This is a genomic window from Streptomyces sp. NPDC087310, from assembly GCF_044744405.1.
In the GTDB taxonomy this organism is placed as follows: Bacteria; Actinomycetota; Actinomycetes; order Streptomycetales; family Streptomycetaceae; genus Streptomyces.
The window spans coordinates 57,147-114,817 of sequence record NZ_JBIUYF010000009.1 but is presented as its reverse complement, the minus strand read 5'-3'; the positions used below and the strand labels follow the sequence as shown (position 1 = coordinate 114,817).

At 72.0% G+C, this 57,671-nt stretch carries 44 protein-coding genes and 5 pseudogenes (2 of these 49 cut by a window edge); 23 read left to right on the top strand and 26 right to left on the bottom strand.

What is annotated here, in order from left to right; all coding sequences use genetic code 11:
- The 4 genes from ACIO3P_RS31425 to ACIO3P_RS31410 form a co-directional block, all read left to right on the top strand.
- On the top strand, positions 1-4,538 hold the 3' portion of the coding sequence (locus ACIO3P_RS31425) for a type I polyketide synthase (protein WP_401978245.1). It extends 1,555 nt beyond the left edge of the window; the window shows 4,538 of its 6,093 coding nt (coding positions 1,556-6,093); its start codon lies off the left edge, out of view; it ends in the stop codon at positions 4,536-4,538.
- 97 nt (positions 4,539-4,635) lie between these two features.
- Positions 4,636-6,069 carry an FAD-dependent oxidoreductase gene (locus tag ACIO3P_RS31420; RefSeq protein WP_329826612.1) on the top strand — a complete coding sequence of 478 codons (1,434 nt, stop codon included), beginning with the start codon at positions 4,636-4,638 and terminating at the stop codon, positions 6,067-6,069.
- 26 nt (positions 6,070-6,095) lie between these two features.
- The gene (locus ACIO3P_RS31415; protein ID WP_329826613.1) at positions 6,096-6,959 is read left to right on the top strand and encodes a methyltransferase domain-containing protein; all 864 of its coding nucleotides are present in this window, start codon (positions 6,096-6,098) and stop codon (positions 6,957-6,959) included.
- 33 nt (positions 6,960-6,992) lie between these two features.
- Entirely contained in the window at positions 6,993-8,261 is a 1,269-nt protein-coding gene (locus ACIO3P_RS31410; protein ID WP_401849946.1) for a cytochrome P450, read from the top strand.
- Positions 8,262-8,275: 14 nt separating this feature from the next.
- Here ACIO3P_RS31410 and ACIO3P_RS31405 read toward each other — a convergent pair whose 3' ends face one another.
- From ACIO3P_RS31405 to ACIO3P_RS31395, 3 genes are read right to left on the bottom strand one after another with little or no spacing between them, the layout of a single operon-like run.
- Entirely contained in the window at positions 8,276-8,803 is a 528-nt protein-coding gene (locus ACIO3P_RS31405; protein WP_329826615.1) for an N-acetyltransferase, read from the bottom strand.
- 41 nt (positions 8,804-8,844) lie between these two features.
- Positions 8,845-10,113, bottom strand: a complete 1,269-nt coding sequence (locus ACIO3P_RS31400) for a hypothetical protein (protein WP_401849944.1) — start codon at positions 10,111-10,113, stop codon at positions 8,845-8,847.
- On the bottom strand, positions 10,101-10,937 hold the full coding sequence (locus ACIO3P_RS31395; RefSeq protein WP_401849942.1) for an alpha/beta fold hydrolase: 837 nt from the start codon (positions 10,935-10,937) through the stop codon (positions 10,101-10,103). Before ACIO3P_RS31395 ends, ACIO3P_RS31400 begins: the two co-directional genes overlap by 13 nt.
- 214 nt (positions 10,938-11,151) lie before the next feature.
- Between ACIO3P_RS31395 and ACIO3P_RS31390 the strand changes: the two genes are divergently transcribed.
- Complete coding sequence (locus tag ACIO3P_RS31390; protein WP_329826618.1) at positions 11,152-11,553, top strand: DUF6221 family protein; 402 nt, start codon at positions 11,152-11,154, stop codon at positions 11,551-11,553.
- Between the two features lie 77 nt (positions 11,554-11,630).
- On the opposite strand, the gene ACIO3P_RS31385 is transcribed toward ACIO3P_RS31390, so the two are convergent.
- From ACIO3P_RS31385 to ACIO3P_RS31375, 3 genes are all read right to left on the bottom strand, one after another.
- Entirely contained in the window at positions 11,631-12,419 is a 789-nt protein-coding gene (locus tag ACIO3P_RS31385; RefSeq protein ID WP_329826619.1) for an SAM-dependent methyltransferase, read from the bottom strand.
- A gap of 232 nt (positions 12,420-12,651) precedes the next feature.
- Complete coding sequence (locus ACIO3P_RS31380; protein WP_329826620.1) at positions 12,652-13,752, bottom strand: type III polyketide synthase; 1,101 nt, start codon at positions 13,750-13,752, stop codon at positions 12,652-12,654.
- A 9-nt stretch (positions 13,753-13,761) separates the two neighbouring features.
- Positions 13,762-14,970 carry a cytochrome P450 gene (locus ACIO3P_RS31375; RefSeq protein WP_401786981.1) on the bottom strand — a complete coding sequence of 403 codons (1,209 nt, stop codon included), beginning with the start codon at positions 14,968-14,970 and terminating at the stop codon, positions 13,762-13,764.
- A gap of 338 nt (positions 14,971-15,308) precedes the next feature.
- Here ACIO3P_RS31375 and ACIO3P_RS31370 point away from each other — a divergent pair, with 338 nt between their 5' ends.
- From ACIO3P_RS31370 to ACIO3P_RS31360, 3 genes are read left to right on the top strand one after another with little or no spacing between them, the layout of a single operon-like run.
- Entirely contained in the window at positions 15,309-15,989 is a 681-nt protein-coding gene (locus tag ACIO3P_RS31370; RefSeq protein ID WP_329826704.1) for an ABC transporter permease, read from the top strand.
- Complete coding sequence (locus tag ACIO3P_RS31365) at positions 15,986-16,660, top strand: ABC transporter permease (RefSeq protein ID WP_401849941.1); 675 nt, start codon at positions 15,986-15,988, stop codon at positions 16,658-16,660. Before ACIO3P_RS31370 ends, ACIO3P_RS31365 begins: the two co-directional genes overlap by 4 nt.
- Positions 16,657-17,697 (top strand): ABC transporter substrate-binding protein, encoded by a 1,041-nt coding sequence (locus tag ACIO3P_RS31360; protein ID WP_401849940.1) that lies wholly within the window; start codon positions 16,657-16,659, stop codon positions 17,695-17,697. Before ACIO3P_RS31365 ends, ACIO3P_RS31360 begins: the two co-directional genes overlap by 4 nt.
- Here ACIO3P_RS31360 and ACIO3P_RS31355 read toward each other — a convergent pair.
- Both ACIO3P_RS31355 and ACIO3P_RS31350 read right to left on the bottom strand, forming a co-directional pair.
- Positions 17,621-18,592, bottom strand: coding sequence for an acetylxylan esterase (locus ACIO3P_RS31355; RefSeq protein ID WP_401786990.1), 972 nt, complete (start codon positions 18,590-18,592; stop codon positions 17,621-17,623). The two genes, ACIO3P_RS31360 and ACIO3P_RS31355, sit on opposite strands and share 77 nt — an antisense overlap.
- Before the next feature lie 155 nt (positions 18,593-18,747).
- Complete coding sequence (locus tag ACIO3P_RS31350; RefSeq protein ID WP_401849938.1) at positions 18,748-19,923, bottom strand: ABC transporter ATP-binding protein; 1,176 nt, start codon at positions 19,921-19,923, stop codon at positions 18,748-18,750.
- Positions 19,924-20,158: 235 nt separating this feature from the next.
- Here ACIO3P_RS31350 and ACIO3P_RS31345 point away from each other — a divergent pair, with 235 nt between their 5' ends.
- The 8 genes from ACIO3P_RS31345 to ACIO3P_RS31310 all read left to right on the top strand — a co-directional run bounded on the left by ACIO3P_RS31345 (position 20,159) and on the right by ACIO3P_RS31310 (position 27,397).
- Complete coding sequence (locus tag ACIO3P_RS31345) at positions 20,159-21,457, top strand: alpha/beta fold hydrolase (protein ID WP_401849936.1); 1,299 nt, start codon at positions 20,159-20,161, stop codon at positions 21,455-21,457.
- 136 nt (positions 21,458-21,593) lie between these two features.
- The gene (locus ACIO3P_RS31340; protein WP_329826627.1) at positions 21,594-21,866 is read left to right on the top strand and encodes a DUF5133 domain-containing protein; all 273 of its coding nucleotides are present in this window, start codon (positions 21,594-21,596) and stop codon (positions 21,864-21,866) included.
- 136 nt (positions 21,867-22,002) lie between these two features.
- Positions 22,003-22,590, top strand: coding sequence for a helix-turn-helix domain-containing protein (locus ACIO3P_RS31335; RefSeq protein ID WP_329826628.1), 588 nt, complete (start codon positions 22,003-22,005; stop codon positions 22,588-22,590).
- Between the two features lie 78 nt (positions 22,591-22,668).
- Positions 22,669-23,634: an NADPH:quinone oxidoreductase family protein gene (locus tag ACIO3P_RS31330; RefSeq protein ID WP_329826629.1), complete on the top strand. Its 966-nt coding sequence runs from the start codon at positions 22,669-22,671 to the stop codon at positions 23,632-23,634.
- A complete protein-coding gene (locus ACIO3P_RS31325; protein WP_401849934.1) occupies positions 23,634-24,869 on the top strand; it encodes an acyl-CoA dehydrogenase family protein in 1,236 nt (411 codons plus the stop codon). Before ACIO3P_RS31330 ends, ACIO3P_RS31325 begins: the two co-directional genes overlap by 1 nt.
- A 68-nt stretch (positions 24,870-24,937) precedes the next feature.
- Positions 24,938-26,044, top strand: a complete 1,107-nt coding sequence (locus ACIO3P_RS31320; protein ID WP_401850194.1) for an acyl-CoA dehydrogenase family protein — start codon at positions 24,938-24,940, stop codon at positions 26,042-26,044.
- Positions 26,045-26,223: 179 nt separating this feature from the next.
- Complete coding sequence (locus tag ACIO3P_RS31315; protein WP_401849932.1) at positions 26,224-27,090, top strand: phosphatidylinositol-specific phospholipase C/glycerophosphodiester phosphodiesterase family protein; 867 nt, start codon at positions 26,224-26,226, stop codon at positions 27,088-27,090.
- Positions 27,091-27,202: 112 nt separating this feature from the next.
- Positions 27,203-27,397 carry a hypothetical protein gene (locus tag ACIO3P_RS31310; RefSeq protein WP_329826632.1) on the top strand — a complete coding sequence of 65 codons (195 nt, stop codon included), beginning with the start codon at positions 27,203-27,205 and terminating at the stop codon, positions 27,395-27,397.
- 18 nt (positions 27,398-27,415) lie between these two features.
- Here ACIO3P_RS31310 and ACIO3P_RS31305 read toward each other — a convergent pair whose 3' ends face one another.
- The 3 genes from ACIO3P_RS31305 to ACIO3P_RS31295 form a co-directional block, all read right to left on the bottom strand.
- Complete coding sequence (locus ACIO3P_RS31305; protein ID WP_401850192.1) at positions 27,416-27,787, bottom strand: DUF779 domain-containing protein; 372 nt, start codon at positions 27,785-27,787, stop codon at positions 27,416-27,418.
- A gap of 107 nt (positions 27,788-27,894) precedes the next feature.
- Positions 27,895-28,944, bottom strand: coding sequence for an L-idonate 5-dehydrogenase (locus ACIO3P_RS31300; RefSeq protein ID WP_401849931.1), 1,050 nt, complete (start codon positions 28,942-28,944; stop codon positions 27,895-27,897).
- Complete coding sequence (locus ACIO3P_RS31295; protein ID WP_329826635.1) at positions 28,941-30,338, bottom strand: MFS transporter; 1,398 nt, start codon at positions 30,336-30,338, stop codon at positions 28,941-28,943. Before ACIO3P_RS31295 ends, ACIO3P_RS31300 begins: the two co-directional genes overlap by 4 nt.
- Before the next feature lie 380 nt (positions 30,339-30,718).
- On the opposite strand from ACIO3P_RS31295, the gene ACIO3P_RS31290 reads away from it, so the two are divergent.
- Entirely contained in the window at positions 30,719-31,432 is a 714-nt protein-coding gene (locus ACIO3P_RS31290) for a GntR family transcriptional regulator (RefSeq protein ID WP_401849930.1), read from the top strand.
- 53 nt (positions 31,433-31,485) lie between these two features.
- Here the strand turns inward: ACIO3P_RS31290 and ACIO3P_RS31285 are convergent, their stop codons facing one another.
- A complete protein-coding gene (locus ACIO3P_RS31285; protein ID WP_329826637.1) occupies positions 31,486-31,896 on the bottom strand; it encodes a MerR family transcriptional regulator in 411 nt (136 codons plus the stop codon).
- Between the two features lie 424 nt (positions 31,897-32,320).
- On the opposite strand from ACIO3P_RS31285, the gene ACIO3P_RS31280 reads away from it, so the two are divergent.
- The gene (locus ACIO3P_RS31280; protein ID WP_329826706.1) at positions 32,321-33,811 is read left to right on the top strand and encodes a SulP family inorganic anion transporter; all 1,491 of its coding nucleotides are present in this window, start codon (positions 32,321-32,323) and stop codon (positions 33,809-33,811) included.
- A gap of 105 nt (positions 33,812-33,916) precedes the next feature.
- Here ACIO3P_RS31280 and ACIO3P_RS31275 read toward each other — a convergent pair whose 3' ends face one another.
- Positions 33,917-35,200 carry an MFS transporter gene (locus ACIO3P_RS31275; RefSeq protein WP_329826638.1) on the bottom strand — a complete coding sequence of 428 codons (1,284 nt, stop codon included), beginning with the start codon at positions 35,198-35,200 and terminating at the stop codon, positions 33,917-33,919.
- Positions 35,201-35,653: 453 nt separating this feature from the next.
- Between ACIO3P_RS31275 and ACIO3P_RS31270 the strand changes: the two genes are divergently transcribed.
- The 3 genes from ACIO3P_RS31270 (at position 35,654) to ACIO3P_RS31260 (ending at position 40,951) form a co-directional block, all read left to right on the top strand.
- On the top strand, positions 35,654-36,571 hold the full coding sequence (locus ACIO3P_RS31270) for a 5-dehydro-4-deoxyglucarate dehydratase (protein WP_401849929.1): 918 nt from the start codon (positions 35,654-35,656) through the stop codon (positions 36,569-36,571).
- Positions 36,571-37,842, top strand: coding sequence for a glucarate dehydratase family protein (locus ACIO3P_RS31265; protein ID WP_401849928.1), 1,272 nt, complete (start codon positions 36,571-36,573; stop codon positions 37,840-37,842). The genes ACIO3P_RS31270 and ACIO3P_RS31265 overlap by 1 nt, the downstream gene beginning before the upstream one ends.
- A 307-nt stretch (positions 37,843-38,149) precedes the next feature.
- A complete protein-coding gene (locus tag ACIO3P_RS31260; RefSeq protein ID WP_401849927.1) occupies positions 38,150-40,951 on the top strand; it encodes a beta-L-arabinofuranosidase domain-containing protein in 2,802 nt (933 codons plus the stop codon).
- Here the strand turns inward: ACIO3P_RS31260 and ACIO3P_RS31255 are convergent.
- From ACIO3P_RS31255 to ACIO3P_RS31230, 6 genes and pseudogenes are all read right to left on the bottom strand, one after another.
- Positions 40,927-41,754: pseudogene (locus tag ACIO3P_RS31255) on the bottom strand (ABC transporter ATP-binding protein). The gene ACIO3P_RS31260 and the pseudogene ACIO3P_RS31255 sit on opposite strands and share 25 nt — an antisense overlap.
- A pseudogene (locus tag ACIO3P_RS31250) lies at positions 41,751-42,800 on the bottom strand (FecCD family ABC transporter permease). The pseudogenes ACIO3P_RS31255 and ACIO3P_RS31250 overlap by 4 nt, the downstream one beginning before the upstream one ends.
- Positions 42,797-43,838: pseudogene (locus ACIO3P_RS31245) on the bottom strand (FecCD family ABC transporter permease). Before ACIO3P_RS31245 ends, ACIO3P_RS31250 begins: the two co-directional pseudogenes overlap by 4 nt.
- Positions 43,835-44,560: pseudogene (locus ACIO3P_RS31240) on the bottom strand (ABC transporter substrate-binding protein); the annotation flags it as partial. The pseudogenes ACIO3P_RS31245 and ACIO3P_RS31240, both read right to left, overlap by 4 nt.
- A gap of 2 nt (positions 44,561-44,562) precedes the next feature.
- Positions 44,563-44,769: pseudogene (locus ACIO3P_RS31235) on the bottom strand (AraC family transcriptional regulator); the annotation flags it as partial.
- A gap of 113 nt (positions 44,770-44,882) precedes the next feature.
- Positions 44,883-46,154 (bottom strand): alpha/beta hydrolase family protein, encoded by a 1,272-nt coding sequence (locus ACIO3P_RS31230; RefSeq protein WP_401849926.1) that lies wholly within the window; start codon positions 46,152-46,154, stop codon positions 44,883-44,885.
- Between the two features lie 438 nt (positions 46,155-46,592).
- Here ACIO3P_RS31230 and ACIO3P_RS31225 point away from each other — a divergent pair, with 438 nt between their 5' ends.
- Positions 46,593-48,014, top strand: coding sequence for a DUF2252 domain-containing protein (locus tag ACIO3P_RS31225; protein WP_329826646.1), 1,422 nt, complete (start codon positions 46,593-46,595; stop codon positions 48,012-48,014).
- Positions 48,015-48,082: 68 nt separating this feature from the next.
- Here ACIO3P_RS31225 and ACIO3P_RS31220 read toward each other — a convergent pair whose 3' ends face one another.
- The 7 genes from ACIO3P_RS31220 to ACIO3P_RS31190 form a co-directional block, all read right to left on the bottom strand.
- Entirely contained in the window at positions 48,083-49,357 is a 1,275-nt protein-coding gene (locus ACIO3P_RS31220; protein WP_401849925.1) for a cation:proton antiporter, read from the bottom strand.
- Between the two features lie 170 nt (positions 49,358-49,527).
- Positions 49,528-50,157 carry a TetR/AcrR family transcriptional regulator gene (locus tag ACIO3P_RS31215; RefSeq protein WP_329826650.1) on the bottom strand — a complete coding sequence of 210 codons (630 nt, stop codon included), beginning with the start codon at positions 50,155-50,157 and terminating at the stop codon, positions 49,528-49,530.
- A gap of 42 nt (positions 50,158-50,199) precedes the next feature.
- Positions 50,200-52,653, bottom strand: a complete 2,454-nt coding sequence (locus ACIO3P_RS31210; RefSeq protein WP_401849924.1) for a glycoside hydrolase family 2 TIM barrel-domain containing protein — start codon at positions 52,651-52,653, stop codon at positions 50,200-50,202.
- 94 nt (positions 52,654-52,747) lie between these two features.
- Positions 52,748-53,707, bottom strand: coding sequence for a carbohydrate ABC transporter permease (locus tag ACIO3P_RS31205; RefSeq protein ID WP_329826652.1), 960 nt, complete (start codon positions 53,705-53,707; stop codon positions 52,748-52,750).
- Positions 53,708-53,716: 9 nt separating this feature from the next.
- Positions 53,717-54,679: a carbohydrate ABC transporter permease gene (locus ACIO3P_RS31200; RefSeq protein ID WP_401849922.1), complete on the bottom strand. Its 963-nt coding sequence runs from the start codon at positions 54,677-54,679 to the stop codon at positions 53,717-53,719.
- A gap of 9 nt (positions 54,680-54,688) precedes the next feature.
- Positions 54,689-56,053, bottom strand: coding sequence for an ABC transporter substrate-binding protein (locus ACIO3P_RS31195; RefSeq protein ID WP_401849921.1), 1,365 nt, complete (start codon positions 56,051-56,053; stop codon positions 54,689-54,691).
- 130 nt (positions 56,054-56,183) lie between these two features.
- The gene (locus tag ACIO3P_RS31190; RefSeq protein ID WP_329826656.1) at positions 56,184-57,299 is read right to left on the bottom strand and encodes an enolase C-terminal domain-like protein; all 1,116 of its coding nucleotides are present in this window, start codon (positions 57,297-57,299) and stop codon (positions 56,184-56,186) included.
- A gap of 119 nt (positions 57,300-57,418) precedes the next feature.
- On the opposite strand from ACIO3P_RS31190, the gene ACIO3P_RS31185 reads away from it, so the two are divergent.
- Positions 57,419-57,671 carry the 5' portion of a FadR/GntR family transcriptional regulator gene (locus tag ACIO3P_RS31185; RefSeq protein ID WP_401849919.1) on the top strand. Its footprint extends 515 nt past the window's final position, so the window shows 253 of its 768 coding nt (coding positions 1-253); its start codon is at positions 57,419-57,421; its stop codon lies off the right edge, out of view.

Genomic DNA, 57,671 nt, shown 5'->3' with positions numbered 1-57,671 from the left:
CCCTCGCCACCACCCGCTCCGCCTTCCCGCACAGGGCGGCCGTGGTCGCCGCCGACCGGGAGACGTTCCTGCGCGGCCTGGACGCGCTCGCCACCGGCGCGCCCGGCCCGGTCAGGGGCACCGCGCGCCCCCACCCCAGGACGGCCTGGCTCTTCTCGGGACAGGGCGCCCAACGGCCCGGCATGGGACGGGACCTGGCCGACGCCTTCCCCGCCTTCGCGGACGCCCTGGACGAGGCGTGCGCGCAGCTCGACCCGCGACTGCCCCGCCCGCTGCGCGAGGTCATGTTCGCCGCCGAGGGAACACCGGAGGCGGCGCTCCTGGACCGTACGGAGTTCACCCAGCCCGCGCTGTTCGCCTTCGAGGTGGCCCTGTTCCGGCTGTTCACGTCGTGGGGGCTCACCCCGGACCTGCTGCTCGGCCACTCCATCGGCGAGATCGCCGCCGCGTACGCCGCCGGTGTGCTGTCCCTCCCGGACGCGTGCGCGCTGGTCGCGGCCCGGGGCCGGCTGATGCAGGCACTGCCCGAGGGCGGCGCCGTCGTATCGGTCAGGGCCGAGGAGGACGAGGTCGCCGCCTCGCTGGCCGGCCGGACCGGCCGGCTGGGCGTCGCCGCCGTCAACGGGCCCGCCTCCACGGTCATCGCCGGGGACGAGGAGGCCGTCATGGAGGCCGCCCGGTACTGGGAGGCGCGGGGGCGCAGGACACGGCGGCTGCGCGTGAGCCACGCCTTCCACTCGCCGCTGATGGAACCCATGCTCGCCGAGCTGCGGACCGTCGTCGCGGGCCTCACCTTCTCCGCGCCGCGTATCCCGGTCGTCTCCACCCTCACCGGAGAGCCCGCGACCCCCCTGGACGAACCGGAGTACTGGGTACGGCAGGTCAGGGAGCCCGTCCGGTTCCGCGACGGCGTCCGCGCCCTGGAACGGCTCGGCGCCCGCACGTATCTGGAGATCGGCCCCGACGCGGTCCTCACCCCGATGGCCGAGACCTGCCTGACCGGACCGGCGGCCCTGGTCGCGGCCGTCCGCAGGACCGGCGGCGGGCCGCTCGGCGCGCACACCGCGCTGGCCGAACTCTTCGCGGACGGCGCGCCCGTGGACTGGCCCGCCGTGTTCCCCGGAGCCGGGCGCGTGGACCTGCCCACGTACGCGTTCCGCCGCCGCCGCTTCTGGGCGAGCGCGGGACCGTCGGCCGATGTCGGCGCCGCCGGGCTCACCCCGGCGGGACACCCGCTGCTCGGCGCCACCCTGGAGCCCGCCGCCGGGGGAGGCCCCGTCTTCACCGGACGGCTCTCGCTGCGCTCCCACCCCTGGCTCGCCTACCACGCCGTCGGCGGTACGGTCCTCTTCCCCGGCACCGGCTTCCTCGAACTGGCCTTCCACGCGGGGGCGTACGTCGGCTGCGGACGCGTCGACGAACTCCTCGTCGAGGCGCCCCTCGTCCTCGGCGAGGACGGCGCGGCCCGGGTCCAGGTCACCGTCGGCGAACCCGGCGAGCACGGCACCCGTACCGTCTCCGTCCACGCCAGGCCCGACGGCGCCGACCTGCCGTGGACGCTCCACGCGAGCGGCGTGCTCGCACCGGACACCGAACCGGCCGGCTTCGACCTCACCGCGTGGCCGCCCGACGGGGCCACCCCGCTGGAGGTCGACGGGCTCTACGCCTCCGTCGCGGACCTCGGCTACGACTACGGCTCCGCGTTCCAGGGCGTACGGCGTGCCTGGCGGCGCGGCGCGGAGACCTTCGCCGAGGTCCGCCTCCCCGGCGAACAGCGCGAGACGGCGGGCGCCTTCGGCGTGCACCCGGCGCTGCTGGACGCCTCCCTGCACGTGCTGGGCCTGTCCGCCGGCGACGAGGACCGGGGCGCCGCCACGCACCGGCTCGTCTTCTCCTGGAACGGCGTACGGCTCCACGGGAGCGGCCCCGCCGAGCTGCGCGTACGCATGACGTCCACCGGGCCCGACTCCGTCACCCTGGACGCGGCCGACGCCACCGGCCACCCCGTGGTGTCCATCGGCTCCCTCGCCCTGCGGAGCGTCGCCGCCGACCGGCTCAGGGCCGCGACAGGGGCCGTCCGCGACGCCCTGTTCCGTATCACCCTGGCCGAACTGCCCCCGGCGGGGGCGGAGTTCCGGGCCCTGCGGCTGGTGGCGCTGGAGGACGGGGACGGCACCGCGTACGGGGCGCCCGGCACCGCCTCGTACGCCGGTCTCGAAGCCCTCACCAAGGCGATCGACGACGGCCTGCGCGTCCCCGACGCGGTCGTCGTGCCCTGCCTGTCGGGCCGGGACGCCCACGGGGCCACCCACCGGGCGCTCGACCTCGTGAGGGAATGGCTCGCCGACGACCGGTTCGCCCCGTCCCGGCTGGTCTTCCTCACCAGCGGCGCGGTGGGGGAGGGCGTCACCGACCTGGTGCACGCGCCCCTGTGGGGCCTGGTCAGGTCGGCCGCGAGCGAACACCCGGACCGCTTCGCCCTGGTGGACCTCGACGACCCGGCGGACCGGCACCGTACGCTGCCCGCCGCCCTCGCCCACGGCGAGACCGAGGTGATCGTCCGGGCCGGGACCCCGTACGCGCCCCGCCTCGCGCGGCTCGCCGCCTCCGGCCGTACCGTCACCACGGACCCGGCGGGCACCGTCCTCGTCACGGGCGCCACCGGGGCGCTCGGCGGCCTGGTCGCCCGGCACCTCGTGCGCGCGCACGGCGTACGGAGGCTGCTGCTGCTCAGCCGCAGCGGAGCCGCCGCCGAGGGCGCGGACCATCTCCTCGCCGACCTGCGGGAGTTGGGCGCGGAGGCCGAGTTCGCCGCCTGCGACACGGCCGACCGCGCGGCCCTCGCCGACGTGCTGGGACGGGTGCCGGCCGACCGTCCGCTGACCGCCGTGGTGCACACGGCGGGCGTCCTCGACGACTCCGTCGTCACCGAACTCACCCCCGGCCGGCTCGACCGGGTGCTGCGCCCCAAGGTCGACGGCGCGCTCAACCTCCACGAACTGACCGCCGACGCCGACCTCACGGCCTTCGTGCTCTTCTCCTCGGTCGCGGGCATCGTCGGCACCCCCGGCCAGGCCAACTACGCCGCCGCCAACGCCTTCCTGGACGCCCTCGCCGGACACCGGCGCGCGGCCGGGCTGCCCGCCACCTCGCTGGCCTGGGGGCTCTGGGCACCGGGCGGCGGCATGACCGGCACCCTGGACGACTCCGACCGGGCCAGGATCACGCGCTCCGGGATGCGGGCCCTGTCCGCCGAGGACGGACTCGCCCTGTTCGATCTCGGCTGGGCCCAGGACGAGGCGGTCGTCGTCCCCGCCGCGTTCGACCTCGCGGGGCTGCGGGGACGCGCCCGCACCGGCGGCGTCCCCGCGCCGCTGCGTACCCTGGTGCCCCCGCCGCCCCGCCGGGCCGGGACACCCGCCGACGCCCCCTCGCTCGCCCGGCGCCTGGCCGGCCTCCCCGAGGACGGGCGGGACGGCGCGGTACTCGAACTGGTCCGGGGTCTCGCGGCCGAGGTGCTCGGCCACCGGTCCCCGGAGGCGGTCGGCCCCGAACAGGACTTCATCGAGATGGGGTTCGACTCGCTGACCACCGTGGAACTGCGCAACTGCCTCGCGGAGGCCGTCGGTTCACCGCTCCCGGCCACCCTGCTCTTCGAGTGCACGACGCCCCGCGCCCTCGCCGCCCGGCTGCGCTCCGTGGTGGCGGTACCCGAACAGGCCGCCGGACCGAGGCCGTCGGCCGAGTCCGGGGCGGGCCTGAGCGCCCTGTTCCGCGCGGCGTGCGACGACGGCCGGTTCGAGGCGTTCGTCCATCTGCTGGGCGACGCCGCCTCGTTCCGGCCCACCTTCACCGACGGTACGGGCCCGGCGCCGAGGCCGCTGCGGCTCGCGACGGGGGAGGAGACCCCCGGGCTCTTCTGCTTCCCCTCGTTCCTGGCCATCGCCGGACCCCAGCAGTACGCGCGGTTCGCCGCCGCCTTCCGCGGCGTACGCGAGGTGACGGTGCTCCCCGAACCGGGGTTCACGGACGGCGGTCCCCTCCCGGCCGACGTCGGCGCGCTCGTCGCCCTCCACGCCGAGACGGTACGGCGCCACGCGGGCCCCACCCCGTACGCCCTGCTGGGCCACTCCTCGGGCGCGATGATCGCGTACGCCGTCGCCGCCCGTCTGGAAGAACTCGGCGCCCCGCCGCGGGCCGTGGTGCTCCTGGACGTCGTCCCGACGGACGTGCACGCGCTCCCCGGCTTCCAGTCCGATCTGGCGGCCGGTCTGCGGGAGCGGGACGGGGACGCCGCCTCGCTCGACGACCAGCGCCTCACCGCCATGGGCGGCTACGTCCGGACCTTCGCGGCCTGGGAGCCCGCGGAGATCTCCGTACCCACCCTGCTGGTGCGGGCGGGGGAGAACCACTGGTCCTCGGCCTGGCCGCACCCGCACACGGCCGTGGACGCGCCCGGGGACCACTTCACGATGCTGGAGGCCCACGCGGGGGAGACGGCCCGCCTGGTCCAGGAGTGGCTGTCCGGCCTCTCCTGACCCACGTACCGACGTACCCACCGACTCACCTACGCGCCACCTCACGTACGCACCACCTCACGTCCCCCGGTTCACACGAGGAAGGAACGTCACGGCGATGGCAGCACGAGCGACCCACGCGGTGGTCCTGGGCGGTGGTCTGGCCGGCACCCTGGCCGCCGCCGCACTGGCGGGCCACGCGGACCACATCACCCTGGTCGAACGCGACCGGATGCCCGCCGGCCCCCAGGAGCGCACAGGCGTGCCGCAGGCGCGCCACGCGCACATGCTGATGTCCAGCGGCGCGGAGGCGATCGACGCGCTCGTCCCCGGCGTCACCAAGAGCCTCTACGCCGCCGGGGCGCACCGCGTCAGCGTACGGAAGGGCCTCGTCTCCTCCACCGCCCAGGGCTGGGTGCCGAGGTCAGCGGACCTCCAGTACGTCATCACCTGCGGGCGGGCCCTGCTGGACTGGACCGTACGGGAACGGGTCCTCATGGACCCGCGCGTGACCCTGCTCCAGGGCACGGACGTCACCGGGCTCGACGGCGACAGCCGCCGCGTCACCGCCGTCCGGGTCCGCGACCGGGCCACCGGCGAGGCGTCGCTGATCGGGGCGGACCTCGTCGTCGACGCGACCGGCCGCGGCTCGGCCGCGCGCACCTGGCTGGAGGAGCTGGGGATACCCCGGGTACGGGAGGAGACCGTCGACACCGGACTCGCCTACTCCACCCGGCTGTTCCGGGTGCCGCCCGGTGCGGAGCGGGACTTCCCGGCCGTGACCGTGATGCCGAGCCCCGCCGACCCGGTCCCCGGCCGCTCGGGCACCCTGCTGCCGATCGAGGACGGCCGGTGGCTGGTCACCCTGACGGGCCTGAGGCCCGCGCAGCCGCCGACGGACGACGCGGGCTTCCTGCCGTTCGCCCGCACCCTGCGCACCCCCGTCATCGGCGACCTCATCGAGGCGGCGCAGCCGCTCGGCCCGGTGTGCGGCTCCCGCAGCACGGCCAACCGCCGCCGGTACTACGAGGAACTCTCCCTCTGGCCCGACGGGTTCGTGGCCCTCGGGGACGCGCTGGCCGCGTTCAACCCCGTGTACGGGCACGGCATGTCGGTGGCGGCGAAGGCCGCGACCGCGCTCCGTACGGACCTGGAACGGTACGGATACCTCCCTGAGCGCTCGCGGCACGTCCAGCGTGCCGTCGCGGCCACCGTGAACGACGCCTGGGCCCTCGCCGTCGGCCAGGACGTCCAGTACCCGGACGTCATCGGCCCCCGGCCCGGCGCAGCGGCGAAGCTGATGCGGCGCTACTCCGCCCGCGCGGCGCGGGCCTCCGCCACCCGGCCCGCCGTCGCCGCCGCGATCGCCGACATCTTCACGCTGTCGGCGCCGGTGTCCCGCCTGCTGGCACCGAGGGCGGTGCTCGGCGCCCTGCGGGGGCCCGGCGCCCCGCCCCTGACGGCCCCGCCCTTCACGGAGCGGGAGCGCGCGCTCTTCTCCCGCGACCCACGGGAGCCCGCACGGAAAACGGAACAGGACACCACGCAGTGATCACCGGCGACCGGAAGGACAGCGAGATGAGCCGAAGCACCGAGGAGACGCTGTGGACGACGGAGGAGGTCGGCCACCGCTACGACCGGCTGTCGCGGGTGCCCGAACTGCTGGCGTTCGGTGAGAGCCTGCACTTCGGGTACTGGGAGGACCCCGAGGACGAGGGCGGTCTCTCCGACGCGATGGGACGCCTCACCGATCTGGTCATCGGCGGGCTGGACGCCGGACCCGGCAGCCGGGTGCTCGACCTCGGGTGCGGGGTCGGCGGCCCCGCCGTCAAGCTCGCCTCCGCCACCGGCGCCGAGGTCGTCGGCGTCACCGTCAGCCGGGAACAGATCACGAAGGCCACCGGCCTCGCCCGGGCCGAGGGCCTGACGGGGCAGGTGGTGTTCCAGTACGCCGACGCCATGAACCTGCCGTTCGAGGAGGGGGAGTTCGACGCGGTCTTCGGCCTGGAATCGATCATGCACATGGACCGGCCCGCCGTGCTCGCGCAGATCGCGAAGGTGCTGCGGCCCGGCGGCCGGCTCGTCCTGACCGACGAGGTCCTCCGCGCGCCGATCCCCGCCGACCGCGCCGAGGACGACGAGACCGTCGCCGGCTATCTGCGCGCCAACATGATCAGGTCCCTGGCCACTCCGGAGGCGTACCCGGAGCTGCTGACGGGCGCCGGTCTCGAGCCCGAGGCGATCACGGACATCACCGACCGGACCGTCCGCCCCACGTTCCGCACTCTCTGGCGTCAGGCGAACGACCGTCTCGACACGATCCTCAACGACCTGGGATCGCCCCCGGCGGCCGTGGCGGAGGAGCTGCGCGGCTGGCAACGCCTCGCGGAGATCCCCGAGTTCGGCTACCTCCTGATCAGCGCCCATCGCCCGGGCCGCTGACCGGCCGACGAACGTCTCCCGGAGGACGACACCATGACCGAGACCTGCCCCGTCCGCGACCTCTACACCCCCGCGTACTTCAAGGACCCCTACCCCGCGCTGACCCGGCTCAGGGACGCCGGCCCCGTGCACCGCGTCGAGCGCCCCGACGGCCTCGTCGTCTGGCTGATCACCCGTTACGCCGAGGCACAGGCGGCGCTCGGCGACCCCCGGCTCTCCATGGACGGCGAGGTCGTCCAGAAGGCGTTGGGGGCCTTCGCGTACGGCTACCTCGACCCGGAGAACGAGGCGCCGCACACCCTGCTGTCGAGCGACCCGCCCGATCACACCCGGCTGCGCAGACTGGTCAACCGGACCTTTACCGCCCGCCGGATCCAGGCCCTGCGCCCCCGGGTCCAGGAGCTGATGGACGGACTGCTCGACGCGCTCGGACCGGACGCCGCACACGCCGACCTGATCGAGGCGGTGGCCGCGCCGCTGCCCATCGCGGTGATCTGCGAACTGCTCGGGGTGCCCCCGGAGGACTACGACAGCTTCAAGCTGTGGACGACGACGATGTTCGTGCTCCCCGGCGACGTCGGGGACGGCATGTCACCGACCGACGCCATGCGCAACCTGCGCCGCTACCTCAGCGACCTCATCGCCGCCAAACGCGCCGAGCGGCCGGAGAGCGGTCAGAGGGCGGCGGGCACCGAGGAGTCCGGGGACCTGCTCTCCGCGCTGATCGCGGTACGGGACACCGACGAAGGCAGGCTCTCCGAACACGAGTTGGTGAGCATGGCCGTACAACTGCTCATCGCCGGACACGAGACCACGGTCAACGGGATCGGCAACGCCGTGCTCAACCTCCTGCGCCACCCGGACCAGCTCGCGGCGCTCCGGGCGGAACCGGCCCTGCTGCCCCGGGCCGTCGACGAACTGCTGCGCTTCGAAGGCCCGTTGGAGACCGCGATCCTGCGCGTCGCGACCGAGCCGATCCCGCTGGGCGACCAGGTCGTCCCGGCCGGTGCCCTGGTCAAGGTGGTCCTCGCCGCCGCCAACCGGGACCCGGACCGGTTCGCCGCGCCCGACACGCTCGACATCACACGGAAGAACGAGGGCCATCTCCAGTTCGGCCACGGCATCCACAACTGTCTGGGCGCCTTCCTCGCCCGGATGGAGACCGAGATCGCGATCAGCTCACTGCTGCGCCGTTACCCGGGGCTCTCCCTCGGGGTGCCGGAGGACGAGATCCGCTGGCGGGAGATCGCGATCATGCGCGCCCTGGAGGAACTTCCCGTCACGCTCACCGGGCCGGTCTGAGGCGACGCCCGGAGTCAGAGGTGGTCGAACGGCTCCGCGAGCCGGAAGGTGCCCCGTGGCGCCTCCCGGTACGTGGAGAGCGTGCGGACCTGGAAGTACGCGCCCCACGACGGCTCCGGCGGCACGATCCCGTACTCCGTGCTGGTCCGGAAGCCGTATCTGCCGTAGTACGCGGGGTCGCCCAGCAGCGCGACGAGCGGTTCGCCGAGGGCGTCCGCCGCGCCGAGCACGGAGTGGACGAGCGCCAGCCCGACGCCGCGCCGCTGATGGCCGGGGTGCACGCCGAGCGGAGCGAGCAGCAGCGCCGGGGCGCCGTCGACCCGCCCGCGTGTGCACGCCACATGCCCGACGACCTGCCCCTCCTCCCCGCCCCGGTCGCCGACGGCGACGAGCGACAGCGCGGGCAGCCAGTCCTCACAGGCGCGCAGCGCGTCGAGGAGCGGGGCCTCCACGGGCTCCGGCCTCTCCGGTGTCGCGAAGGCGGCCGTGGTGACGGCCCGTACGGCGGCATGGTCTGCGGGGGTCTCGCGTCGGATCAGCACCGGCACAGTCTGGAACGGCGCCGCGCCGCGGGGCAAAGGGATTACTCCGCCGGCGCCCCGCCCCGTGCCTCTCCGAAGATCGTGGCGAGCACCGAGGAGAGCTGCGGACCGCCGAGGACGTCCCGCAGCTCCGCCACGCCGTGGCGCAGCTCCGCCGGGGTGAGCGCGACGTACCGCTCGATCCGCTCGTTGAGCGTGCGCCGGAACCGTGCGTAGAGCGTGTCGTCGGTACGGACCCGGGCGGCGATCTCCACGAGGGCCGCGGTCCCGGCGACGTCGTCCTCGGGTATCCGGTGCCGCGGCAGCACATCCGCGAACCGCCCGGCCGACCGTCCGAAGAGCGTGGAGCCGAGTCGCCGTACGGTGAAGACGTGCGCGTAGTGCTGCTCGTGCAGCCCGAGCGGCAGCCGGCCGAGCGCCAGCGCCTCGTGGAGCGCCGTGAGCCCCGGCGCCAGCAGTTGGTGCGGGACGGTCGCGACCTGCCGCAGCAGTGCCCGCTGCGGCAGGAAACGGCAGTCGGCCCGCCCTCCGGCGATCTCGTGGCTCCGTTCGCGGTGTGCGCCGTAGGGGCCGCCGCAGACCAGGACACGCGGGAACCGGGGCCAGTCGCGCAGCAGATCGGGAATCCACCGGTCGAGCAGGCGCAGGTAGTCGTTGTTGACGTCGAAGTCCAGCAGGAAGTTCTTGAACCCGCCGACGTTGATCAGCAGGTCGTACTCCGGTGCGCCGCCGCGCGGTACGTCGCGTACCCCGGCGAGGTCGATCACCGGCCCGGACAGATGGGTCACCGGGCCGCTGCCGAGGGCGGCGAACGCGGCCGTACGGCCGGCGACGCCCGGGAAGTTCTGCACCACGCTGTGGTGGGCGAGCAGATGCGCGGCGAGCACGCGTTCGTGCGGGGAGAGCAGGGCGAGATGCCGGTCCGCGGCGGCGAAGGAGGTGCGCGGCAGGCTCGCGCACAAGGCGCCGATCGCGGCCGGTGGGCGCTCCGTCCGCCAGAAGCTGTAGAGGCTGTCCACCATGACGACGGGCCGGCCCGCCACCACGGCCCGCAGGGCCAGTTCGGCGTCCATGACCGAGACGACCTGGTCGCAGGAGGCCAGCAGCCCGTCGAGCGCGGCGGCCTGGACCGGTTCCGACCGGGACATCTCGTGGATGACGTCGAAGGCGTCCGCGTTACGGCGCGCGAACGAGGCCGCCACGCCGTCCCCCACGAACACCCGGTGATGGCCGGGGAGCAGCCGGGAGACCGCGACGAGTTCGGCCGCCGGCCCGAAGCCGCAGTTCTGCGCCCCCATCACGATCCGCACGGCGCCCGCCCCCGGCCGGTGGGCAGCGCCGCGAACACGTCGAGGAGCAGCCGGGCGAACTCCGCCGGCCACTTCGCGTAGCCGGAGTGACCGCCGGGGAACTCCACCAGTTCCCGGCCCAGCCGTTCGGCGAGGACGACCGAGGGACGGTGCGCCACCTGCGTCCGCGACTCCCGGCCGCCCGCGACCGCGATGCGCTCCGCCATCGGCGCGAGCGCCGCCACGTCGGGCAGGAAGCGGGTGAACGGCCGCATCGTGTGCGCCAGGAAGAACGCGCTGTTGTCCTGCGCCTCGGGCAGCGCGGGCGCGGCCCGGCCGCCGAAGAGGGCGCTGAACCTCGCCATCGCCGCCCCGACCCCCTCCCGGCGGAACGCCGCGTGGACCTCCTCGATGAACGCCAGTTGGTCCTCGGCGTCCGGCAGCAGGCTCAGCGACGGCGGTTCGTGGACGACCACGGACCTGACCCTCTCCGGGTGGCGGAGCGTCAGTTCGAGCGCGATGAGCCCGCCCGAGCAGCTTCCGAACACCGACGCCGTCCCGCCGGGCGCTGCCACCGCGTCCAGCAGCCGGTACGCGTCGTCCGCGTGCACCTCGATCCGCTGGTCGGCGGGCGGCCCGTCGAGCACACTGCGCGAGTTGCCGCGCGGATCGTAGGAGACGACACGGTGACCGGCGGCGAGCACGGCGGCCAGCCCGCCGAACACGTCCGCGTCCGAGTTGCCGCCGGCTATGAGGAGCAACGGCGGCCCCTCGCCGCGCACTTCGTAGTGGAGCCTGGCTCCCGGTACGGCCAGGGTGCCGCTGCCGCTCTCCCGTGGGTCCATCACACTCCAGCCCCTCACGATGTGTGTACGTCAGGTAGCTACCCGTGGCGCGGGCCGGTCACCGGCTTCGGCCGACCTCGTACGGGTGATGGTCGGGGTGGACGGCGCAGCGGGCGGCCCGCGAAGTGCGGCATGCTCTGCGGGACGAGTGGAACGGACCCGGCACGGGCACTGCCCGGAGCGGATCCGTCATGGCCAGAAGGACCGGAACCAGATGACAGACCACAACGCTGGACTGATGGCGTTCGTGCGGGCACGCCTCGACGAGGAAGAGCGGATCGCGCGCGAAGCCGGCGGTGATTCCTGGCGGTGCCCGCCCGAGCAGCCCGGTGAGATCCACGACCGCACCGGCAGTATCGCGTTCAGCCTGCGCACCCACGGGTACGACGGCCACATCGCCCGTCAGGATCCGGCGTACACGCTCCGGCGTATCGAGACGAGCCGGGTGCTGCTCGACGAGTACGCGGAGGTCGCGGCCCTGGACGTGGACCGCCCCGACGACGGCTTCGCCTCCGGCCGCGCGGTGGGACTGGGCTTCGTCGTCCGCCAGATGGCCGCGGAGCACGCCCACCACGCGGACTACCAGGTGAAGTGGCTGCCCCGGTTCTCCCACTAGGGACGTTCCCCACGAGGGGAGTTCCCCGGCGGACCGGACCGGTGCCGGTGCCGGTCCGCCGGGGAGGTCGCAAAGCGCTACGGGACGCGTGCGACGCCCGCGTAGAACCCGCTCAGCTCGGGCTCCGGGGCCGGCCCGTCCTTGTACCAGTGGGCGGCCGTCACCAGCCCGGGTTCCACCAGGTCGAGACCGTCGAAGAAGCGCGCCACCTCCGCACGGTCCCGCATCCGCAGCGGGATCTCGCCCTCCTTGTACGCGGTCGTCACGACGTCCTTGTACTGGGGGTGTTCGTCGAAGGTGGTGTGCGAGAAGATCAGATAGCTGCCGGAGGGCAGGGCGTCCACCAGGGTGCGGGTGATCCCGTACGGGTCGTCCTCGTCGGGGACGAAGTGCAGCAGCGCGATGAGGCAGAGCGCGACGGGCCGGTCGAAGTCCAGCAGGGTGCGGGCGTGGTCGAGGATGGTCTCCGGCTGCCGGACGTCCGCCTGGATGTAGTCGGTGGCGCCCTCCGGTGTGCTGGTGAGCCGGGCCTCGGCGTGGCGGAGCACGATGGGGTCGTTGTCGGCGTAGACGATCCGGGCCGTCGGGATGATCTCCTGCACGACCTGATGGAGATTCGGCTCGGTGGGGATCCCCGTACCGATGTCGAGGTACTGGTCGACGCCCTGCCGCGCCGTCCAGGCGACGGCGCGCCGCATGTATGCCCGGTTCCGTAAGGCGTTGCCCTTGGCCTCCGGGGGTATTCGCTCCCCGACCACCTGGTCGACCGCGTAGTTGTCCTTGCCGCCGAGAAGCCAGTCGTACACCCGTGCCGGGTGGGCCTTGCTGGTGTCGATCCGGGACTGGGGCGGCGGGTGTGCCGTCATGAGGTGCTCCTGTGTGGGTGACCGGGGCCGCCGCGATCGCCGACGCGCCGGGTGGACGCGGTGCGATACAGGCGGGCGGACAGCCTAGGCGACACCGGCCGCCCGTGACCAGGCTGTGATCACGACGCGGCCCGGACACCCGCCCGGAGCCCGCCGGTTCACCGGCACAGGTGGTGCGGGCCCGGGAGAGCCGGCGGCCGTACGGAGCGGGCCGCCCGGATCTCCCGGGCCGTCACGCGGCGGTCCTGGGGGCGCTCGCGTGGCAGGCGGACACCGGGGCGGTGTCCGGCCGGGTCCAGCGGCCGAGGGAGATCTCCGCGGTGATGCCGGGACCGAAGCCCGCGATCAGCCCGCGGGCCCCCTCGGCGGCGCCGCCCTCCTCGAAGAGCCGGTCCAGCGCGTCGAAGATGACCGCGCTGGCGATGTTCCCGCGCTCGGTGAGGGTGGCCCTGCTGTAGCGGAAGGTCTCCGACGGCAGCATCAGATACTTGCTCAGGTCGTCCAGGATCCTGGGCCCGCCCGCGTGGACGATGTAGAAGTCCAGGTCGGAGATGTCCCAGCCGAACGGCTCCGCCATGTCCCGCATGGCGGGGGCGAGCATGGACATCGTGCCGGGGACCCGCTTGTCGAGCATGAAGTGGAATCCGGTGTCCCGGACGGCGTACGAGATCCACTCCTCGGTGCCGGGCACGAGGTGCGAGCCGTTCTGTACGAGCCGTACCCCCGTCCCGCCCTCACCGCGGACGACGGCGGAGGCGACGGCGTCCCCGAAGAGCCCGTTGGAGAGCAGGTTGCCGACGCCCAGGTCCTCCGGCTGGTAGCAGAGCGAGCAGAACTCGCAGGACACGATGAGCACGTTCGCGTGCGGATACGCGATGCAGAAGTCGTGCGCGCGGTTGATGGCGGTGCCGCCGGCGGCGCAGCCGAGCTGGGCGATGGGCAGTTGGCGGGTGGCGGATCTGAACCCCATGGTGTTGATCAGCCACGCGGTCATCGAGGGCATCATGAAGCCGGTGCACGACACGTACACGATCATGTCGATGTCGCGGGGCGTCAGCTCGGCGTGGGCGAGCGCCCGGTGGATGACCTCGGGCAGCCGTGACTTGGCCTCGGTCTCGTAGAGGGCGTTGCGGGCCGTGAAGCCGGGATGCCGGAGAGTGTCCTCGATGGGCTGGACGAGATGCCGGGTCTGCACCCCGGTGTTGCCGATCAGCCGCAGGGCCAGCGGCAGTTGCGGGTGTCCGGCGTGCAGGGTGCGCGCGAACTCCAGGGTCTGTTCCCGGGTGATGACGTGCTCGGGCACGGCGATCGCCGGTCTGCACAGGGTTGCCATGTCAGCTCCTCACCAGGCGACCGGAAGCGCCAGCGGATAGCGCCAGATGGAGTCGGTGTTCCATCGCACCTCGTCCTCGGGAACGGCCAGCCGCAGCGCGGGAAACCGGGTGAACAGGGTGCCGACGGCGACCTGGAGGGTCATCCGCGCGAGATGGGAACCGAGGCAGTGGTGGCTCCCGTACCCGAACGTCATGTGGACGTTGAGGCCCTCCCGTTGGAAGTCCAGTTCGTCCGGGCGCTCGTAGACGAGTGCGTCGCGGTTGGCCGTCAGGTAGGAGACATGGACGGTGTCGCCCGCCTTGACGGTCACCCCGTCGAAGTCGACGTCCTCCAGGGCCACGCGCGGGATGCCGACACCCTGGCGGAACGGGATGTACCGCAGCAGCTCCTCGATGGCCTGGGGCAGCATGTCGGGGCGGGCCCGTAGCTGCGCCAGGTGCGCGGGGTGGGTCAGCAGCGTGAAGACGATGTTGCTGATCTCGTACGTGGTGGTGTCGTGGCCGGTGACGACCAGGAGCATCGCCAGTACGGCCAGTTCCGCCTCGTCGAGCATCTCGTCGCCCACCCGGGCGGTGGCGAGCGCGCTGATGAGATCGTCCCCCGGGTCGCGCCGGCGCGCCGCGGTCAGTTCGGTGAAGTACGCCCGCAGCCCCGCCTTGGCACCGACCGCGGAGTCGCGGTCCGCGGCGTTCATCGACATCATTGCCATGGCCCAGTCACGCAACTGGCGGCGGTCCTCCTCGGGTATGTCGAGCAGCTCGCAGATCGACATCAGGGGCAGCCGGTCGGCGAGAGCGGCGACCACGTCGCCCGGTTCGCCCTCCGCGGCCATCGTGTCGAGCAGGCGGTCCACGCTCCGCTGTGTCCAGGGCCGCAGCTCCTCGACCTGGCGGGTGGTGAACGCCTTGATGATCAGCCGGCGCACCCGGTTGAGCGTGGGCGGGTCCATGAGGTTGATCGCCTCGGACTGGGCGATGGGGGCGGGGGTGATCCGCGGGAAGTCCTTGCCGATCAGCGCGGCCCGGCTGAACCGCCGGTCCGAGGTGACGGTCTGGACGTCCGCGTACCGGGTGACCAGCCAGCAGTCGCCCTCTCCGTAGGGCATACGGACCCGGGTGACCGGCGCCTCGGTCCGCATCCGGGTCATGAAGGGGTCGGGTTCCAGAGCGTTGTCATGACGGACCGGGCAGGTTCGCACGGAGTCCGAAGGAGTCATCGCGGCACTTCCTCGTGGAAGGGGGCAGAGGGCGAGTAGTCCTGATTGATCGGAGCATGCCATGGTGATCCACGCCGAGCGCAAGTAATTCCGCTCAGTTCACCCGTAAGAGCTATTTCCGGGTAATCTCACGCAACATCCTTATCATTCAGGCGAATTGGGTCCCCGCGGTGCGTCCCCGCGGCACGTCCCGATGACTCGCCCCGGTGACCCGCCGGGCGATCGCACGGGAACGCTCCGGGCACCCCGCCGCCCCGCCCCGCGGCCACCCGTACGGTCCAGCACGGCGCGCGCCCGGCACCGGGCGGCGCTCCAATGGACAGGTGACCGCTGGACAGGTGACCGCGCCCCCGGACGACTGCCTCGCGCGCAACGAGTGGATCTGCGGCGCCTATCTCTCCAGCCGGCGCACGATCCTGTGGGACGCGGTGCTGGAGCACCTCCGGCTCACCTTCGCCGCCGTCCTGATCGGCCTGGTCATCGCCGTACCCCTCGCGCTCGCCGCCCGGCGCTGGAAGGCGGCGTCGGCCCCCGTGCTCGGCGTGACGACCGTCCTCTACACCATCCCGTCGCTCGCCATGTTCTCGCTGCTGCTGCCGCTCTACGGACTGTCCGCCTCACTCGTCGTCGCCGGGCTCGTGCTCTACTCGCTGACCCTGCTCGTACGGAACATCCTCGCCGGACTGCGCGGCGTCCCCGAGGAGACCCGGCAGGCCGCCCGCGGCATGGGATACGGCCCGCTCCGGCTGCTGCTCACCGTCGAACTGCCGCTCGCCCTGCCCGCCGCCCTGGCCGGGCTGCGCATCGCGACCGTCTCCGCCGTCTCCCTCGTCACCATCGGCGCCATCGTCGGACACGGCGGACTCGGCAACCTCATCTACGCCGGGATGAACACCTTCTTCAAGGCGCAGGTACTCACCGCCTCCGTGCTGTGCGTCCTCATCGCCGTCGTCGCCGACATGGCCCTCCTCCTGCTCCAGCGCCGGCTCACCCCCTGGACCAGGCGGGCCCCCACGTGAACACCCTCGCCGCCGCCTGGTCCTGGCTCACCAGCCCCGCCCACTGGCCCGGCACCGACGGCATCGCCAACCGGCTCACCGAACACCTCTACCTCACCGTCGTCTGCCTCGCCCTGAGCTGCGCGCTCGCCCTGCCCGTCGCCCTGGTCCTCGGCCATCTCGGCAGGGGCGGCGCCCTCGCCGTCAACATCTCCAACGCGGGCCGCGCCGTCCCCACCTTCGCCGTCCTGGTCCTGCTGCTCCTCACCCCCATCGGCGCGTACGGACAGGGGCCGACGATCATCGCGCTGGTCCTCTTCGCGATCCCGCCCCTGCTCACCAACGCCTACGTCGGGATGCGGGGCGTCGACCGCGATGTCGTCCGGGCCGCCCGGGGCATGGGGATGACCGCGCGCCAGTGCCTGTGCCGGGTCGAGGTGCCGCTCGCACTGCCGCTGATCCTCACGGGCGTACGGATCGCCGCCGTCCAGCTCGTGGCGACCGCGACGCTGGCCGCCCTGATCGGCGGCGGTGGACTCGGCCGGATCATCACCGCCGGGTTCAACCTCGCCGACACGGCCCAGGTGGTGGCGGGCGCCGTCCTGGTCGCCGTGCTCGCGCTGCTGGTGGAGGGGGCGTTCGAGGCGGCGCTGCGGCTGGGACCGCGCTGGGTGCGGGGCGGCGCCGGATGAGAGCGCTCCGTACCGCCGCCGTCTGCGGCGCCCTGCTCCTGGCGACCGCCACCTGCACCACCGGGCCGTCCCTGGAGAACCGCCAAGCCGTCACCGCCCCGCCGGGCGACAGCAAGCACCTCACCATCGGGACCGCGGGCTTCACCGAGAGCGACCTGCTGGCCCAGATGTACGCGCTCCTGCTGGAACGGGCCGGCTACCGCACCCGGATCCTCTCGGTCACCAACCGGGAGCTGTACGAACCGGCCCTGGAGAGCGGCCGGATCGACGTCGTGCCGGAGTACGCGGCGACCTTCGCCGACTGGCTGAACGCCAAGACCCACGGCCCCGGCGCCCGGCCGGTCGGCTCGCCCGACCTCGCCACCACCATGAAGGCGCTGCGCACCCTCGCCTCGGCGCGCGGGCTCACCGTCCTCGACCCCGGCCGGGCGGTCGACCAGAACGCCTTCGCCGTCTCCGCCGGCTACGCAGGGAAGCACCGCCTCAGAACCCTGAGCGACCTGGGCCGCTCCGGGCTGCCCGTACGGCTCGCCGCCGGGGACGAGTGCGTACGGCGCCCGTACTGCGCGCCGGGGCTGAGGAAGACGTACGGGATCGACATCACCGGCATCGACCCCAAGGGCGTCGGCACCACACCGGCCAAACAGGCCGTCCAGCGCGGCCAGGACCAGATGGTGCTGACCACGACCACCGACGCGACCCTGGGTCAGTTCGGTCTGGTGCTGCTCGCGGACGACCGGCACCTCCAGAACGCCGACAACATCGTGCCCGTCGTCAACCGTGCCAGGGCCGGCGCGAAAGGCGTCACCGAGGCCCTGGACCGGCTGAACACCGTACTGACGACCGCGGACCTGGCCGGCATGAACGAGCGGGTGGACGGCTGGCGGCGGCTGCCCGAGGATGTCGCCAGAGGCTATCTGGAGTCGCGGAAGCTGCTGGCGCCGGGTGGAAACCGACCGGTCAGCCCGTCAGCAGGCCCGGCAGCCAGGCCAGTTGGGCGGCCTGCTGGTACGCGCCGCCGCCCTCGTGGTCGTTGAAGTCGTACACCTCGATCGCCTTGTCCTCGTGCGCGTACGCGTTGAAGGCGCCGAACACCGTCGACGGCGGGCAGGTCTCGTCCTCCAGGGCCACCGAGAACAGCGCGGGGGCGCTGCCGCGTGCCGCGAAGTGCACCGCGTCGAAGTAGCTGAGCGTCCGCCACACCTGCTCCGTCCTGCCTCGGTAGGTCTTCAGGTAGAGACCCACCTCGCGGTACGGATGACGGGCGCTGATGGTCGTCGCCCGGGGGAAGTCGCAGAGGAACGGCACGTCCGACGTCACCGCCGTCAGATCCGGTACGAGGCCGGCCACCGCGAGGGCGATGCCGCCGCCCTGGCTGGCGCCGACGACCGCCGTGCGCGCGGCGTCGACCAGCGGGTGGGACCGGGCCGCCTCCACCGCGCGTACCGCGTCGGCGAACAGCCGCCGGTAGTAGTAGTCGTGCGGGTCCTCGACGCCCCGGGTCAGGAAGCCGGGGTAGGAGGAGGCGCTGCCCACCGGGTCGGGGGTGTCGCCGCCGTTCCAGCCGGCGCCCTGCCCCCGGGTGTCCATCACGAAGTGCGCGAACCCGGCGGAACCCCAGAGCAGATGGGTGTGCGGCAGACCGCGCCCGCCGCCGTACCCGATGTACTCCACCACCACGGGCAGCGGCTCACGGGCGGACGCGGGCAGCACGAGCCAGCCCTTGACCGGATGGCCGCCGAATCCCGCGAAGGTCACGTCGAAGACGTCCAGCGTCGTCAGCGCCGTCGGGACCGGTTCGAAACGGACGTCGAGATCATGACCGCGTGTCTCGGTGAGGGTCTTCGCCCAGAACTGGTCGAAGTCCTCCGGCTCCTCGGACGTGCTCCGGTAGGTGCGGAGCTGGTCGAGGGGCAGATCGGACTGGGGCATGCGGGACCACCTCGGTCGGCTGAATCACTCAGGGACATCGGAAGATCACACCGTACGACCGGAAGGCCGGCGGCAGAAGACCGCGAGACCCCGAGCACGACGGCGGCACCCGAGCCCCCGGCCGCTCGTCCCCAGCCGGATCCGGACGAGAGGCCCTACGCGTCCGAGACCGAGTCGAAGTCGACCTCGCCCCGCCCGATGCCCTGCGCGTCCGCGTCGACCGAGCGGCGCAGCGTCTCATGGAGCTTCGCCGGGGTCAGCACCCCCACGAAGCGCGCCCCGTCCAGCACCGCCACCCACCCCGCGTCGTGCTGCAGCATCTCGCTGAACGCCTGCTTCAACGGCGAGCCGAGCGGCACCCACGCCTCCATCCGCCGGGCGTGGTCCCCCACCGAACCGGGCTCCGACCCGTCCGCCCCCGCGCGGGCCGGCGCGTCGGCCGCGATCCAGCCGTGCAGCTCCCCGCCGTCGTTGAGCACCACCGCCCAGCGGGCCCCCTCCGCGCGCATCCGCGCCGCCGCGTCCCGCGCGGGCTCACCGGTCCTGGCGACCGGCGGCTGCTCCAGATCGGCCGGCTCGACCGTGGTCACCGAGAGCCGCTTGAGCCCCCGGTCGGCGCCGACGAACCGGGCCACGTACGGCGTCGCCGGGGTACCGAGGACCGCGCCAGGGCTGTCGAACTGCTCGATGCGCCCCTCCCCGTACACGGCGATCCGGTCGCCCATCCGTACCGCCTCCTCGATGTCATGGGTCACCAGCAGCACGGTCTTGCGCACCGTCGCCTGGAGCTTCAGGAACTCGTTCTGCAGCCGTTCGCGCACCACCGGGTCCACCGCGCCGAACGGCTCGTCCATCAGCAGCACCGGCGGATCGGCGGCCAGCGCGCGTGCCACCCCGACCCGCTGGCGCTGCCCGCCCGAGAGCTGCGCGGGGTAGCGCGGACCGTACGTCGCCGGGTCGAGCCCCACCAGATCGAGCAGCTCGGCCGCCCGCTCACGCGCCCGCGCCTTCTTCCAGCCGATCAGGGCGGGGACGGTCGCGGTGTTGTCGAGCACCGTACGGTGCGGGAACAGCCCGACCTGCTGGATCACGTAGCCGATCCGGCGGCGCAGCGCGACCGGGTCGACCCCGGAGATGTCCCGGCCCTCGACGAAGATCCGCCCCGAGGTCGGCTCGATCAGCCGGTTCACCATCATCATCGTGGTCGTCTTGCCGCACCCCGAGGGGCCCACCAGCGTCACCAGTTCGCCCTCGCGCACCTCGAAGGACAGGTCGTCCACGGCGGCCGTACCGTCCGGGTAGACCTTGCCGACCTGCTCGAACCGGATCATGCCCCTCACGCTAGGACCGGCCGGGCCCGCGCGCACACCGGGCCGCGGCCGTCCCGGGCCGTCCGGGGCCGGTCCCGGACGGTTCCCGGCCGTCCCGGGCTGAACACGCCCCGTGTCCGGTCCGTATCCACCGGGGCGGGCGGGGGACGCCCGCCGCTCGTGTGCTGAAATGTCCGGCGTGCCCGCCCCGGTGGCGCGTGACCGCCCCCAGGGGCGACCGAGAACAGGAGCCCCCTTGACCAGCTACCGCCAGCCCGGCGTCGTCCTCACCGACCACCGCTTCACGGTCCCGCTGGACCACGACGAACCCGGGGGCGAGCGGATCGAGCTGTTCGCGCGCGAGGCCGTGGCGAGCGCCCGGGCCGGCGCCGACCTGCCCTGGCTGGTGTACCTGGAGGGCGGACCCGGCTTCGGCGCCCGCCGGTTCATCGGCAGACAGGCATGGCTCGGCCGCGCCCTCCAGGAGTTCCGGGTGCTCCTGCTCGACCAGCGCGGCACCGGCCTCTCCACACCTGTCAACCGGCAGACCCTGCCGCTGCACGGCGGCCCGCGCCAACAGGCCGACCACCTCGCCCACTTCCGCGCCGACTCCATCGTCCGCGACTGCGAGACCATCCGCCCCCTGCTGACCGGCGGCGCCCCCTGGACCGTACTCGGCCAGAGCTTCGGCGGTTTCTGCGCCACCCACTACCTCAGCGCCGCACCCGAGGGCCTGGACACCGTACTGATCACCGGCGGACTGCCGTCCCTGGACGCCACCGCGGACGAGGTCTACCGCGCCGCGTACCCGCGGATCGCGCGCAAGGTGGAGGCGCACTACGCCCGTTACCCCCAGGACATCGAGCGGGCCCGCGCCGTCGCGCGGTACGTGGCCGAGCACCGCCCCGTCCTGCCTAACGGCTACACCCTCACACCCGAGGCGTTCCAGTCCCTCGGCATCCTGCTCGGCGCCGGCGACGGCAGCCACCAGCTCCACTACCTGCTGGAGAACGCCTTCGTCCGTACGCCCAAGGGCCCCGCCCTCTCCGACGCCTTCCAGGAGAACATCGCCTCCTCCCTCTCCTTCGCGGGACATCCGCTGTACGCCCTGGTCCACGAGGCGATCTACGCACAGGGCGGCCGGCCCACCGACTGGGCCGCCGAGCGGGTACGGGGCGAGTTCGCCCGGTTCGACGCCGCCAAGACCCTCGCGGGGGAAGGCCCGCTCTACTTCACGGGCGAGTCCATCCACCCCTGGCACTTCGACAACGACCCATCGCTGCGCCCGCTGCGCGAGACCGCGGAACTGTTCGCCGCCCGCACCGACTGGCCCGCCCTGTACGACACGGCCCGGCTCGCCGCCAACGAGGTGCCCGTCGCCGCGGCCGTCTACCACGACGACATGTACGTGGACACGGAACACTCGCTGCGCACGGCGCGCGCGATCCGCGGCCTGCGCACCTGGGTCACCGACGAGTTCGAGCACGACGGGGTACGGGCGGGCGGGCCGCGCGTCCTGGACCGGCTGCTGGCACTGGCGCGCGGGGAGGACTGAGCGCGGGCCCGGCCGGGCGCGCGGGCCCGGCGCGGGCTCGTCGCGCGGATGCGGCGCGCCGGGTGGAGAATGGCGGACAGGGGACTGTGCGACGCTGCGCGCGCAGACCGGTCCCGCGGAAGCGGAGGTGGTGGACATGCTGCTGCCGGACAGACATCTCGTCGCCGATCTCCTGGCCCGCTACCGGGCCTGGGAGCGGCTGGTGCTCGCCGATCCGCTGGACGAGAACACCCGCGGACGGTTCGAGGACGTCGCGTACACCCTCTGCGTCCTGATGGGACAGCGCACCGCGCGCGAGGCGATCTGGCAGGCGGAGGCGTATCTGCGCCGCATCAGGCCCGTGCCCCTCTTCCCGGACCGTACGAGGCCGGACGGGGCGGAGAGCATCGCGCCGGGCTTCCGCGAATAGCGCGTCCGCACGGGGAATAGCGCGTCCGCACGGGCCGAGCGGTACCGGATGCGCCGAGCGGTACCGAATGACCTGAGCGGTACCGGATGAGCCGTGCCGGATTGACAAATGGCCGTGCTGTTTCTGCAATGTACGGATGGACGAAGAATCCCGGCTCGACGACGTACTGAACCAGGTGGGACCCCGGCTGCGCCGGATCAGGCGCGAGCGCGGGGCCACCCTGGGCGCCCTCTCCGCCGCCACCGGCATCTCCGTGAGCACGCTGTCCCGGCTGGAGTCGGGCCGGCGCAGGCCCAGCCTCGAAGTGCTGCTGCCCATCGCCCGCGCCCATCGGGTGCCGCTCGACGAACTGGTCGGCGCGCCGGAGGTGGGCGATCCCCGGGTCCGCTCCAAGCCGATCGTGCACGCCGGCCGGACGATGCTGCCGCTCACCCGCCAGCCGGGCGGCCTCCAGGCGTACAAGGTGGTGGCCACGCACTCGCCGGAACAGGACGGCGAGCAGCGCACCCACGAGGGGTACGAGTGGCTCTACGTCCTCTCCGGGCGGCTGCGGCTGCGGCTCGGCGAACACGATGTGGTGATGGGACCGGGGGAGGCGGCCGAGTTCGACACGCGCGTCCCGCACTGGTTCGGCCCGGCCGGGGACGCTCCGGTGGAATTTCTGAGCCTCTTCGGACCGCAGGGTGAGCGGATGCATGTGCGGGCTCGGCCGAAGACGTCCTGAGCGGGCTGTTCCCAGCGCTACAAGCGACCGCTTAGTATGCCCAAGGACGTGGTACCGACCCCGTGTGTGGAGGCCCGAATGCTGGCATGGCGCGTACACAGGAACGGCGAGCCCGCGGAGGTGATGCGGCTCGAAGAGGTCGAACCTCCCGTCCCCGGCGCCGGACAGGTCCGGCTGCGGGTCAGGGCGGCGAACATCAACTTCCCGGACGCCCTGCTCTGCCGGGGCCAGTACCAGGTACGGCCGCCGCTGCCCTTCACCCCGGGCGTGGAGATCTGCGGCGAGACCGAGGACGGGCGCCGCGTCATCGCCACGCCGGAACTGCCGAACGGCGGTCTGGCCCAGTATGTGGTGGCCGACGAGGCGGCGCTGCTGCCCGCGCCCGACACGCTCGACGACGCCGAGGCCGCCGCCCTGCACATCGGCTACCAGACCGGCTGGTTCGCCCTGCACCGGCGGGCCGCGATCCGGCCGGGGGAGACCCTGCTCGTGCACGCCGCGGCCGGCGGCGTCGGCAGCGCCGCCGTACAACTCGGGAAGGCGGCGGGGGCCACCGTCATCGGAGTCGCCGGAGGACGCAACAAGACCGCGGTGGCCCGGGAGATGGGGTGCGACGTGGTGATCGACCGCCGTACGGACGACATCGTCGCGGCCGTCAAGGAGGCCACCGGAGGCCGGGGCGCTGACGTCGTCTACGACCCGGTGGGCGGCGACGCGTACACCGCGTCCGCCAGGAGCGTCGCCTTCGAGGGGCGGATCGTCGTGGTGGGCTTCGCGAGCGGCACCATCCCGAGCCCCGCGCTCAACCACGCCCTGGTGAAGAACTACTCGATCATGGGGCTCCATTGGGGTCTCTACCACTCCAAGGACCCCTCGGCGGTGACGCGTTGCCACCAGGAGCTGACCGCGCTCGCCGCCCGGGGCGCGATCAGGCCGCTCATCAGCGAGCGCGTCACGATGAAGGACGGCGCCGACGCCGTGCAGCGCGTGGCCGACGGCACCACCACCGGCCGGATCGTCGTCCTCCCGGAGGAACAGCACTGATGCCCACCGGCCCTGACGCCCCCGACGCTGCCGAACTCCGGTCCCGTACAAGGCAACTGCTGGCCGAGCACCCGCCGGCCACCACCGGACGCACCGACTTCCTCAGGGCGCGCTTCGACGCCGGGCTCGCCTGGGTGCACTACCCGGCCGGACTCGGCGGACTCGGCGCGCCCCGCTCCCTCCAGGCCGTCGTGGACGCCGAACTCGCCGCCGCTGACGCGCCCGACAACGATCCGCGGCGGATCGGCATCGGCCTCGGCATGGCCGCGCCGACCATCCTGCGCTACGGCACACGCGCACAGCAGGAGCGCTTCCTGCGGCCCCTGTGGGTCGGCGAGGAGGTGTGGTGCCAGCTCTTCAGCGAGCCCGGCGCGGGCTCCGACCTGGCGGCCCTCGGCACCCGCGCGGTGCGCGAGAACGGCGGCGGCTCCGGAGGGGACGCCGCGCCCGGTTCCGGCGACTGGATCGTCAACGGCCAGAAGGTGTGGACCTCCAGCGCCCATCTCGCCCGCTGGGCCATCCTCATCGCCCGAACCGACCCCGACCTGCCCAAACACCAGGGCATCAGCTACTTCCTCTGCGACATGACCGCCCCGGGCGTCGAGGTACGGCCCCTGCGCCAGATCACCGGCGAGGCGGAGTTCAACGAGGTCTTCCTCACCGACGTCCGCATCCCCGACGCCCACCGGCTCGGCGCGATCGGCGAGGGCTGGAAGGTCGCGCAGACCACCCTGATGAACGAACGGGTCTCCATCGGCGGCGCCCGCATCCCCCGCGAGGGCGGCATGATCGGCCCGGTCTCCGCCACCTGGCGCGAGCGGCCGGAGCTGCGCACCCACGACCTGCACCAGCGGCTGCTCACCCTGTGGGTCGAGGCCGAGGTCGCCCGGCTCACCGGCGAGCGGCTGCGCCAGCAACTCGTCGCGGGCCAACCCGGCCCCGAGGGCAGCGGGATGAAGCTCGCCTTCGCCCGGCTCAACCAGGAGATCAGCGGCCTGGAGGTGGAACTCCTCGGCGAAGAGGGCTTGTCGTACTCCGACTGGACCCTGCGCAGGCCCGAACTGGTCGACTTCACCGGGCGCGACGCCGGATACCGCTATCTGCGCTCGAAGGGCAACTCCATCGAAGGCGGTACGAGCGAGGTCCTGCTGAACATCGTCGCCGAACGGGTCCTCGGCCTGCCCTCGGAGCCGCGCAACGACAAGGACGTCCCCTGGAAGGACCTGACCCGGTGACCACGCAGCCCACCCCCGCCCCCGCTCCCCGGACCGGGCGGCCCGCCCCGGCCGAGACCTCCCCCGACCTGCTCTACTCGGACACCGAGGACGATCTGCGGGCCGCCGTACGGTCGTTGCTCACCGACCGGGCCGACCTGCCGGCCACCCTCGCCCGCGCCGAGTCCGGCGACCCGTACGACCCCGCACTGTGGACCTCGCTCACCGCCGGGATCGGCGCGGCGGGCCTGCTCGTCCCGGAGAAGCTCGGCGGCCAGGGGGCGAGCCACCGCGAGGCCGCCGTCGTCCTGGAGGAACTGGGCCGCGCCGTCACCCCCGCGCCCTACCTCACCAGTGCGGTGGTGGCGACCGAGACCCTGCTCGGCTGCGACGGGGAGTCCACCGAGTCCACGGATGTCGCGGGACTCCTCACCGCCCTGGCGAGCGGCCACCGTACCGCCGTCCTCGCACTGCCGCTCACCACCGCCCCCGACGCGCCGCTCCCCTTCACGGGTACCGACCCGGAGGGGGCCGCGACCACGGTGCGCGCCGTCGCGGACGCGGTACGCGCCGATGTGCTGCTCGTGCCACGCGCCGACGGCCTGTACGCGGTCGAGACGGCGGCGCCCGGTGTCACCGTCGAACCGCTGACACCGCTCGACCTGACCCGCCCGCTCGCCACCGTCACGGTCGCGGTCGGCAGCGGTGTCCGGATCGCCGACGCGGCCACGGGGGAGAGCGCCGTACGGCGCGGACTGCTGGCCGGAGCCGGGCTGCTCGCCTCCGAACAGCTCGGCCTCGCCGAGTGGTGCCTGGAGGAGACCGTCCGGCACACCCGCGAACGCCACCAGTTCAACCGTCCCGTCGGATCCTTCCAGGCGCTCAAGCACCGTATGGCGCAGCTCTGGCTGGAGGTCGTCTCGGCCCGCGCCGCCGCCCGTAACGCCGCCGACGCCCTGGCCACCGGCGACCCCGGGGCGCCGCTCGCGGTGGCCGTCGCCCAGGCGTACTGCGGACGTGTCGCCGTCCACGCCGCCGAGGAGTGCGTCCAGCTCCACGGCGGGATCGGCATGACCTGGGAGCACCCCGCGCACCTGTACCTCAAGCGCGCCAAGTCCGACGAGAGCGCGCTCGGTTCACCCGGCAGGCACCGGGAACGCCTGGCCGATCTGGCGGACCTGCCAGGACCGGGGTGACCACGCGGGCACCGGGAGAGGCCCCCGAGAGCGGCCCCGGGGGTGGCCCCGGGGGTGGCTGAATCGCGGATGGCCGGTGGACGAACACTGCGCGGAACGGCCCTGATCCACCCCTGACAGGGCGATACTCGCCAGGACCGTGCCCGTCGCGCCGCAGCGCGTCCAGCCCCGGAGGCATCATGGCCCTCACCACCCGCCGCAGAGCCGTAGCCACGCTCACCGCCGCGCTCGCGGGGGTCGTCGCGGCCCCCGCGTACGCCGGGGCCGCCTCCCGGACCGGGGGCGGCCATACCCCCCGGCCGCTGTGCCAGGCCCACGCGCACAACGACTACCTGCACCCGCGCCCGCTGTTCGACGCGCTGGCGCACGGCTTCACCAGCGTGGAGGCCGACATCTTCCTGGTCGACGGCGAACTGCTGGTCGCCCACGAGGCCACGGAGCTCGACCCGGCCCGTACCCTCGCCTCGCTCTACCTCGACCCGCTGTTCGCCCGGGTGCGCGCCAACCACGGCTCCGTGTACCGCGGACACCACCGCCCGGTGCAGTTGCTCATCGACATCAAGACGGACGGCGCCGCCGCGTACGCCGAACTCCACCGCCAACTCGCCCGCTACCGGCCGATGCTGACCACCTACGCCCACGGCTCGGTACGCCCCGGCGCGATCACCCCGGTCATCTCGGGAGACCGCGCGGCCCGTGCGCCGATGGAGGCGCAGCGCGTGCGGTACGCCTTCTACGACGGGCGGCTCGACGACCTCGGGACCGCCGCGCCCGCCTCCTTCATACCGCTCATCAGCACCAACTGGACCCAGAGCTTCACCTGGCAGGGCGTGGGCCCGTTCCCCGCGGCCGAACGCGCCGAGCTGCGCCGTATCGCGGACACCACGCACGCGCACGGACAGCGGCTGCGCTTCTGGGCCACACCCGACACCCCCGGGCCCGCGCGGGACGCCGTCTGGACCGAACTCCTCGCCGCCGGTGTGGACCACCTCAACACGGACGACCTCGCCGGGCTCGAACGCTTTCTGCGCGCCGCCCGTTCGTAACCCCGCGTCAACCACCCGTACGGCGGACATGCCAGTCGGCCGAACCGGGTCCCTCCTCCGCCACACTGGCGGCCGAAAGCCGCGATTCCCGTGCGGCGGAGGAGGTTTGGCGATGGCCATTTCGATTTCAGTGATGCTGCTACTGGCGATTCTCGCGGTGGTCTTCCTGCGCAGCGGCGGGCTGAAGTTCTCGCACGCGCTGGTCTGCGCCCTGCTCGGATTCTTTCTCGCGGGTACGAGCATGGCGCCGACCATCGCCAACGGGATCTCCACCACGGCCGGTGTGGTCAGCAGCCTCAACCCGTAACCGGGCGGCGCCGCGCGGTCACGCGTCGGCCAGCCGCGAGCGGATCAGGAAGCGCACCCCCTCGGGGGTCTCCAGGGAGAAGCCGCTGCCGCGCCCCTCCACCACATCGACGATGAGCCGGGTGTGGCGCCACACCTCGTACTGGCTCACCGACATCCAGAACGGGACCGGCTCCGCGACGCCCTCGACCTCCAGCGACTGGAGCAGCACGTCGGAGCCGCCCGTACGGAACTCGCCGTCCTGATAGCACATGGGCGCGCTGCCGTCGCAGCAGCCGCCGGACTGATGGAACATCAACGGCCCGTGGTCCGCCCGCAGCCGCCGGATCAACCCGGCCGCCGCGGGGGTCACCTCGACCAGGGGCCGTGCGGGGGAAGTCTCTTCGTCCATCTCCTCATTGTCCCCCGCACGGCCCTTCCCCGTCCGGTTGTTCTCCGCCTGGTTGTTCTCCGCCTGGTTGTTCTCCGTCCGGTCGCTCTCCGTCCGGTTGTTTCCGCTCACCCCGTTCCGGGCGGACGGGCCCCGCCGAGCCTGAGCATCACCTTGCTGCTGCCGCTCGCCGGATCCGCGGCGACCGCCAGCGCCTCCCCGGCCCGGTCGAGGCCGAAGCGGTGGCTGATCACGGGGGACACGTCCAGACCGTCCCGCATCGCCAGCAGCGCGTCGTCGATCTCCTCCACGAAGCGGTACGAGCCGATCCAGTTGATCTCCCTGGTCACCAGGTCACCGAGGGCCGCGGACACGGCGGCGCCCGGCAGGTTCCCGACCTGGACCAGCGTGCCGCCGCGCGCCGTCGCCCGCAGGACGGGGCCGAGCGCCGCCGGGGCGCCGGACGCCTCGAAGGCCAGCTCGACATCGTCGGGGAGCTCCGCGCCGGAGCCGAGGTCGCGCGTCTCGTCCGCGCCCATGGCGCGGGCGACGGCGAGCGAGGTCGCGGAGAGGTCCGAGGCGATCACCGCGGCGGCGCCCCGGTGCTTCGCCGCCGCCACGACCAGTGCCCCGATCGGGCCGCAGCCGTTGACCAGCACGGCCTTGCCCCGCAGGTCCCCGGCGCGGTGCACGGCGTGCAGCGCCACGGCGAGCGGTTCGGCGAGGGCCCCGTGCTCGGTGGTCACACCCTCGGGCAGCGGCCGTATCTGCGCGGCGCGGACCACCCGGTACTCGCTGAACCCGCCGTCGGTGTGCGGGTCGAAGGCCGCGGAGCCGAAGTACCGGATCCGCGGATGGAGGTTGGTGCGCCCGGCGATCCGGCCGGGCAGCGGAGCGTCGCCGACCGGCTCGGCCGGGTGCACGGTGACGGCCTGCCCTTCCCGGAGCCCCGCCACCCCCCTGCCGGTCGCGGCGATCCGGCCGGCCACCTCGTGCCCGAGCACCAGGGGATGCGCGAGCGCGGCGGTCCCGGACGCCCCGTGCTTCCAGTAGGCGACGTCGGAGCCGCAGATCCCGCCCCACTCCATGGCGAGGAGGACTTCCCCCTCGCCCGGTACGGGATCGGGGCGCTCGTCGATACGCAGGTCACCCGCGCCGTGGACGACAACGGCCCTCATACGGCGTCCTCCAGCCGGACCAGGTCGCGCCCACGGGTCTCGGGGGCGAGCAGAGCGGACACCAGGGTGATCAGCGAGTAGACGACGAGCATCGCCGCGATCGGCCACCAGCTTCCGGTGACGGCGGTCAGGGTCGCCGCGACGACCGGTCCGATGGCCGTGGCGAGGATGCCGCCGATCTCCTTGGACAGGGCGAGCTGGGTGAAGCGGGTCCGGGAGCCGAACAGTTCGGCCATCGTGACGCTCTCCAGCGAGAACAGACCGAGGACGCCGACGTTGAGCCCGACGACCATGCCGAGCATCAGCGCCGAGGTGGTGCCCGAGGTGATGAGCAGCATCATCGGGAACGCGAAGGCCATGGTCAGCAGGGTGAGCGCGATGTACATCGGACGGCGGCCGAAGCGGTCCCCGAGCAGCCCGACCAGCGGCACGGTGAGGAAGCCCAGCAGCGAGCCGTACACGATGGCGTCGGTCGGCACCGACCGCTCGGCGTGGAGCGTCGTGGCGATGTAGCCGACGAGGAAGGTCTGGATCAGCCCCGAGTTGCCGGCCTGGCCGAACCGCAGACCGAGGGCGAGGAAGAACGCCCGGCCCTTGCGCTGGCGGATGCCGGCCTCCAGGACGCTCTCCTGCTTCTGGTCCAGGGAGGAGTCGACCAGGGCGGACTCGACCTCCGTACGGGACATGGCGACACCGTCCACCACGTCGGGCCGCTCCTCGAACACCGGGCTTTCCTTGAGGTTGCTGCGCAGCCACACCGCGAAGATCATCAGCAGGAAGCTCAGCAGGAAGGGGAGCCGCCAGCCCCACGAGAGAAGCTGCTCCTCGCTGAGGACACCGAGCAGGATCGCCCACAGGCCGGACGCGGCCAGGGTGCCGGAGTTGGTGCCGAGCGACACCAGCGAGGACACCAGGCCCCGGCGCTTGGTGGGCGCGTACTCGGCGAGCATGACGGTGGCCCCGGCGATCTCGGCGCCGGCCCCGAAGCCCTGGACGAGCCGCAGCGCGACCAGCAGGATCGGGGCGAGGATGCCGATCGACGCGTAGGTCGGCAGCGCGCCGATCAGCGTGGTCGACGCGCCCATCAGCAGGATGGTCAGGAACAGGACCTTCTTGCGGCCGATCCGGTCGCCCATCCGCCCGAAGTAGACGGCCCCGGCGAGCCGGGCGACGTATCCGACGCCGTAGGTCGCCATGGCGGCGATCAGGCCGATCGCCGGGCTGACGTCGGGGAAGAAGATCTTGTTGAAGACGATGGCCGCCGCCAGCGAGTAGAGCTGGAAGTCCATGAACTCCATCGCCGTACCGAGCCAGCCTGATACGGCGGCCTTGGTGAGATCACGCGTCGTTCTCGTCGCGGGGCCCGTGGGCTCCGTCCGAGCGGTGTCCGTCATGGGAACTCCGTTGTTCGGGGAAGTGCTGATGAGCGGGGGTGGGGACAGGGGTGAGCGGAGACGGGGGAAACGGGGACGCCGACAAGCGTCAGCGGTGCGCGGCCCGGCCCGTCGCCGTGACGCGCGGGGCGGCTCGGCCCGGCCGTGGGGAGGCGCCGTACACCTCGGTGTGTTCGGTCGTGCTCACAGTCCTGCTCCTTCGAAGGTCCGTACGCGGCCGACCGTCCGGTTCACACCCCGGACAACTGGCCGACACGGCTGGTATACAAGCACTGGTCGGCCAGTGATGCAATACTCGTGCCACATCGGAAGACACCGCAGGTGCGGCACAGTGCCATCGGCCGGGCACAGGCCGTGTCGGCGCCCGATACGATGAGCGCATGGCCCGATCGAACCGGCAGCGGACCAGTCGCCGCGCTGTCTACGAGACGCTGCGACGCAAGGTTCTGACCCTTGAGCTTCCCCCGGGCGCAGCCCTGTCCGAGAACGAGCTCGCGGCATCCCTCGGGGTCAGCCGCACCCCGGTCAGGGAGAGTCTGATCCTGCTCTCCCACGAGGGGCTGGTCCAGGTCTTTCCGCAGGTGGGGTCCTTCGTCTCACGTGTCGACCCGGCGAAGGTGGCCGACGCCCAGTTCCTGCGGGAGGCCGTCGAACTGGCCTCCCTGGACGACCTCCCCGCGGAGCTCGACCCGGAACTCGTCGAGAGCCTGCGCGGCAACCTGGCCGAGCAGCAGCGTCCGGGCCTCGCCCTGGAGGAGTTCTTCGAACTGGACGAGGCGTTCCACCAGACCGTCCTGCGGCTGAGCGGACACGGCAGCGCCTGGGCGACCGTGGTCTCGGCCAAGGGCCACCTCGACCGCGCGCGCCGCCTGGGCCTCTACGACACCGCCTCACCGGCCGGCTTCGCCACCCAGCACGTCGAGATCTTCGACGCGGTGCTCGCCGGGGACGTCTCCCTGGCCCGCACGGCCATGCGCACCCATCTGCGGGCGGTCTTCGACGACGTCGAACGCATCCGGGCCCGCTCGCCCGAACTGTTCGCCACGGACTCGGGCACGGTCCCGGTACGGCGCAACATCGCCGTCTGGGAATGACCCCCGGCGCGCCGGGGGTCACGCGGCGTCCCGCCGGCCGGTGAGGAGCCGGGTCAGGGCCGGGTGTTCGCGGCTCGCTCCAGGCGGGTGCGCAAGGTGGCGGCGAAGTCCTCGGCACGGCCCAGTTGCTTGCGCAGATCGGCGACGCGTTCGGCGGCGGCCTGCTCGAAGGCGCGGACCCGTTCGACCAGCTCCTGGTGTTCGGCCCCGGGCAGTTCGCCGTCGGCGTCCAGGCGGTCGGTGGCGTCCAGCAGATCGCGCATCTGCTCCAGGGTGAAGCCGAGCGGCTTCATCCGGCGGATCACCATGAGACGGGCGACATCGGTCTCGGTGTAGAGCCGGAAGCCGCCCTGGGAGCGGGCGGAGGGGACGACCAGGCCGGTCTCCTCGTAGTGCCGGATGGTGCGCAGGGAGAGCTCGGTCCGCGCGGCGACCTCGCCGATCTGCATGTGCTTGCCGTCCACGCCTGTGATCCTCTGGCCCTTCGTCTCCCCGGTGCCGCCGCGCTCCGTGCGACGCCCGCCGATCTCTACCCTAACGTTAGGGTAGAGTTGCTGACGGCGAAGACCCTTCCGGGCGCTTCCGCCGCTGCCGTGTCGGGGCCACCCACGCCCCTGGCGAAGATCCGATTCTTGCAGGAGAACCGCGTGCGCGAGCCCATGTCGCCTGGCGCCGCCCCCTGCCCGCCGTGATGCTCCGCCCCCGTATGTGACGTTCGGGCGCACCGTCGCGCCTCTCCCTGAAGACCTCCGGCCCCCACCCCGGGCCGCCCGCGGGGCGCCGACCCGGCTTCTCCGCGTCCTCCCGCATGTCCCAGCCCGCCGCGGGGCGTGCCCGAGACGACAGGTTCTCCCTCCCTTGTCCTCCGCCTTGCCTTCCGCTTCCGCCCTGTCCCCGGCCGCGCGCCTGCGCGGTCTGAAGCCCGACTGGCTGCACGACCCGAAGGTGTGGCGTACGGAGGTGCTGGCCGGCCTGGTGGTCGCGCTGGCGCTGATTCCCGAGGCGATCTCGTTCTCGATCATCGCCGGGGTCGATCCGGTGCTCGGCCTGTTCGCGTCGTTCACCATGGCCGTGGTCATCTCGGTCGTCGGTGGCCGCCGGGCGATGATCTCCGCAGCGACCGGGGCCGTGGCCCTGGTGATCGCGCCGCTGAACCGGGAGCACGGCCTCGGTCACCTGATCGCCGCCGTCATCCTCGCCGGTGTCTTCCAGGTGGCGCTCGGCGCGCTGGGCGTGGCGAAGCTGATGCGGTTCGTCCCGCGCTCGGTGATGGTCGGCTTCGTCAACTCGCTCGCCATCCTGATCTTCATGGCCCAGGTGCCCGAGATGCGGAACGTGCCGTGGGCCGTGTACCCGCTGATCATCGGCGGCCTCGCCCTCATGGTGTTCTTCCCGAAGGTCACCACCGTGATCCCGGCGCCGCTCGTCTCCATCGTCATCCTCACCGTGATCACGCTCGCCGCGGGGATCGCGGTGCCCACCGTCGGCGACAAGGGCGCCCTGCCCTCCGCGCTGCCGGTGCCGGGCCTCCCCGACGTGCCCTTCACCCTGGACACCCTGACCACCATCGCCCCCTACGCCCTCGCCATGGCGCTCGTCGGGCTGATGGAATCGCTGATGACCGCGAAGCTGGTCGACGACATCACCGACACCCGCTCCAACAAGACCCGCGAGTCCATCGGCCAGGGCGTCGCCAACATCGTCACCGGCTTCTTCGGTGGCATGGGCGGCTGCGCCATGATCGGCCAGACGATGATCAACGTGAAGGTCTCCGGAGCCCGCACCCGGCTCTCGACCTTCCTGGCCGGCGCGTTCCTCATGGTGCTGTGCATCGTCTTCGGCCCGGTCGTCTCCGACATCCCCATGGCCGCCCTGGTCGCCGTCATGGTCATGGTGACGTTCGCGACCTTCGACTGGCACTCCCTCGCCCCCGGGACACTGCGGCGGATGCCGGCCGGTGAGATCGCCGTCATGGTCGTCACCGTCGCGTGTGTGGTCACCACCCACAACCTCGCCGTCGGTGTCGTGGTCGGCTCCGTCACCGCCATGGTCATCTTCGCCAGGCGTGTCGCCCACCGCGCCACGGTCACCGCCGTCGTCGATCCCGACGGCGGCACCGCCGTCTACCGGGTGACCGGAGAGCTGTTCTTCGCCTCCTCCAACGACCTCGTCGGCCGCTTCGACTACGCCACCGACCCGGACCGGATCGTCATCGACCTCTCCGCCGCCCGCATCTGGGACGCCTCGTCCGTCGCCGCCCTCGACGCCATCGAGGCCAAGTACGCCCAGCGCGGCAAGACCGTCGAGCTCACCGGGCTCGACCACGCCAGCGCCCACCTCCACGGCAGGCTCAGCGGCGAACTCGCCGGCGGCCACTGACCGGTCCGCGCCCCACGACGGCCGCCCCGGGGCATCCGCGTCCGGGGCGGCCGTCGAGTTGTTCCGTGTTCCGTACCGACAAGGGGTCCTAAGCCCGGAGGCCGCTCACCGCGCCTCGCCGGTCGCCACCGCGGGCTCGGACGCCGCCGGTTCGCCGGCCGGGGCCGCCGGCCCGCTCGGCCGGCGCATGAAGCCGACGCCCAGCGCCGCCAGCACGGACGCCACCGCCAGGGCGTACAGCCCTCCGTGCGTACTGCCGGTGGTGTCCTTGAGGTAGCCGAAGAGCGTGGGGGAGACGAAGCCGCCCAGGTTGCCCAGCGAGTTGACCACCGCGAGACCGGCCGCGGCGATCTTCAGGTCGAGCCCGGCCTGCGCCATCGGCCAGAACAGGGTGGCCGCGCACTTTCCGCCGACCGCGGCCAGGGTGATGGCGACCAGCCCGAACCAGGGGGAGCCCAGGGTGGCGAGGAAGGCGCCCACCGCCGACAGGACCAGACAGACCGCGAGGTAGGGCCGGCGGTCCGGGGCGCGGTCCGTGAAGTGGCTCATCGAGTACATGGCGATCACCGCGCAGATCCACGGGATGGCGGACAGCAGCCCGATCTGGAAGGGCGAGAGCCCGCCGATCTCGGCCACCAGGCTCGGCAGCCAGAAGGTGATCGCGTAGCCGGTGAGGGCCATCGCGAAGAAGACCGCGGTGAGCAGGGCGACCTGGGGGTGGATCAGAAGCCGGAACCGCGACACCTTGGGGGCTCGGCTGCGGGCTTCCTGGTCACGCGCGACCGCGGCGCTCAGCGCGGTCTTCTCCTCGTCCGTGAGCCAGCGGGCCTCGGAGATACGGGAGACGAGGAAGAACCCGGCGACGATTCCCACCAGGATGGAGAAGGTTCCTTCGAGTGCGAACATCCAGCGCCAGCCGGCGATCCCGGCCACACCGTGCATCTCCAGCAGCGCGCCGGTGATCGGACCGGTCACGATGTAGGCCGTGGCGGAGCCGCCCAGGAAGATCGCGCTGGCCCGGCCCCGGCTGGAGTCCGGCAGCCACTGGGTGAAGTACAGGAGCACCCCGGGGAAGAAGCCCGCCTCCGCGACACCGAGAACGAACCGCAGGATGTAGAACGTGGTCACGTTGTGGATGAGGCACATCGCCAGGATCACCAGACCCCAGGTGATCATGATGCGGGTCAGCCAGACCCGCGCGCCGAAGCGTTCCATCAACATGTTGCTCGGGACTTCGAAGAGGGCGTACCCGATGAAGAACAGGCCCGCGCCGAGGCCGTAGGCGGTGGCGCTCACCCCGACGTCGGCCCTCAGTTCGTCCTGGACGAAGCCGACGTTCGTCCGGTCCATCTGGTTGACCAGGAGCATCAGAACCAGAATGGGCAGCATGCGGCGCAGGAATTTGCCGACCGCACGGCTTTCGGCGTCGGGCTCGCTCTCGGAACTCTTCGCAAGAGGCTGCGGGACCATCATTGTCTCCCACTTCGATAGGCGTGACGGCATGACAGAGGCGTCCGAGGGCCCCGCCGTTGACCGCGTGGGCCGGGCTCCGCTCACGAATGTGGGGGTCGCACCGCGCCCCGACCGGGGTGGGCATCGAGCTCAGTCGTGCATGTATGTGAACCTCTGTCATGCGTGTGGACACGTTACGTACGCGTCCTCATCCGGTCAATGACTTCATCCCGGAATCTCGCACGGCCGCACCGGCGTCCAGTTGGCGTGAGCTTCCCAGGTCGGGAGCGGAGGTGGCGGCGTGATCGCTTGACGGTTCCTGCGGCGCGTCCTAAGTTCGCTCACATAGACATGTACCGGGATCACGGTCATATATCTGAACGGAGTCTTATGCTTGACGGAGTGCTGTTCTTTCCGGTCACGCCCTTCGCACCCGACGGCGCTCTCGATCCACAGGCTCTGGAGACCCACGTACGGGCAGGGGTGACCGCCGGTGCGGGCGGGGTCTTCCCCGCCTGCGGCACCGGGGAGTTCCACGCCCTGTCGCAGCAGGAACACACCGACGTCGTACGCACCGCGGTCAAGGCGGCGGACGGGGCGGTCCCCGTGTACGCGGGGACCGGCGGCGCGCTCCCGACGGCGATCGCACTCGCCGAGTCGGCGCGCGAGAACGGCGCCGACGGGCTGCTCCTGCTGCCGCCGTACCTGGTCAGCGGGGATCAGGACGGGCTGGTGCGGTACGTGAGGACGGTCGCTGAGGCTTCCGGGCTGCCCCTCATCGTCTACAACCGGGCCAACGCCCGGTTCGGCCCGCGCGCCGCCGTGGAGGTCGCAGCGATCGACCAGGTCGTCGGTTTCAAGGACGGCGCCGGCGACATCGAGACCCTGGCGCGCACCGTGGTCGCCATCCGTGAGTCGCTGCGCGAGAGCGGCAAGTCCTTCCAGTTCTTCAACGGCCTCCCCACCGCGGAGGCGACCGTGCCCGCCTACCGGGCCATCGGCGTCCCGCTGTACTCGTCCGCCGCCTTCTGCTTCGCCCCTGAGGTCTCCCTCGCCTTCCACCGCGCGGTGACCACCGGCGACCAGGAGCGGGTCGACGCCCTCCTGGCCGGTTTCTTCCACCCTCTGGTCGCCCTGCGTGACAAGGTTCCCGGATACGCGGTCTCCTTGGTCAAGGCCGGTGTACGCCTGCGCGGCCTGGAGGTGGGGTCGGTCCGCGCGCCGCTGAGCGACCCCACGCCGGAAGACCTCGACGAACTCTCCTCACTCCTGGAGCGAGGACTCGAACTGGTAAGGGACGCCGCCTGATGAGCACCGAGAAGCTGCGGATATCCGCCGTCACCATCACCCCCGTCGCCTTCCGCGACCCGCCGCTCCTCAACTCGGTCGGCGTCCACGAGCCGTACGCCCTGCGCGCGATCGTCGAGGTGCGGACCGACGGCGGGCTCACCGGACTCGGCGAGACCTACGCCGACGCCAGGCACCTGGAACGGCTTCAGGCCGTGGCGGAACAGATCGTCGGGCTCGACGTCTACGCCACCGAGGAACTGCACCGGCGCGTCGGCGAGATCATCGCCCGGATCGGGAGTGTCGGCGGCTCCGGGCTGACCGGGATGGTCACCACCAGCAGCACCGTCGACCGGGTGCACTCCCCGTTCGAGGTCGCGCTGCTCGACATCCAGGGGCAGGCGTGCGGCCGGCCCGTCTCCGACCTGCTCGGCGGCGCCGTACGCGCGGCGGTGCCCTTCAGCGCGTACCTGTTCTACAAGTGGGCCGGCCACCCCGGCGCCGAGCCGGACGAGTGGGGCGCGGCGCTGGACCCCGAGGGCGTGGTGGCGCAGGCCCGGCGCATGGTCGACACGTACGGGTTCACCGCGATCAAGCTCAAGGGCGGCGTCCTGCCGCCGGAGGAGGAGGTCGAGGCGGTACGGGCGCTCCGTGCCGAGTTCCCCGATCATCCGCTGCGGCTCGACCCGAACGCCGCCTGGACGGTGCCCACCTCCGTCAAGGTGGGCCAGGCGCTCGACGGGGTGCTGGAGTACCTGGAGGACCCCACACCGGGTATCGAGGGCATGGCCGCCGTCGCCCGCGAGGTGTCGATGCCGCTGGCGACCAACATGTGCGTCGTGGCCTTCGACGAACTCCACCCCTCGGTGGCCGTGGACGCCGTACAGGTCATCCTCTCCGACCACCACTACTGGGGCGGACTGCGCCGTTCCAAGCTCCTCTCCGGGATCTGCGACACCTTCGGCATGGGCCTGTCCATGCACTCGAACTCGCATCTGGGCATCAGCCTCGCGGCGATGACCCATCTCGCGGCGGCCACCCCGAACCTCACCTACGCCTGTGACACCCACTGGCCGTGGAAGACCGAGGACGTCATCGAACCCGGTGTCCTGGCGTTCAAGGACGGCTCGGTGGAGGTGCCCACCACCCCCGGCCTCGGTGTCACGCTCGACCGCGACGCCCTGGGGACCCTGCACGAGCAGTATCTGACCAGCGGTCAGCGCAACCGGGACGACACCGGCTACATGCGCACCATCCACCCGACCTACCGGTCCACCATCCCGCGCTGGTAGGGGAGAAGGCGGCAGGAGAGGGCGGGACGGAAGGAGCGGCCCGGCGGCGCGGGACGGCCGCCGGGCCGCTCGCTGCCCGGCCGGAGCGGATCGACGCGCACCCGGCGCGTCCCGGTTCGCCGGCCGTGGCGGGAGCGTTGACGCGTCGGCTTCCCGAACCTATCTTCTGATCGGAACTCGGAACGATGTTCGACATGCCGAACGGCGGGTGTCTCTTCATCGGTCCGTGACAGGGCTCTCGGGAGCCGCTTCGCACCGGTGCCGCACGCTCATGGCCGTATCCCACCGTCGCAGAGACGAGGAAACCATGGCAGCTCCCCTCTCCAGACGAGGTCTTCTCCGGACCGCGATGGCCACCGCGGCGGCGTCAGGACTTTCCTACGCCTCCGCCGGTCCGTCCGCCGCCGCGGCCCTCCCGGCCCCGTCCTCCTGGGCGCTCCGCCCGTTCGACCTGAAGGACGTCACGCTCGGACCGGGCATCTTCGCCACGAAACGCCGGTTCATGCTCGACCACGGCCGTGGCTACGACGTGGACCGGCTGCTCCAGGTCTTCCGCGCCAACGCCGGGCTGTCGACCCGCGGCGCGGTCGCCCCCGGCGGCTGGGAGGGCCTCGACGGCGAGGCCAACGGCAACCTCCGCGGCCACTACACCGGCCACTTCCTGACGATGCTCGCCCAGTCCTACGGCAGCACCGGCGACCAGGTGTACGCCGACAGGATCCGGTCCATGGTCGACGCCCTGACCGAGGTCCGCTCGGCGCTGCGGACCTCCCCGTCCGTCCTCGGTGTGCCCGGCAGGTTCGGCACCGCGGCGGAGAACGTCCGCGGCTCCTACCAGTACGTCGACCTGCCGGCCGGCGTCCTCGGCGACGCCCGCGCCGTCACCCTGTCGGCCTGGGTGAAGCCCACCCACCACGCGGACTGGGCCCGGGTCCTCGACTTCGGCGACGGCACCACCCGCTACCTCTACCTCGCCGCCCGCAACGCGAACGGAACTCCTCGCTTCGCCCTCACGACCTCGGGTGCCCCGGGCGAGCAGGGCCTCGACGGCGACGAACAGCTCCCGCTGGACCGGTGGAGCCATCTGGCCGTCACGATCGGCGGCGGCACCGGTGTGCTCTACGTCAACGGGAGCGCCGTCGCCCACGGGGCGATCACCCTCGACCCGGCGGCGCTGGGCACGGTGCGCAACAACTGGCTCGGCCGCTCGAACTACCCGGGCGACCCGGTGTTCGCCGGGGCGTTCGACGAGTTCAACATGTGGGCGCGCGCCCTCACGGCGGGCGAGATCGCGGAGCTCCAGGACCACCGGGCCGCCGACTCCCCGGCGGGCCGGGGCGATCTGGTGTCGTACGCCTTCGACGAGACCACCGGCTCCACCTTCGCCGACGGTTCGCCCCGCGGCCTGCACGCCACCCTGCGCCGCACCTGGGGCGCACCCAGCCACCCCGGGTTCCTCGCGGCCTACCCGGAGACCCAGTTCATCACGCTGGAGTCCATGACCAGCAGCGACTACGGCGTCGTGTGGGCGCCGTACTACACCGCGCACAAGATCCTCAGGGGCCTCCTCGACGCCCACCTGTACACCGACGACCCGCGGGCACTCGACCTCGCGTCGGGCCTGTGCGACTGGATGTACTCCCGGCTGTCCCGGCTGCCCGCGAGCACCCTGCAGCGCATGTGGGGCATCTTCTCCAGCGGCGAGTTCGGCGGCCTGGTGGAGGCCGTCTGCGATCTCCACGCCCTGACCGGCAAGCCCGAACACCTTGCCCTGGCGCGGCTGTTCGACCTCGACTCGCTCATCGACGCGTGCGCCGCGAACCGGGACGTCCTGGACGGCCTGCATGCCAACCAGCACATCCCCATCTTCACCGGGCTGCTCCGGCTCCACGACGCGACGGGCGAGGCACGCTACCTCGCCGCCGCGAAGAACTTCTGGGACATGGTCGTCCCCACCCGGATGTACGGCATCGGCGGCACCAGCACCGGCGAGTTCTGGCGGGGCCGCGGATCCGTGGCCGGAACGATCAGCGCCACCACCGCCGAGAGCTGCTGCGCGTACAACATGCTCAAGCTGAGCCGCCTGCTGTTCTTCCACGAGCAGGACCCGAAGTACATGGACTACTACGAACGGGCCCTCTACAACCAGGTCCTCGGCTCCAAACAGGACACCGCGGACGCCGAGAAGCCGCTGGTCACGTACTTCATCGGGCTGACGCCCGGCCATGTACGCGACTACACACCGAAGGCGGGCACCACCTGCTGCGAGGGCACCGGCATGGAGAGCGCCACCAAATACCAGGACTCGGTCTACTTCAGGAAGGCCGACGACAGCGCCCTGTACGTCAATCTGTACAGCCCCTCCACCCTGACCTGGGCCGAGCGGGGCATCACCGTCACCCAGACGACCGACTACCCCAGGGAGCAGGGCTCCACCCTGACCATCGGCGGCGGCAGCGCCGCGTTCGAGCTGCGTCTGCGCGTGCCCTCCTGGGCCGACGCCGGCTTCCAGGTGACGGTCAACGGCACCGCCGTGCAGGGAAAACCGCTGCCCGGCAGCTACTTCGCCGTCTCCCGGACCTGGCGCGGCGGGGACACCGTCCGGGTCCGGGTGCCCTTCCGGCTCCGGGTCGAGCCGACGCCCGACGACCCGGCCCTCCAGTCCCTCTTCCACGGACCGGTCAACCTGGTCGCCCGCTCCGCCTCGACCAGCCCGCTGCGGTTCGGGCTCTACCGCAACGCCGCCCTCTCCGGTGACCTCCTGCCCACCCTCACCCCGGTGCGGGGCGAGCCGCTCCACCACACCCTCGACGGCGTCGAGTTCGCCCCCTTCTTCGAGGGGACCGAGGACCCGACGCACGCGTACTTCCGGCGGGACGAGCCCCGTATCGCCTTCGGGAACACCGGCTCGGGCGTCGCCAACCCGTCGAGGCCCGACGGTACGACGTTCCTCGACGAGGTGTGGGCCGGGGCCCCGTTCCGCGACAAGGGCGCGCTCGTCTCACGGGTACGGAGCACCGTGGACGCCTGGGTGTCCGCGGGCCTGCTCGGCCGGAACGACGGCCGGACGGTGGTGCGGACGGCTCAGAGCGCCTCGTACACGCCCTGACCCCGCGCGGCGTGGTGGCGGCCGGTCGGGAGCATCAGCGGCCTGCCCGAGACGGGGTCCTCGATGATGCGGCTGTCCAGGCCGAACACGGCGCGCACGGTCTCCCGCGTCAGCACCTCGGCCGGGGCGCCGACCGCGTGGAACCGTCCCTCCGCGAGGGCGATGAGGTGGTCCGCGTACCGGCGGCGAGGTTGAGGTCGTGCAGGACCATGACGACGGTGGTGCCGCGCGCCTGGTTCAGATCGGTCAGCAGGTCGAGGACCTCGATCTGGTGGCTCGCGTCGAGGAAGGTGGTGGGCTCGTCGAGCAGCAGCAGATCGGTCTGCTGGGCGAGCGCCATCGCGATCCACACACGCTGGCGCTGGCCCCCGGACAGCTCGTCCACGGCCCGGTCGGCGAGCGGCGCCGTGTGGGTCGCGTCAAGGGCGGACGCCACGGCGGCGTCGTCCTTCTCGTTCCAGCGGGAGAAGATGCCCTGGTGCGGATGGCGCCCCCGGCCCACGAGGTCCGCGACGGGTGATGCCCTCGGGGGCGACCGGTGACTGGGGCAGCAGTCCGAGCGTGCGGGCCAGTTCCTTGGCGGGCAGCCGGTGCACCTCCTTGCCGTCCAGGACGACACGGCCCGCGCGGGGCGCGAGCAGCCGGGACATCGAGCGCAGCAGCGTCGACTTCCCGCACGCGTTCGCGCCGACGATCACCGTGATCCGGCCGGGGGGCACGGTCAGGTCGAGGGACTCGATGACGACACGGTCGCCGTAGCCCAGGGTGAGGCCCTCGGCCGCGAGGGAGTGGGTCGAGGTCACAGCGACCCTCCTGTCCGGTTGGTACGGATGATCAGATGGACGAGGTAGGGCGCCCCGAGAACGCCGGTGACGACACCGACCGGGTACCGGGAGTCGAAGGCGAACTGGCCGCAGAAGTCGGCCACGAGCACCAGGAGCGAGCCGACCGGTCCGGCGGGGACCAGCAGCGAGCCCCCCGCCCCCACGATCCGGGCCGCGATGGGACCGGAGAGGAACGCGACGAAGGCGATGGGACCGGCCGCCGCCGTCGGGAAGGCGATCAGCCCGACGGCGGCCACGATGACCGTGATACGGGTGCGTTCGACGCGTACCCCGAGCGCGGAGGCGGTGTCGTCGCCGAGCTGCATCGCGGAGAGATCGCGCGACCGCGCCGGCAGGACGGGGGTGAGCACGGCCGGCGCGGCGACGGCGGGGACGACCTGGTCCCAGCTCGCCCCGTTCGGACTGCCGGTCAGCCAGCGCATCGCCTCCTGGAGGTCCCACTCGGCGGCCTGGGACAGGACGTAGTTGGTCAGGCTGTCGAGCATCGCGGAAATGCCGATGCCGATCAGGATGAGCCGGGTGCCGGCGACACCGCCCCGGAACGCCAGGGTCTACACCAGTACGGCCACGGCGAGACCGGCGACGATGGCGAGGACCGACACCCGCAGCTCGCCGAGGGACAGCGTCACGATCGCGAACGCCGCCGCGGCGCTCGCACCGGAGCTGATGCCGATGATGTCCGGGCTGGCGAGCGGGTTGCGGAGCATCGTCTGGAAGGTGACACCGGCCAGTCCGAAGCTGAACCCCGCCACCATGGCGAGGACGGCCCGCGGCAGCCGCAGCCGGCCGACCGTGAAGGTGGCCCCCGGCACCTGCTCGCCGAGGACCACCCGGATCACCTCGCGCGGTGGGTAGAACGTCTGCCCGGCCATCAGGGTGACGGAGAACGCGGCGACGACGAGGACGGCCAGCGCGAGGACGAGACGCCGCCGGGACGCGCGGCGGACCCGGCCGCGGGCTGCGGCCCCGACGGACGGTGGCCGGGTCAGGACCTTGGCACTCACAGGGCACGTACCTTCTGACGGCGGACGATGTAGATGAAGAACGGGGCGCCGATCAGAGCCGTCACGATGCCCACGTCGATCTCCGCGGGGCGTACCACGACCCGTCCGACCACATCGGCGGCCGTGAGCAGCGACGCGCCCACCAGCGCCGAGAACGGCAGCAGCCAGCGGTGGTCGACGCCGACCAGCAGACGGCAGGTGTGGGGAACGACGAGACCGACGAAGGCGATCGGCCCGGTGACCGCGGTCGCCGCGCCGCACAGCACGACGGCGCCGAGCGCGGCCATGGCCCGTGCGACGGCGACGCGTTCACCGAGGCCGGCCGCCAACTCGTCGCCCAGGGCGAGGGAGTTCAGCGCGCGTGCCGACAGCAGGCAGACGGCGAAACCCACCAGGAGGAAGGGCAGGACCTGCCCGATGCGTTCGAAGGACGCGCCGCCGACCCCGCCGATCTGCCAGAGCCGGAAGCTTCCCGCGATGTCGTTGCGCGGCAGGACGACGGCGCTGACGAGCGAGGCGAACGCCGCCGACGTGGCGGCGCCGGCGAGCGCGAGCTTGAGGGGGGGCACCGCCCCGCCCGATCGTCCCGACCGTGTACACGAACAGCGCCGACAGGGCCGCACCGGCGATCGCGACCCATACGTACCCGGTCGGCGACGTGAGCCCGAAGAACGCGACCCCCGTGACGACGGCGAGCGAGGCGCCCATGTTGACCCCCAGGATGCCCGGGTCGGCCAGCGGGTTGCGGGTCACGCCCTGCATCACACTGCCGGCCAGACCGAGCGCCGCGCCGATCACGGCCGCGAGCACCGTACGGGGCAGCCGCTTCGTGGCCGCCGCCTGCTCCAGGGACTCGTCCGCGCCCCCGAGCGCGACCCACACGTCGGACCAGGCGACGTCGCGCGAACCGAACGCGAGGGACGCCACCATGATCGCCGCCAGTACCAGGACCGCGACGAGGAACCACAGCGTCCGGACGCCCGCCGTACGCCGCGCCACGGCGGTGTACGGCGGACGCCTGGTGCCGACCGTCGTCACTTGGCCTTGTCCGCGGCCTCGGCGAGGGCGGCGACGTAGTCGTCGAGGACCCACGAGATCGACAGCGGCGTCGGGTTCGCCGCGGTCGCCAGGGGCTTGGTCCCGGGCAGCAGGTAGGCCGAGCCGCGCTCGATGGCGGGGATCTTCGAGATCAGCGGGTCCTTGCGGAGGTTGCCCAGCATCTCGCCCTTCTCGTCGCCGTACCCGGTGATGATGTCGACGTCGTCGAACACGTCGATCTGCTCGGCGCTCCGCGTCAGGGCGAACTTGTCCGTGCCCTTGGACGCGTCCGTGATGCTGCCGGGGATCTTCAGGCCGAGGTCCTCGAAGAACTGCGTCCGGGTGTCGTGGGTCGTGCAGAAGCCGATCTCGCTCACGTCGTTGGGGTCGACATGCGTCATGAACATCGCCGACTTGCCCTTGAGCTGCGGGTACTTCGCGACCGCCCGGGCGATGTCCCCCTCAAGGTCCGTGATCAGCTTGTCGCCCTCCTCGGCGAGCCCGATCGCCTTGCTGTTCGTCCGTATGATGTCGCGCCACGGCGTCGCCCACGGGGCGTCCGGGTACGCCACCACGGGGGCGATGTCGCTCAGCGTCTCGTAGTCCTGCTCGGTCAGTCCCGAGTACGCGGCGAGGATCACGTCCGGCTCCGTGTCGGCCACGGCCTCGAAGTCGATCCCGTCGGTCTCGTCGAACAGCACCGGGGTCTCGGCCTTCAGCTCCATCCCAGCGCGGGCGTGATCGTCCAGACCCGTGAGCCGACCACGGCCGACGAGGCGCCGCGCTCGTTCCGGAGCCGCTCGTGGAAGGGGTGGGAGTGCTCGTCCCACACGGTGTCGTGCGTGACGACCTCGTCGTAACCCATGATGACGAAGGGCGTCTCCCACGCGCCGGGCGCGACGGCGGGCAGGGATCGGGTCTCCGTGGTCATCCGGTCTCCGTGGTCACTACGGGGCCCCGCTCGCACAGGAGCCGGTGGCGCGCGAGACACATCGCATCCCGACACCCTAAGGGGCCCGCCCGGAGGCCATGGTGGCGGCCGTGTCAGGGGGCTGACGCGGCCGCCGAGCCCGCGGTCCCGTGCTTGCCCTCGTGCTCGTCCCCGTGCTGGTCGAAGAAGTCGGCGATACGGGGCAGCGCCTGCTTCACCGAGCTGTTGTGGTCGTGGTCGCCCAGGTCGGTGAGCCGGTGGTCGGCGTGGTTCCTCGTCAACTGGTCGCCGCAGTGCTCGGCGTTGCCGAAGCCGACGTCCTTGTCCCCCTTGCTGTGGAAGATCTGCACGGGTACGCCCGGCCGCCAGTCGCAGGTGGTGTCGAGCGCGCGCAGCCGGTCCTTCAGGACACCATCGGGACGGCGGATCCGGTCCAGGAACTCCGCGGTGAACAGGTCCTTCGAGGCCGCGGGCAGCTCGCGCTGGATGTCGGCGCCGGTGTGGTCGCCGTCGAAGAGCCGCTCCACCTTCTGGTCGAACGGGGCGCGGAACGCCTCGCTCGGGGAGGTGTAGAGGCCGTACAACCTGTTCCAGGCGGTGACGAAGTACGCCAGGTAGAGACCGGAGTTGGCGATCTCGTCGTCCGCGGCGGCGGCCTCGAAGGCGCTCAGGTGGAAGGGGCCGCCGACCGTGGCGAGCGCGCTCGGCCGGAAGTACCGGTCCGCGCCCTCCCGCTGGAGCGCCCGGCCCACCATCATCGCCGCGGGCCCGCCCTGGGAGAACCCGCTGATCCGCACCTTCCGGTCCAGCTCGCGCCCCTTCCGGTGGGCGAGGCTCCGCGCGGCGCGCAGGGCGTCGACGGAGGCGGAGACGGTGGCACCCGGATCGCCGTAGGGGTGGATTCCCTCGCCCCGGCCGAGGCCGACGTAGTCGGGGGCCGAGACCGCCCGCCCGGTGGACGCGAAGAACAGGGCGGCGCGCCGGTCGCTGGAGTTCGGGTTCACCGAGGCCACGTCCCCCTTGTACACGGTGGTGCCGTGCAGCCAGGAGACGACGGGCAGGGTGCGGACCTGGTTCCCGGGCAGGACGACGAGCTGGCTGGCGACGACGGGGGCGCCGTCGCTGTCGGTGGTGCGGTAGAGGACGCGGTACCAGGTCACGTCGTACCGGACCCGGGAGCTGTCGATTCCGGCCTTCTCCAAGGTCTCGGCCACCGTTGCCGCGGAAAGGGTGGCCTCCTCCTCCACCGCCAGGACGGCCCCGGCCCCGGCGGGCCGGCCGTGCGGTGGGGCGGCCGTCGCCGGGGCGGCCAGGGGCGCGGTGACCCCGAGGGCGATCAGTCCGGAGACAAGGACTCGTGCGTGTGTGCGTCGTCGCGTACTCATGAGCTGATCATGCGGACCACCGGCCCACCTGTGCCATGGAGCGACCCCCCACGTCAGGGGTGGGGCAGGCGGGTCAGGGTTCCCCTAGGGAGTGTCCGCGGCCCCTCGTCGGGATCTCGCCGGGCTCGATCTCGCCGGGCTCGGCCGGCAGGGATCCGCCGAGGTCGGGGAGGGGGGTGCTCAGCGTCGTCATGGACTACGTTCCGTGACGTGCCGGCCTCGCGGCGGTTCAGGCCCGGGAACCGCATCGTCGCAGTTCACCCCGGGTGCTCTCCGGCCACCCGGCGCGAGTGATGCGAGGAGGGCCCGGAGCTGCGAGGCTTGCCGTGACGGAGAATCACGATCACGACCGGCGTCTCGGACGAGTGCGTGCAGCGGCCATCCCGGCCGCTGGAGGCCCCGCCGCCCACTGGCCGTCCCAGCGCAGGAGGCCCTCCGATGACCGGAATACCGGCGACCACCATCCAGGGGCGGCCGTGGCTCTCTCCCCGGGAGCGCGCCGCTCTGGGCAAGGCGGCGCGGACCCGCGCGCCCCGGTCCGCCCATGCGGAGTTCGAGCCGTCCCCGGACCGGACGGACCCCGTGAGCACCATCGAAGCGCAGTCGGCCGCCCGCGTGCCCGAACTCGTACCGATCCGCTACGGCAGGATGACGGAGTCCCCGTTCCGCTTCTACCGTGGCGCGGCCTCGGTCATGGCGGGCGACCTGTCCACGACACCCGTGTCCGGTCTGAGGGCACAGTTGTGCGGGGACGCGCACATGCTGAACTTCCGGCTGCTGGCGTCGCCGGAGCGCAATCTCCTCTTCGACATCAATGATTTCGACGAGACACTGCCCGGCCCGTGGGAGTGGGATCTGAAGCGGCTGGCGACCAGTTTCGTGATCGCGGGACGGGAGAACGGCTACACGGACGCGGAGCGCGGCGCGATCGTCCGGAGCACCGCCCGGTCGTACCGCGAGCAGATGCGCCGCTACGCCGGGATGTCCCATCTCGCCGTCTGGTACGCGAAGGCCGACGCGGCGCAGTTGGAGGCCCTGGCCTCCGGCCGCCTGCGGCAGCGTGGCCGCGACCAGGTGTTCAGGACCCTGGCGAAGGCACGCACCCGGGACAGCCTTCAGGCATTCGAGAAGCTCACACGGGTGGTGGACGGCCGTCGGCGGATCGTCCCCGCACCGCCCGTCGTCATGCCGATAGCCGACCTGCTGCCCGACCTGGAGCGGGCCGAGCTCGAAGAGACGATCCGCGATCTCGTCGAACGGTACGGAAAGAGCCTCCAGCCGGACCGGCGGCATCTGCTCCAGCAGTTCACCCTGGTCGACATGGCGCGGAAAGTGGTCGGGGTCGGGAGCGTCGGCACCCGCTGCTGGATCATCCTGCTGGTGGGCAGGGACAGCGGGGACCCCTTGTTCCTCCAGGCGAAGGAGGCCGACGAGTCGGTGCTCGCGGCGTACGCCGGCGCCGGCGAGTTCGCCACGCAGGGCGAGCGGGTCGTCGCCGGCCAGCACCTCATGCAGGCGGCCAGCGACATCTTCCTCGGCTGGGAGCATGTGCACGCGCCCGACGGTCTGGAACGGGACTTCTACATACGCCAGTTGCGTGACTGGAAGGGCATCGTGGAACCCTCGACGATGGTGCCGCGCGGCATGGGGGTCTTCGGCGAACTCTGCGGCGCCACGCTCGCCCGCGCCCACGCGCGCTCCGGCGACCGTATCGCCATCGCCGCCTATCTGGGACGCGGCGACGTCTTCGACCAGGCCCTCGTACGGTTCGCCGAGACCTACGCCGACCAGAACGAGCGCGATCACCAGGCACTGGTCGACGCCGTCAAGGCCGGACGGGTCGCGGCCCAGGCCGCGTGAGTCCGGCACCTGATCCGCACGTCCCGCTCCCGCCCCGGAGCCCGCGCCTCACACCCCGGCGCCGCGCCTCACGCCCCCGTCCGGGGGCTTCTCCCCGGCAGCCCCCTGACCGGCAGTTCGCCGGCCGAAGGACGCTTCCCGGCCGCGCCGTCCGGCGCCGCCCGCGATCCGTACCGCCGGGCCAGAGGTCCGGAGGAGAGACCGTGCGCCACCACGCTGAGCAGAACGGTGCAGACCACCACCGGAACCACCACACGGGCGGCGGCGGGCGCGAGTTCCTCGACCGCCAGCAGCCCGAAGATGATGGACGCGAGCCCGCGCGGACCGAACCAGCCGACGAACAGCACCGTTCCGCGGTCCAGGCCACTGCCCAGCAGCGCCAGTGCGACCGGCACCATCCGGATCACCGTCAGACTCAGGACCGCGTAGCAGACCGCCTGCCAGGTCAGATGCTGGAACGCCTCCGGGAGCATGACGGCCCCGAACATCAGCCAGACCAGCAGGGAGAGCACCGACGCCGACTGCTCGGTGAACCTGAGCTGCCACTCCGGAGCGCCTTCCCCGTAAGCCGTCCCGAAGGCAAGGCCGCCGATGAAGGCGGCCACGAATCCGTTGCCACCGAGCGCGATCGCCGATGTGTAACACAACAGGGCGAGAGCCAGCACGGCCGGACCGGCGAAATCCTCCACCGCCCAGGACCCGCGCAGCGCCGAACGCAACAGCCAACCGGCGACCAGACCTACCGCGGCGCCGTACGCCACGCCGATGAGCAGTTCCAGAAGGGCGCCGCCGGGTCCCTCATGGCCCGCACCGGCCTCGGCGGCCACCAGGCCGGCCAGCGCCAGAACCACGAAGGGGGTGGCGATGCCGTCGTTGAGACCGCTCTCCACGTTGATCGTCCGGCGGACCCGCGCGGGAACCACCGGATTGTCCATCATCGAAGCGCCGAGCGCCGCGTCGGTGGGGGCCAGCGCGGCCCCCAGATAGAGCGCGGCCCAGCCGGACGCACCCGGAACGAGACCGAGCGCGACCAGCGTGCCGAGTCCGACGCACAACGGCAGCCCGATCACCAGGAGGCGCGCGTACAGGCCGAAGTCCGGACGCAGGGACCGGACGGACAGCCGCGCGGCATCGGTGAAGAGCACCCAGGTGAGAGTGACCTCCACCAGCGCCTTGATCGTCCCCTGCGAGGGCACGAGGTCCACGCCGCCGAACCCCTGGTGCATCAGGAAGCCGACGAGCACGAACACGGCGGGGGCGGTGAGTTCGACACGCGCCACCTTCCGTGAGCACAGGCCCCACAGGAACAGCAGGAGCAGGATCAAGGAGAAGGCGGTGTCCATCCAGCGGCTCCCGTTCCGACGTCTCACCCACCGGCCGGTCGGCTCCGGAGGGCGAGAGCGCCCTCAGGGACCCCTGCCCGGAAACAACCCCGGTGTCCGAGATTACGGATCCGCGCGCGCGTCAGGCGCGTGGCCGCGCCGAGCGCGGCGCGCATCCGGTGGATACGGCGTCACGCCGGCCGGTCGGGCGTCGCCTCCCGCGCCGGGCCGGCCGCGGCCGTGAGTACCCGCGTGAACGACTCGGCGATCGCGGCGATGTCCACGGACGGGTCGTGCATCCACTGGATCTGCAGCCCGTCCAGGACCGCCAGCAGCATCCTGGCCACGTGGGCGGCCGGTTCGTCGTCCCGGACGGCCCCGGCCCGCTGCTGTGCCTCGACGTCCCGCGTGGTCTCGGCGGCGAGGCCCCGGTAGCGCTCGGCGAAGTAGCGGTGCGCGGGGCTCGCCGGATCGGTGGCCGCGGCCGAGAGGGTGACGTACAGCTTGGCCAGTCCCGGATGCTCGGTGGTGTGGCGCGTGGTCGCCACCACCGCGTCGATCGTGTGCGTGCCCGCCCTGGAGTCCTTGGCGAGCTCCTTGCCCAGCACGTCCCGTCGTTCCAGAACCGCGAGGAGCAGCGCGTCGCGCGTGGGGAAGTAGTACGTCAGCGCCGGCTGCGTCACCCCCACCCGGTCCGCGATGTCCTGGAGCGAGGCGCGTTCCCCGTGCTCGTCGACGGCCTCGTAGGCGGCCTGGAGGATCTGTTCCCGGCGCTCCGCGCTCTTGCGGTACGGGCCTCGGGGCTTTCGCTGGTTGGTCACGCGCAGAACCGTACGGCACCGTGATTTCGCGCTGATCCACCGCTACTCGGCGGTGACGACGACCTCCGTCGCCTCGCATCCCGGCGCGGTCGCGGTGAGGCGGATCTCGCCGCGCGCGGTGGGGCGCAGCACGGCCAGCGCGCGGCCCTCGTACGTGCGCCGCTCGGTGGCGTCGAACCGCTCCTCCGTCGACGGGTCGGCGCTGCCGAAGCCCAGCAGGACCCCGGCCCCGGAGACCTCCACGCTCACCGGGCGGTCGGCGCCGGTGTGCGGGGTGCCGTGCTCGTCGGTCAGGGTCAGGGTGACGTAGGCGAGGTCGCCGCCCGTCGCCCGGATCGCCCGGCGGTCCGCTGCGGCGGTCAGGCGTACGGGGGTGGTGGCGGAGCGCAGGCTGCCGCGGCCGGTCTCGTGTCCGTCCCGGTAGGCGACGGCGAGCAGTTCGCCGGGTTCGTGAACGGTCTCGAACTCGGTACGGAAGCGGTGCTCCTCGCCGACCGGGCGTCGCCCGAGCGAGCGTCCGTTGACGAGGAGTTCGACCTCGTGGGCGTCGCTGTAGACCTCGACGGCCACCGGTTCCCCCTCGAAGCCGGGCCAGCTCCAACTGGAGACGCTGTCGCTCCAGGCCCACGGCGATCCCGCGAAGGTCCTGCCGTGGTGCTCTGGCCTGCGGACCGCGATGTACGGCTCGGACCGCAGGCCGAAGACGATCTCGCGGTAGTAGGAGGCGGGCCGGCGGTGGCCGGTGATGTCGATGTCGCCGCAGCCCGCCAGCAGATACGGGTACGGAGCGGTGGGGGAGGGCTTCGGCCCGCCGGGGGTGAGGTACTGGGGGCGGCCGATGCCGACCTCGCCCAGGTAGTCCCAGCCGGTCCAGGTGAAGTCCCCGATGACATGGCCGTGTTGCCTGACCAGCCGCCAGTTGCCGTCGATGCGGGTGGGGAACGTCTCGGTGCCGAGGATGATCCGGTTCGGGAACAGGCCGCGGTCCAGGGCGTAGCGGGCCTCCGCGTAGTTCATTCCGGCGACGTCGAGGACGGCGAAGGACTCGGCCGTACGCTCGGTGACCAGCTCGGAGGCGCTGATGGCGTTCATCGCGTCCCCCACGTCGGACATGAGGGTGTTGATGCCGGCGCCGTCGTCCGGTGCCTGCTCCGGTGCCCGCTGCCCCAGGGCGCCCAGCTCGGACAGGACGGCGAGCAGGCCGTTGACCGCGTTGGTGACGTAGCGGGTGGGGTCCAGGGAGCGCACCGTGTCGGCGAGTCTGCGGCCCCACGCGGCCCCCGCGGGCGATCCGGTCTCGGGGATCTCGTTGCCGATCGAGTAGAGGATCACACTGGGGTGGTTGAAGTCCTTGGCGACCATCGCCTCGATGTCGCGCTCCCACCACTCGGGGAAGCTCAGGCTGTAGTCGAACTCGCTCTTGCCGGAGGTCCACACGTCGAACGCCTCGTCCACGACGAGCATGCCGAGACGGTCGCACGCGTCGAGCATCGCCTTGCTCATCGGGTGGTGCGACATGCGGATCGCGTTGAACCCCGCGGCCTTGAGGATCTCCACGCGCCGTTCCTCCGCGCGGGCGAAGGTCGCGGCGCCGAGCACCCCGTTGTCGTGGTGGACGCAGGCGCCGCGCAGTTCCACCGTCCTTCCGTTGAGGCGCAGGCCGTGCTCCGGGTCGAGTTGGAGCGTACGAACCCCGAAGACGGCGGCCGCACGGTCCACTTCGCCGCTCCCGTCCTTCAACGTGACGTCGCAGTCGTACAGAGCCGGCGTGTCCGGGCCCCACAGCGAGGGTTCGCGTACGTAGAGACGCTGCCGGGCGGACGCGGGCTCCCCGGGCAGCACCGTCAGCTCGGCCGTGTCCGTGGCGACGACGGCTCCGGAGGCGCTCCGTATCTCGGTGACGACCTCGACCGTCCGGATCTCGATCGAGTCGTTCTCCACCGTGGTGACCACCTCGACCACGGCCCGCTCCCGGTCGACGTCCGGAGTGCTGATCCTCGGGCCGTCGGGCTGGATCCGGACGACGTCTCCCACGAACAGCCAGGTGTCCCGGTAGATGCCCGCCCCCGTGTACCAGCGGGAGTCCCGGTGGCTCCGGGCCTCGACGCGGATCTCGTTGTCCTGGCCGAAACGCAGGAATCGGTCCGCGTCGATGTGGAAGTGCGAGTAGCCGAAGGGGCGTTGCCCCGCGTACGTCCCGTTGATGAACACGGTCGCGTCGCGGTACACGCCCTCGAACTCGATGAAGATCCGCTTGCCCCGGTACCCCTCGGGAACGGGGAAGACCTTGCGGTACTCGAAGACCCCGCCGGGGAAGTAGGCCCCGGCGCCGCCCTCCATGGTGACCTGGCCGTCGGGAGCGGTCCGTCGCTGACCGATCAGCGCGTCGTGCGGCAAGGTCACCGGACGGAAGGGAACCGACGGGCCCGACAGTTCGGCGAAGGGGTTGACCTTGGGGCGGGCCTGCCAGCCTTCGTTGAAGGACGTGCCGATCATGTGGGCTCCATGAGGTGTCGGGCCTGGCGCGGGTCTTCGGGGTGGCCGGAGCGTAAAATCTATCACCCTAAAAATTTGACGACCAGGTGGCCGTTCACTCCTTCGTCGCGCCCGCGAGCATGCCGGAGACCAGCGCGCGCTGGGAGAAGAGGAAGACGACGAGGACGGGCACGACGGTGATCAGCGCGGCGAGAGCCAGTTCCGGCCGCATGATCTGGTTGCCGACGCCCGCGGAGGTGTTGAAGACCGACGACGAGGAGAGCAGATTGTTCAGCCCCACCTGCGCCGGGTACCGGGAGCTGTCGGGCAGCATCACGAACGGCAGGAAGAAGTTGTTCCAGTTGGCGACGGAGTTGAAGAAGCCGACCAGCGCCACGACCGGCTTGGCCAGCGGCAGGGCGATGAGCCGGAAGACCTGCCACTCCGAGCAGCCGTCCACACGCGCGGCGGCCAGCAGGTCGGCCGGGAGGTTGGAGGAGAAGTAGATGTACGTGAGGTAGACCCCGAACGGGAAGAACGAGAAGGGCAGGATGACCGACCAGACCGTGCCGTCCAGGTGGACGGCGTTGACCCCCAGGTACAGCGGCAGGACCAGCGCGGCCGAGGGCATCAGCATCACCAGCAGGGTGGTGGTCAGCAGCAGCCGGCGGCCGATGAACCGGGTGAGCGCCAGACCGTATCCGGCGGGTATGCCGGTGACCAGGGTGATGACCAGCGCGCCGAAGGTGTACAGGGCGGAGTTCTTCAGCCAGTCGAGGATGGCCCCGTCCTGGAAGCCGTACAGGTGGTGCCAGGTGTCGGCGAGCCGGTCCAGGGAGCCGAGGGAGAACGGGGCGCCGCGCAGGATCTGTCCGTCGCTCTTGGTCGGAGCCAGCAGCAGCCAGATCACCGGCAGCACGAAGAACAGCAGGAAGAGGCCGAGGACGATGATCCACGCGGTGCGGGCGGCCACGCTCTTCGGGCGCGTCCCTCGTGGCCCGGTGGGACGGCCGGAGTCGGTGCGGGGCGCGGCGGCCGTGCGCCGGGCCCGGTCGGTGGAGGAGATGAGCGTCATGGCGGCCTCTCAGTCCCGGTCGAACAGCCCGGCGCGGAAGACGACGAGTGCCGCGCAGCCGAGCCCGAGGAGGAGCAGGTCGACCGAGAGCGCGGCGGCGCCGTTGAAGTCGCCCGCCTGGAAGGCGTACTGGTAGGAGAGCTGGTTGGGGGACCAACTGTCGGGGATCATGCCCCAACTGGCCGTGGAGACCAGTTGCGGTTCGACGAACAGTTGGGTGCCCGCGGCGAAGGCGAGGATCAGCATGTACGCGATCCACTTGGTGAGCATCGGGATCTGGATGCGCAGCGCGATCTGCAGGGTGCTCGCGCCGTCGATCCGGGCCGCCTCCAGGATCTCGTCGGGGATGTTGTTGAGCGCCCCGTACATGATCACGATCCAGCCTCCGGCCCCGGTCCAGAAGGCGATGACGGTGAAGAGCGCCGGCAGATGGCCGGGGGAGATGACCTGGGCGAGGGTGTGCCAGCCGAGGGCGTCCAGCAGCCCGCCGACCGGGCTGGAGGCCGGGTCGAGCAGGATGAGCCACAGCAGCACACTCGCCACTCCGGCGAGCGCCCCGGGCAGGTAGAAGAGGAACCGCAGGGCCGAGGCGGTGCGGCGCATCCGGCCGTGCAGCATCAAGGCGAGCAGCACGACCAGGACCATCAGCACGACCAGCCAGATCAGCAGGTACAGCCCGATGTGGACGAAGGCCGGGCCGAAGCGGTAGTCGGCGAACGTACGGGTGAAGTTGCCCAGTCCGACGTACTGGCCGCGGGAGTTGGTCAGGGCCAGCCGGACGGCGTACACGGTGGGCAGGACACCGAAGGCGAGCAGCAGCAGGACGTAGCCGGAGACGAAGAGGTATCCGGCGCGGCCCACCGGGTTGCGGGCGCCGCGGTCACCCCGCTTCGTCCGGACGGCGGAGGGGGCAGAGGGGGCAGAGGGGGCGGAGGCGGCGTGGGCGGCTGGGGTGGCTGGGGTGGCGGTCATGGGGGCGCCTCACCGCTCGACGGTGTAGCCGAGGGACGTGGCCTTGTCGGTGATGGCGGTCTGCCAGTCACCGAGCGTATCGGCGAGCGATTTCCCCGAGTTGAGAGCGGGGACCACGGTGGAGGCGTAGATCGCCTCCTGGCTGTACCGGGTGGCGGACCAGCCCGGCCACACCTGTTCGGCGGCCTGCTGGAGGGTGCCGCCGATGTCTTCCGCGAAGTAGCCGGTCCTGGCCTGGTTGGCGAGCCAGGCGGTGGCCGCCTTCTTGGAGGCGGGATAGGTGCCGGCGGTGGCCTGGTAGTCGTCGGAGGTGGTCATCCAGGTCACGAGGTCGGAAGCCGCCTTGAGGTTCCTGCTGTGGGAGGAGATGAACCACAGGCCGCCGCCGACACTGCCGGTGTAGTTCGTGGTGTCGCCCGCGAACTTCAGGGGAGCGGCCGCCGCCATCCGGCCCGCGGGAGTTTTGAAGGTCGAGTGGAACAGCACCTGGCCGTACCAGGAGGGGCCCGGGAGCATGAGGACCTTGTCGGCCTTGTTCTTGACGAAGCCGGCGCTGAAGACGGTGTCCTTGGAGACCGATCCCTTGGCGATCAGACGGTCGAGCAGCCTGGCCATCCGGGTGCACTTGGGGTCCTCAAGGTTCACGGTGACCTTCCGGCCGCCGGTGACGGTGCTCGCGGGACAGCGGCTCGCCCAGAAGTACACCTCCGGTGTGTACGAGTCACCGGCGGTGCCGACGACATGGCCCGGGTGCTCCTTCGCGACCTTCTCCCCGAGGGCCTGGTACTCCTCCCAGGTGGTCGGGACCGTGTACCCGAAGGCGTCCATCAGCTTCTTGTCGTACCAGAGGACGTTCTGGGCCAGGTCGTTGCGGACACAGTAGGTGTCGCCGTTGAACACGCACGGGTCCAGGGCGCCGTCGGCGAAGCCGCTGAGCGTGGACTTCGGGACGATGTCGCGGTTGACGGGGGCGGCGTACGGCGTCCTCCCCTGGGAGGCCCAGGTGGCGTCGTTGACGTTCGCGCTGAAGGCGACATCGGGCCAGCCGCTGCCGGTCCGGTCGAAGAGCTGAACCTTTGTCTGGAGGTCGTTGGCCCCGTTGGCGTCCCCGCTGTACGTGACGATCTTCATCTTCACGTCCGGATGCGCCTTCTGATAAGCCTTCACGCCCGGCACCCGGGTGGCGTCCGCCCAGACCGTGATCGGGCTGTCCGCTTTCTGGGGCACGGGAGAGAACGCCGCGGCGGGCCCGTCCGCCGTGGGGGTGGGATCCGCACTGGCGCACCCGGCCAGCGGGAGCAGACACAGGGCGCCGAGCGTCGCGACGGCGCGAGTGACACGGGGACGAGAGGAGTTCCGAACACCGTTGTTCATGGATGACCTCGTTTTCCGCTGGGACGCGGGACGATCGTGCGGGAGGAAGAAGGGCAGGGGAGGAAAAGGGCAGGGTAGAGGGAGAGGCAAGGGACGGGGCGGGACGGGGAAGGGGCGGGGCGCCCGGTGGTCAGGCCCTGGGCGGGGTGGCCGTCTCCGCGTCGACGTACGGCTGGAGGACGGCCGGGTAATCGAGTCCGGCGGGCAGCGCGACACCGGGGCCGGTGGGCGCGTGGACGGTGCCGGTGGCGTCGATGCCGCTCTCCCGGCTGATGGGGTTCCCCATCACCAGTGACTCGTAGTACGTCGTGTTGGAGATGGCCATGCACAGGTGCCGGTTGGGGATCTCGGGCCCGTGCACCTCGGCGCGCAGCCGGAAGGCGTCGGCGAGGTGGGCGGTGCGCAGGGCGCCGGTGAAGCCGCCCCGTAGCTGGGTCGAGGCGCGGACGCCGAAGGTCGCGGCGCCCGCCTGGATGAAGTCGGCGGAGTTCATGTGCGCCCCGTCGGAGGTCTCGGCGACGAGCAGGGGCACGCTCACCGCGTCCGCCAGCCGCCGGTACGCGGTGACGCTGAACTCGCGCATCGGTTCCTCGTACCAGAGGTACCCGGCGTCGGACAGGGCGTTGCCGACATGGACGGCGTCGGGCAGATCGAAGCCCGCGGAGCCGTCGAACATCAGCGGGACGTCGTCGCCGACATGCTCGCGCAGCGCCACGGACAGCTTGGCGTCGCGTCGCGCGTCGCCCCAGGCGTGCAGCTTGACGGCCGGGTAGCCGAGCTCCAGCGCCTGGTCGGCGATGTCCAGGTACTCCGCGACGCAGGAGTAGGTGACGGTGGAGGCGTACGCGGGGATGGAGGTGCGGTAGCCGCCCAGAACCTCCCAGGTGGGCCGGTCCGCCAGGCGCCCCGCCAGGTCCCACAGCGCCGTGTCGACGAGGCCGAGCAGGTACAGCGGCAGCTCCTCGGTGCGGTCCAGTTCCCACAGCCGGTGCCAGAGCCATTCACGCCGCAGCGGATCCTGCCCCACCAACTCCTCGCGCAGCACCCGGTCCAGCAGGTCCGTCAGCATGAGGGCGGAGCCGCGCCGCGGGCTCATCGCCACACCGTCGACCCCCTGATCGGTACGGATGTGCAGTACGGCGGCCTCGCCTTCCGGCGGGCTGCCCCGGAGACCGTGCCGCCAGACGAACGGCGGGTCGGCGGCGGGAACACGGATCGGATAGCTCACGACATCGGTGATACGCACGGTGTCCCACCTCACTGAGAAGTGAAAATGCCTCGGTAACATAAGTCGTCATACGAATCCGGTCAAGGTGTCGAGGGCTAGAATGCGGGCACGCATCGGCAGCGGAGGGGGCGGTCGCCATGACGGAGACGGACACGGACAGCGGTGGTGACCCGACCCCGCTGCGGCCCTGGCTCAGACGGCCCGCCCGGCTGGCGTACGCCGTGGTGGAGGAACTCGCCGACCGGATCGTGGCGGGCCACTTCCCTCCCGGCTCGGCGCTGCCCATCGAACCCGAGCTGTGCGCGACCTTCGCGGTCAGCCGCACCACCGTCCGTGAGGCGGTCAAGGCGCTGGAGGCCAAAGGGCTGGTCCGTGCCAGGCAGGGGTCCG

What these genes read in the sequence shown, in the direction of transcription:
- ACIO3P_RS31395 (WP_401849942.1), bottom strand. Translation starts at nt 10,937, where the DNA reads ATGGACCCACGGGAGAGCGGCAGCGGCACCCTGGCCGTACCGGGAGCC.
- ACIO3P_RS31230 (WP_401849926.1), bottom strand. Translation starts at nt 46,154, where the DNA reads ATGAGTACGCGACGACGCACACACGCACGAGTCCTTGTCTCCGGACTG.
- ACIO3P_RS31205 (WP_329826652.1), bottom strand. Translation starts at nt 53,707, where the DNA reads ATGACGCTCATCTCCTCCACCGACCGGGCCCGGCGCACGGCCGCCGCG.
- ACIO3P_RS31330 (WP_329826629.1), top strand. Translation starts at nt 22,669, where the DNA reads ATGCTGGCATGGCGCGTACACAGGAACGGCGAGCCCGCGGAGGTGATG.
- ACIO3P_RS31275 (WP_329826638.1), bottom strand. Translation starts at nt 35,200, where the DNA reads ATGCTGCCCATTCTGGTTCTGATGCTCCTGGTCAACCAGATGGACCGG.
- ACIO3P_RS31335 (WP_329826628.1), top strand. Translation starts at nt 22,003, where the DNA reads ATGGACGAAGAATCCCGGCTCGACGACGTACTGAACCAGGTGGGACCC.
- ACIO3P_RS31375 (WP_401786981.1), bottom strand. Translation starts at nt 14,970, where the DNA reads ATGACTCCTTCGGACTCCGTGCGAACCTGCCCGGTCCGTCATGACAAC.
- ACIO3P_RS31225 (WP_329826646.1), top strand. Translation starts at nt 46,593, where the DNA reads ATGACCGGAATACCGGCGACCACCATCCAGGGGCGGCCGTGGCTCTCT.
- ACIO3P_RS31385 (WP_329826619.1), bottom strand. Translation starts at nt 12,419, where the DNA reads ATGACGGCACACCCGCCGCCCCAGTCCCGGATCGACACCAGCAAGGCC.
- ACIO3P_RS31325 (WP_401849934.1), top strand. Translation starts at nt 23,634, where the DNA reads ATGCCCACCGGCCCTGACGCCCCCGACGCTGCCGAACTCCGGTCCCGT.
- ACIO3P_RS31415 (WP_329826613.1), top strand. Translation starts at nt 6,096, where the DNA reads ATGAGCCGAAGCACCGAGGAGACGCTGTGGACGACGGAGGAGGTCGGC.
- ACIO3P_RS31355 (WP_401786990.1), bottom strand. Translation starts at nt 18,592, where the DNA reads ATGCCCCAGTCCGATCTGCCCCTCGACCAGCTCCGCACCTACCGGAGC.
- ACIO3P_RS31350 (WP_401849938.1), bottom strand. Translation starts at nt 19,923, where the DNA reads ATGATCCGGTTCGAGCAGGTCGGCAAGGTCTACCCGGACGGTACGGCC.
- ACIO3P_RS31270 (WP_401849929.1), top strand. Translation starts at nt 35,654, where the DNA reads ATGCTTGACGGAGTGCTGTTCTTTCCGGTCACGCCCTTCGCACCCGAC.
- ACIO3P_RS31380 (WP_329826620.1), bottom strand. Translation starts at nt 13,752, where the DNA reads ATGGCAACCCTGTGCAGACCGGCGATCGCCGTGCCCGAGCACGTCATC.
- ACIO3P_RS31195 (WP_401849921.1), bottom strand. Translation starts at nt 56,053, where the DNA reads ATGAACAACGGTGTTCGGAACTCCTCTCGTCCCCGTGTCACTCGCGCC.
- ACIO3P_RS31200 (WP_401849922.1), bottom strand. Translation starts at nt 54,679, where the DNA reads ATGACCGCCACCCCAGCCACCCCAGCCGCCCACGCCGCCTCCGCCCCC.
- ACIO3P_RS31265 (WP_401849928.1), top strand. Translation starts at nt 36,571, where the DNA reads ATGAGCACCGAGAAGCTGCGGATATCCGCCGTCACCATCACCCCCGTC.
- ACIO3P_RS31410 (WP_401849946.1), top strand. Translation starts at nt 6,993, where the DNA reads ATGACCGAGACCTGCCCCGTCCGCGACCTCTACACCCCCGCGTACTTC.
- ACIO3P_RS31315 (WP_401849932.1), top strand. Translation starts at nt 26,224, where the DNA reads ATGGCCCTCACCACCCGCCGCAGAGCCGTAGCCACGCTCACCGCCGCG.
- ACIO3P_RS31390 (WP_329826618.1), top strand. Translation starts at nt 11,152, where the DNA reads ATGACAGACCACAACGCTGGACTGATGGCGTTCGTGCGGGCACGCCTC.
- ACIO3P_RS31305 (WP_401850192.1), bottom strand. Translation starts at nt 27,787, where the DNA reads ATGGACGAAGAGACTTCCCCCGCACGGCCCCTGGTCGAGGTGACCCCC.
- ACIO3P_RS31220 (WP_401849925.1), bottom strand. Translation starts at nt 49,357, where the DNA reads ATGGACACCGCCTTCTCCTTGATCCTGCTCCTGCTGTTCCTGTGGGGC.
- ACIO3P_RS31340 (WP_329826627.1), top strand. Translation starts at nt 21,594, where the DNA reads ATGCTGCTGCCGGACAGACATCTCGTCGCCGATCTCCTGGCCCGCTAC.
- ACIO3P_RS31360 (WP_401849940.1), top strand. Translation starts at nt 16,657, where the DNA reads ATGAGAGCGCTCCGTACCGCCGCCGTCTGCGGCGCCCTGCTCCTGGCG.
- ACIO3P_RS31420 (WP_329826612.1), top strand. Translation starts at nt 4,636, where the DNA reads ATGGCAGCACGAGCGACCCACGCGGTGGTCCTGGGCGGTGGTCTGGCC.
- ACIO3P_RS31310 (WP_329826632.1), top strand. Translation starts at nt 27,203, where the DNA reads ATGGCCATTTCGATTTCAGTGATGCTGCTACTGGCGATTCTCGCGGTG.
- ACIO3P_RS31290 (WP_401849930.1), top strand. Translation starts at nt 30,719, where the DNA reads ATGGCCCGATCGAACCGGCAGCGGACCAGTCGCCGCGCTGTCTACGAG.
- ACIO3P_RS31260 (WP_401849927.1), top strand. Translation starts at nt 38,150, where the DNA reads ATGGCAGCTCCCCTCTCCAGACGAGGTCTTCTCCGGACCGCGATGGCC.
- ACIO3P_RS31210 (WP_401849924.1), bottom strand. Translation starts at nt 52,653, where the DNA reads ATGATCGGCACGTCCTTCAACGAAGGCTGGCAGGCCCGCCCCAAGGTC.
- ACIO3P_RS31295 (WP_329826635.1), bottom strand. Translation starts at nt 30,338, where the DNA reads ATGACGGACACCGCTCGGACGGAGCCCACGGGCCCCGCGACGAGAACG.
- ACIO3P_RS31300 (WP_401849931.1), bottom strand. Translation starts at nt 28,944, where the DNA reads ATGAGGGCCGTTGTCGTCCACGGCGCGGGTGACCTGCGTATCGACGAG.